Origin of the sequence: Sphingomonas sp. Leaf230, assembly GCF_001421745.1 — a bacterium.
GTDB lineage: Bacteria > Pseudomonadota > Alphaproteobacteria > Sphingomonadales > Sphingomonadaceae > Sphingomonas.
In genome coordinates, this window is sequence record NZ_LMKW01000012.1 from 56,176 (window position 1) to 112,415 (window position 56,240).

The window sequence follows — 56,240 nt, forward strand, 5'->3', positions numbered from 1 at the left end:
CACCCGCCTCGGCGAACAGCATAGCCTGCGCCGCCGGATCGTCGCCATAGACGGTCGCCCGGTCCATATCGCCCTCGGCGAGACGCACCACCTGACCCGCCTTGAGGTCGATCGCGGGAAAAATGATAAGGCTCACGGCCGCCACTCCAGGAAACGTTCGAGCAAGGCCAGACCGTAGCGCTGGCTCTTCTCAGGATGAAACTGCACGCCGATCATCGTGTCGCGACCGATCGCTGCAGTGACGGGACCGGCATGGTCGGTGGTCGCGAGCACGTCGGCGCCTTCGAACGCGAAGCTATGCAGGAAATACGCTTCGCCCGGCTCGATCAGCGGATGTGCGACGGAGGGAACGACGTCGTTCCACCCCATATGCGGCACCTTCGCCTCCATAGTCCCCGGCTCCAGCCGCCGCACGCGCCCGGCGACCCAGCCAAGCCCGGCATGAGTCCCCATTTCTTCCCCCGCATCGGCCATCAACTGCATGCCGACGCAGATCCCAAGAAACGGCGTACCCTCGTCGCGCACCCGTCGGTTCAGCGCCTCGACCATTCCCGGCACCGCGCGCAAAGCCGCCGCACAAGCGCCGTACGCGCCCACGCCCGGCAACACGATCCGGTCAGCCTTCGCAACGACGTCCGCGTCGGCGGTGACAACCAGATCGACACACCCAGCCGTCCGCAACGCGTTCTCGACCGAATGCAGGTTGCCCGCGCCGTAGTCGATCAGCGCGAGCGTCAAATTCCCCTCCCGCTTGCGGGAGGGGTCATGGGAGGGAGTGACATAGCCGCGAGTCCGACGATCGAGGCCAGGCCCTCCCCCGACCCCTCCCGCAAGCGGGAGGGGAGGACGGAATCGCATCGGCCTTGCGCGGATCGATCTCGATCGCGGTCCGCAGCGCACGTGCGACACCCTTGAACGCCGCCTCGGCGATGTGGTGGTTGTTCGACCCGTACAGTGTCTCGACGTGCAGCGTGATGCCGGCCGCCTGCGCGAAGCTGTGGAAGAAATGCTCGAACATCTCGGTGTCCATCCCGCCCAAGCGCTTCTGCGAGAACAGGTCCTTCCACACCAGCCAAGGCCGTCCGGAAATATCCAGCGCCACCCGAGTCAGCGTCTCGTCCATCGGCGACAGCGCATCGCCGTACCGCGCGATGCCGCGCTTGTCGCCGAGCGCCTGCGCGAACGCCTGGCCTATCGCGATGCCGGTATCCTCGACGGTGTGGTGCTCGTCGATGTGCAGGTCGCCCTTGGTCCGCACGCGGATGTCGATCAGCGAGTGGCGCGACAATTGTTCGAGCATGTGATCGAAGAAACCAACCCCGGTCTCGACGTCGTACACGCCGGTCCCATCGAGGTTCACGGTGACGTCGATCGCCGTCTCGGCGGTGGAGCGGGTGATCGTGGCAGTGCGCATGCCACCCCCCATAACGTGCGCCACGACGCATGCAATCTTGACCGGCATCCGAATGGCGCTACCCAAGGGATATGACCGATGGACTGCCTGATAGCCTGATTCCGTACGACGAGATCGTACAAGAAGCCCTGCGTGCCGTGGTCGGCCGTGTGCTCGGTTCGGTCGCGGAGGCCGGTGGGCTTCCCGGCGAGCATCATTTCTACATCACCTTCAAAACGCAGGCGCCCGGCGTCGACATCCCCAAGCGCCTGATCGAGCGTTTTCCGGACGAGATGACGATCGTCATGCAGAACCGCTACTGGGACCTCATCGTCGACGACGAGCGCTTCTCGATCGGGCTCAGCTTCAACCAGGTCCCGTCGAAGCTGGTGATCCCATATTCGGCGATCACCGCGTTCCAGGACCCCGCGGTAAGCTTCGAACTCCGCTTCCAGGCGCAGGAAGGTGCGGAAGACGCGCGCGGCGACCACGACGAAGCGGAAAACGACGGCCCAACGGCTGTGCCGATCGAGGACGGCTCGAACGTAGTCGCGGTGGATTTTAAGCGGAAGAAGTAACCCAAACTCCCTCGCCCTACGGGGAGAGGGAAGGGGCCCGCGGCACTTGTCGTGGGAAGGGAGAGGGGAGTGAGGCTCGGAACCGAACCCCCAAAAGCCCCTCACCCTTCCGTAGCCTGCGGCTCCTCCCTCCCTCTCCCCGAAGGGGCGAGGGACCCACGCAAGCCCCGGAAGGTTCTCCTCCCATGACCACTCGCACAGAAACCGACACGATCGGCCCGATCGAAGTCCCCGCCGCCGCATACTGGGGCGCGCAGACCGAACGCTCGATCGAGAACTTCCCCTTCGCCACCCGCGAACGCATGCCGATCGAGATCGTCCACGCGCTTGCCCTCGTCAAACAAGCCGCCGCCCGCGTAAACCGCGCCCACGGCCTCGACGAAACCATCGCCACCGCGATCGACTCCGCCGCACAGGAAGTCATCGACGGCAAGCTCGACGACCAGTTCCCGCTCGTCATCTGGCAGACCGGCAGTGGTACGCAGTCGAACATGAACGCCAACGAAGTCATCGCCGGTCGCGCCAACGAGGTCCTCACCGGCACCCGCGGCGGCAAGTCCCCGGTCCACCCCAACGACCATGTCAACATGAGCCAGTCGTCCAACGACAGCTTCCCGACCGCACTCCACATCGCTGCCGCGATTGCCACCACGCACCGCCTGATTCCCGCGCTCGACAAGCTTCACGCCGCGCTCGACGCGAAGGCCAACGCCTGGGACGACATCGTCAAGATCGGCCGCACCCACCTCCAGGACGCGACGCCGTTGACGCTCGGTCAGGAATTCTCCGGCTATGCGAACCAGCTCTATCGCTGTCGACACCGGATCGAGCCCGCGATCAGCCACGGCATGGTCATCCTCGCGCAGGGCGGCACCGCAGTCGGCACCGGCCTCAACGCCCCCGCCGGGTTCGGGGACGCGATCGCGCACGAACTGGCCGAGATCACCGGCCTGCCGTTCGTCAGCGCGCGGAACAAATTCGAGGCGCTCGCGTCGAACGACCCGCTCGTCCACCTGTCCGGCACGCTCAACACGCTGGCGGTCGCGCTCACCAAGATCGCCAACGATATCCGCCTGTTGGGCTCAGGCCCGCGTTGCGGCTTCGGCGAGATCGACCTTCCCGCCAACGAGCCGGGCAGCTCGATCATGCCGGGCAAGGTCAACCCCACGCAGTGCGAGATGCTGACGATGGTCGCGGGCCAGGTGATGGGCAATCACGTGGCGGTCACCGTCGGCGGGATGCAGGGCCATCTGGAACTTAACGTCTTCAAGCCGCTGATCGGCGCCAACGTGCTGCGCTCGATCGACCTGCTCGCCACCGCGATGGAAGGGTTCGCGGAACGCTGCGTCGATGGAATCGAACCCAATCGCGGGCGGATCGCAGACCAGCTCGACCGCTCGCTGATGCTGGTCACCGCGCTGGCGCCTGAGATCGGCTACGACGCCGCCGCAAAGATCGCCAAATACGCGCACGCCGAAGGCCTGACGCTGAAAGAAGCCGGTCTCGCACTAGGCTTGGTCGACGCCGAAACCTTCGACCGCGTCGTCAAACCCGAATCGATGCTCGGCCGCTGACCTTCCCCCACACCGTCATCCTGACGAAAGTCAGGACCCAGAGCCACGATCGGCCCGCTGAGTAATCCTGGGTCCTGACTTTCGTCAGGATGACGGTTGGTGGTGGCGTGCGGGAACCCAAACGCCCCTCGCGCGCTAACCCGCCATACGGACAGGAGAAATTACGTGGGCGCAACGACCATAGGCGCGCTGATCGGCGCAGGCATCGACTCGCTCAGCGGCGACGACGGCAACGCGGACGGCGCGATCATCGGTGCGATCACCGCCAACGTACTCAAGATCGTCGTGCCGCTAGCCGTGACTTACGCGATCGGCTGGGCAGTGCTGCGCGGTGCAGCGGAACTCAAGGACCAGGTTTTCGGGGAGTCAGAAGCATGATCGGACGTATTATCAGTGCATTGGTCGGCCGCGAAATGGGCCGTCGCGACGGTTCGGGCGGCGCATCGGGCGCAGTCAAAGGGGTGGTCGCGATGAGCGTGCTGCGTCGCATGGGCCCGCTCGGCATGGTCCTCGGCGGCGGTTATGCCGCCAAGAAGGCCTATGATCGTAACAAGGCACGCAAGGCCGGATACTGATCCGCCTCTAGAATGACACATGCAGGCCGCGCATGGGTTGACGCCCATGCGCAGTCCGCGGCAAGGGCGCGCATGCCCCACACACTTCCGTCCGACCCGCATGGTTTCCGTCGTCGCGGAGTCCTGTTCGTCCTGTCCTCGCCGTCCGGCGCCGGCAAGTCGACCATCGCGCGCAGATTGCTCGCGGACGAGCACGAACTCGAGATGTCGGTCTCGGTCACGACCCGGTCGGTGCGACCCGGCGAAGTCGACGGCAAGGATTACCATTTCACCGACCTCGAAGGCTTTCGCGACATGGTCGCGAAGGACGAGTTCCTCGAATGGGCGCACGTCTTCAACCACCGCTACGGCACCCCGCGCGCGCAGGTCGAGGAGCTGCTCGCAGCCGGCAAGGACGTGCTGTTCGACATCGACTGGCAGGGCGCACAACAGCTGTTCCAGATCGCCGGCGGCGATGTCGTCCGCGTCTTCATCTTCCCGCCGTCGATGGAAGAACTCCATCGACGCCTCACCAGCCGCGGCACCGATTCGACCGAAGTGATCGAAGCCCGCATGTCGCGCGCGGCGAACGAGGTCAGCCACTGGGACGGCTATGATTACGTGCTGGTCAACGACGACGTCGACAGCTGCATCCGCGGCGTGAAGACGATCCTCGCGGCGGAGCGGTTGAAGCGGTCACGCCAGACCGGGCTGATCGGTTTCATCCGCCGCCTGACGCGCTAGTCTTCACCCCTCCCTGGAAGGGAGGGGCCGGGGGTGGGTCGGCTGCTGGGGAAACGACGCGTCAGCCAACAGGCCGACCCACCCCCAACCCCTCCCTTCCAGGGAGGGGAGCAGGTTAGAGCAGCCCCAGAAACGTCACCCCGACTCCGAACTCCTTACGCTTCAACGCGCGCAACTCCGCCGCCTGCCAGTCCTCGCCCCACATCTCGACCGACCAGTCCTCGTCAATCCCCGCGGCAGCCCAAGCCGCATCCGCATCGATCTCACCCTCGATCAGCGCCAGCCCGATCACCAGCGACCCGGTCAGCGTCACCACCGGCGACAACCCCGCCAGCCGGAAATCGTCATACGCCGCGACCGCCTCATGCAGTCGCGCGACGGTCGCCGCCGGTTGGGCAACGTGCATCACGCCTGCCGTCACAGCGAACGTCACGTCATACCGCCCCCGAGCCCACGCCAGCAGCGGATCCCACGCCGCCGCCTGCCGCTCGACCAGCAAAGGCGGCCCGTCGGCGCGGTAGCAGAGCAGGTCGCTCTCGCCATACGCTGCCAGCCGCGCCGCGAACTGCGCAGGGTCGTTCGCGATCGGATCGGTCGCCGCATTGGCCAGGCCCGTCAGCGGCATCGTCCGCGGGTCGATCGTCTCGCCGACCGCGCGCCATTCCTCCGCCACCGCCTCGGCCAGCGCATCGCTGGGCAACGCCAGGGGCCGTCGCCCGGGCGTCCGCACCGGCTTGCCATCGAGCGTCACCACCCGATCCGCATCGATTGCCACGTCTGTCCAGAACCGCTTCACGCGTCAGGACTCCGCCAGCGATGCGCCAGACTACGCGGCACGATCGCGATCATCGCCATCGCCGACAACACGATCGCCGTCCCGAGGATCTTCGGCCCCAGATCATGCGCGCGCGCGATCAGGATCAGCCCGAGCAGCGCGCCCGCCACCCCCGCCAGCCGCACGCCGACCAGCACGAACCAGCGTCGCTGCGCCAGATTGTCCGCGTCGGTCATGGCCGAGCCACCATATGCAGCAGGTCCGGCACCGTTGTCGCGACGACATCCGCGCCCGCGTCGGAAAGCTCGTGCACGTCGTGATACCCCCATGCGACCCCGACGGCGCGCGCCTGCGCGGCGCGCGCCATCGCCATGTCAAAGCTCGTATCGCCGATCATCGCCGTCGTCTCCACGGTCGCACCGGCCTCCGCAATCGCCGCGAGCAGCATCGCCGGATCGGGCTTCGACGGGTGCCGATCCGCGGTCTGCAACGTCACGAACCGATCGGTGATCCCGTGCGCGGCGAGGATATGCGCGAGCCCGCGGTCCGACTTCCCCGTCGCCACGCCGAGCGCCCAGCCGTCGGCGGCGAGTGTCTCGATCACCTCGGCAATCCCCTCGAACAGCGGCTCGTCGGCCAGCTCGCCACTCGCCCGCATCGCATGGAACGCATTCTTGTAGTCGGTAGCGAGCGACCGGTGCAGTGCTTCGTCCGCTGTCGGCAGCAAGACCTGCATCGCCTCGACAAGACTCAAGCCGACGATCCGCCGAATGTCGGCGCGCGGCGGCGGGATCAGTCCGGCGCCCTCGAACGCACGCTTGCACGCGACGCAGATGTTCGCCTGGCTGTCGACGAGCGTCCCGTCGCAATCGAACACGGCAAGACGGGTCATGAGATTTTCCAACGCATCGCCGCTCGTAGATCACGCGTGCACGCGAGGGAACGCCAAACCGGAACGCGCGCGCTTGCGAACGGTTCGTGTCGGATAGCTCTGGAGACTCAACGATGGCGCACGCACAGACCGACACCCCGAACATCTGGGCCGCTGCCGCTGCGGGCTTGGTCGCCGGCCTCGCCGCCTCGTTCGTGATGGACCGCTTCCAGGCTGGCGTCGCCGCGCTATCCTCGTCGGAGCGCGATGCCGAGCCTACGACGGAGAAGGCGGCGGACAAGGTGTCGCAAATGGTGGTCGGCCACGACATCCCCGACGATCGCAAGCCGCTCGCCGGGCAGGTCGTGCACTACGCGCTCGGGGCAGGGCTGGGGATCGCATACGCGGTGGCGGCGGAATACCGGCCTTCGGTGACCGCGGGATTCGGGACGGCGTTCGCAGCGGTGACGACGACGGTGCTCGACGAGGCGGCGGTTCCGGCAGTGGGGCTAGGCGACGCCCCGTGGAACACTGCGCCGACGACGCATCTGTATAGCGCGGCGTCGCATATCGTGTTCGGGACGGTAACCGAGGGCGTGCGGCGGTTGCTGATGGGGTGGCTGAAGTAGGGCGCTACCTGCGCCCACCTCGTTCCCCCGCGAAGGCGGGGCCCAGGAATCAAGCAGCGACGCGATCGTGGCTCCTGGACCCCCGCCTTCGCGGGGGAACGGAATGTGCGGATAAGCTGCTGCTAGTCAATGCCACCACCCCGGCGAAGGCCGGGGCCCAATTGGGGGGCGTCGCTGACGAAAGTCATCGCTCCGTTACCTCAACCTTTCCAATTGGGCCCCGGCCTTCGCCGGGGTGGAGCAATGGTCAGGTTTGATTGCCCAGTCTGACCACTTCACCCTCTCCCCTCGGGGGAGAGGGAAGGGGCCCGCGGCCGCTTGGCCGTGGGAAGGGTGAGGGCACGCGTCAGCCGAAGAGCATCAATTACCGAGTCCCAGGCCCACTCCGAGGCCCAGGCTTCCCAGCGCCACCCGGACGCCCGCGCCCAGCCGGCTTGGCGCCCTCAACCCGAGGCCCACTCCGCGGCGCGCCGAACTTCGACCCCGCCCCGGTCCGAGGCCCACCCGTCTTCGGCGCAGGCTTGCCCGTCGCCTTCTCCTCGACAACCCCACGCCCACGCCGCTCGCCTTTACGGTCTTTCCGCACCGACTTCGCATGCGCCTTAGCCCGCGACTTCATCTGCTCGCGCGTCGGCGCGGTCTTCTCGTCGAGCACCAGGTCGTCGCCCAGCTTCTCCTCGAAACCCAATTGCTTGAGGCTCTCGGCGAAATGCGTCGGCAGCTCGGCGGTCACGTCGATCGACCCGCCATCCGGATGATCCACCTTGATCCGCCGCGCATGCAGATGCATTTTCCGCGAGATCCCGCCGGTCAGGAACGCAGCGGCCCCACCATACTTGCCATCACCGACGATCGGATGACCGATCGCCGCCATGTGCACGCGCAACTGATGCGTGCGCCCGGTGAACGGCTGCAGCTCGACCCACGCCGCGCGGTTGCCCGCGCGCTCGATCACCCGGTACCGCGTCCGTGCCGGTGCGCCCTCGGCCTCGTCGACGTGCATCTTCTCGCCGCCGGTGCCCGGCTGCTTTGCGATCGGCAGCTCGATCATGCCGTCCTCGATCGACGGCACGTCGACCACCAGCGCCCAATAGACTTTCCGCGCGGTCCGCCCCGAAAACGCCTTGGCAAAGAACGCCGCCGCCCGCGACGTTCGCGCCACCAGCAACGCGCCGGACGTATCCTTGTCGAGCCGGTGGACCAGCTTCGGCCGACCCTCGTTGTCGTACTGCAACCCGTCGAGCAGCCCGTCGACATGCTGCGTCGTCTTGGTCCCGCCCTGCGTCGCCAGGCCCGGCGGCTTGTTCAGCACGAACGCCTGGAAATCCTTGTGGATGACCATGGACTGCGCGAGTTCGGTTTCCTCGTCCGACAGGATCACACGTTCGCGGACGCGCCTGGGCTTGTCGACGTCGGCGGCGGCCTTGTCGGCTTCGGGCGGCGGCACGCGCAGCATCTGGCCCGCCGCGATCCGGTCGCCCGGAGTCGCGCGCGCGCCATCGACGCGGAGCTGCCCGGTGCGCGCCCACATCGCCACCGTCGTGAAGCTCGTGTCGGGCAGGTGCCGCTTGAACCACCGGTCGAGCCGGATGCCGTCATCGTCGAACCCGACGTTGAATTCCCGAAAGCCGGAATCGCTATCGCTTTTGCCCGCAGTCATGCGACGGCCCTTACTGCGGAGAGACCCGCGAACAACGCGGCGACCGAACCGATCACCGACACCAAAACATACCCGAACGCGACGCCGATCGCGCCGCGTTCGATCATCGTGACGACGTCCAGCGAAAACGCCGAGAACGTCGTGAATCCCCCCAATACGCCCACGCCGAGCAACAGCCGCCACGTTTCCGAAGCGGTATTGCGGGCGAGTACGCCAACCAGCACCCCCATCAGCAACCCGCCGATCAAATTCACGGCAAGCGTACCAAAGGGATAGTCAGCGCCGAGCAACGACAGCATCGCGCGGCCAGTCAGATAGCGCGCGCCGGATCCGACCGCACCACCGACCATGACATAGAGAAGGGGAAGCATTCTCGCGCCCTAGCGTGAATCGGGCAAAACGGAAAGGTGGGGTTGGTGGAAGGCGCGCGCGCGCCATCCGGGTCAGTTCGCGATCACCGAGCTAGTCCTGTCCCAAAGCTTGTTTCCCCGCGAAGGCGGGGACCCAGTCTGGGCTCCCGCCTTCGCGGGAGAACAAGGAGAGCAGCCCGTGGCTCCGTTAGAAACCACCCCGGCGAAGGCCGGGGCCCAATTGGAAAGGTCGCAGTAACGAAGGGCGGCGCTCAATTAGCAACGTTTCCCAATTGGGCCCCGGCCTCCGCCGGGGTGGTGCACCTATCGCAACACCTCACCGCCCAGCGTTGGAAACCATATCCACATCGCTCCCGCCACCAGCCCGCGCCGTCACATACACCACGTAAGCGTCATTCCCCCGAACCCCGCCCAGCACATGCTGCCTGCCATCCGTACTGTGCCCAGCCGAATACCCAGCCACGCTAGCCTTCGTGAAATACCAGTCGAGCATCTTCTGCATCGGCGCAGCGCTCGCAAAACTCACCACACGCAAACGACACCCGTCCCGATCCGCCCCCGCAGCCTCAATCAACCGCGCCGCCGGATACAGCGGCAGGTCCGCCGGCAACCGGTTCGCCCACCCCGCCGAATAGCCGATCTTCTGCGCACAAGCCGCAGCATCCGGCGTCGTCTGCCGCTCCGCCAGTGCCCCCAGCGTCAGCGCGCCGTTCGCGGTCTTGCACTCCGGACAGTCGTTGGACGCCGCCGGCGCGCGCCTCAGCGTCCGCGGATCAACCGGATCTGCCTTGAGCGGACCCTCCGGCGGCACCGCGCCACTATCCGGCCGAGGCGGCGGCCGCACCGCGTCGGTATTCGACGACTGTGCCAACCGGGGATCGACCATGATCTGTCCCCCCAGCGACGACGTCAGCGCCGGATCACGCACCGCGCCGTTGGTCAACTCGGCATCGAGGCTGTTGAGATCCTGCTGGTCTGTCGACGACCGTCCGCACGCGGCTAGCGCGAGCGGCAAAAGGATCAGGGCGGGGCGCAAGGGTAAAGTCATCACCGCCATCCTATGCGCGAAAGGCAGTGAAGAAAGCGTTTTCCGCACACCCTCGATCCTCCCCCGCCAGGGGGAGGTGGCTGGCGCTTGCCAGACGGAGGGGGCGGCACGCGCCGACGACTGTTTCGTATCCTCCCCCTCCGTCACCTTCGGTGCCACCTCCCCCTGGCAGGGGAGGATCGTAAGGGCCCGCCAAGTCTTGCCCGAACCGGTCCGACTCGCCATGTTCACCCCATGCTGAACATCGTCTCGATCCTCATCGGCCTCGTCACCCTGGTGCTTGGCCTCGTCGCGTTCATCCCGCTGCTCGGCTGGATGAACTGGCTCGTCATCCCGATCGGCATCGTCGGTGCAGCCGTCGGCGCGCTCTCGTCGAGCAGCGGCGGCCGCAACCTCAACATCGTCCTGATCATCATCTTCGCGCTCCGCCTCAGCCTCGGCAGCGGGATCATCTGACGGAAGAAGGGCCCGGCGTTTCCACCGGGCCCTCCTGATTGCGAAGCGTACCCGCCGTTATGCGGCGAGATTATGCTCCAGCGTGATCTCGGCGTTGAGCACCTTCGACACCGGGCAGTTCGCCTTGGCGTCCGCGGCGATCGCCTCGAACTCTTCCTTCGAGATGCCGTCGACCTTCGCGTTCAGCGTCAGCGCCGACTTGGTGATCTTGAACCCGTCGCCATCCTTGTCGAGCGTCACCTTCGCCGACGTCTCGAGCGTGCCGGCCTCATACCCCTTGCCCGCGAGCGCGAAGCTCAGCGCCATGGTAAAGCACGATGCATGCGCGGCCGCGATCAGCTCCTCGGGGTTGGTGCCGGGCTCGTTCTCGAACCGCGTGTTGAAGCCGTACGGGCTGTCGGACAGCACGCCCGACTGTGTCGAGACATGGCCCTTGCCGCTCTTGCCGAGGCCTTCATACTTTGCCGAACCGCTGCGTGTGGTCATCGTTTTGATCCTTCATCGGACAAGAAAAAAGGCGCCGCGGTTTCCCACGACGCCCTTCCACAACGCGCAACTACCGAAATAGCGGCATTGATTTAGCCGATAAGCGTCAGCGGCAACGACGGTTGTTGTTGCTCGTGCCCTTGTCGATCGCGCGACCGGCGAGGCCACCGAGAACGGCGCCGCCCAGCGTGCCGACCGTGCGGTCGCCGCGGGTGTCGACCGTGCGGCCGAGCAGCGCGCCGCCGACGCCGCCGATGATCGTGCCGGTCGTGCCGTTGCTCTTCTTGCAATAGACGCGGCCGTCACGACCACGCCATTCGCGACGATCGCGCGCATCGGCGGCCGACACGGGAACGAGGACGGTCGGCAGGACCATTGCGCTGAGGCCCATGGCCAGAACGAACTTACGCATGATGTAACTCCCTAGTGAATTGATCTGCTGGTATAACGAAGCCGCTATAGCGCCAGTTGCATGAACCAAAAACAACACCGCGTTCATGCTGGCGTTCATCTTCGGGACCGGCATCGGGGCGTTGCTCCTAACGGCCGACGGGCATCATTCCGCGGTCCCGCTTTACGCTGGAAGGCAGGCCGGTTACGCCGCCGCGATGTTGCCCGTGCCCTTGCCCGTCGAGATCCTGCCCGTCGCCGCGCCTTGGTTCGACCTCGCAGGCCTAGCGGTGTTCGCCGCATCGGGTGCGCTGGCAGCGGCCAAGCGCGGCCAAACGTTCGTGACGCTCGTGTTCTTCGGGCTCATCACCGGCGTCGGCGGCGGCACGGTGCGCGACCTGCTGATCGGCGCACCAGTGTTCTGGGTGCATGACGCGCGCGCCGCGAGCGTGTGCCTGGGCGTGGCACTGCTGATCTGGGTGACGCCCGAGCGGTGGTGGAAGGACGAAGCGCTCGGCTGGTTCGACGCGGTCGGGCTGGCGGCGTACGCGGTGTACGGCGCGGCGAAGGCGCTGGGGTACGGCGTGCCGCCGGTACCGGCGGCGCTGATGGGCGTGATGACCGCGTGCGTCGGCGGCATCATCCGCGACGTGCTGGCGGGCGAACCGTCGATCCTGATGCGGCCGGAGCTGTACGTGACCGCGGCGGCTTTGGCGGCGGCGAGTTATGTCGGGCTGGTGTTGCTGGGGGTGCCACTTGCGTTGGCGGCGGTAATTGCGGCGAGTGCCGGCTTCACGCTGCGGGCCGCGGCGATCCGCTTTCATCTGGCGCTGCCTGCGTACGGGGGACGCCGCTGACTCACGAAGCTTACCACGCGATAATCTTGTGTCCCCGCGAAGGCGGGGACCCAGTCTGGGCTCCCGCCTTCGCGGGAGAACAAGGAGGGGAGGGCGGTCCGTTGAGCTTGAAAGCACGGCCCGCTCTTACTCGTTTTGATGTTAAGGCTGGTCTCCGTCGGTTGGCGAAGCACTACCCTACACCTCAAACCACCCCGGCGAAGGCCGGGGCCCAGTTGGGGGACATCGCTGATGTGCGTTGCGCTCCGTTACGCCAGCTTTCCCAACTGGGCCCCGGCCTCCGCCGGGGTGGTGGCCTCCGCCGGCGGGGCCGCGCGGTCGGCGGTCAAACCWCCCCAAAAAGAAAACCTACCCCCGCACAACCCCGACATCCGCAAACCGCCGCGGCTCGACCGGCGGCACCGACGGCTCATTTAGCGCACACTGCCAATGCCCGACATCGATCCACTGCCCATTCTTATACCCGACCTCGCGGTACACCCCCGCCCGCCTAAACCCGACCGCCTCATGCAGCTTGATCGACGAGTCGTTGGGCAGCGCAATCGCCCCGATCGCCTGCGTAAACCCCTGAGCCCGCAGCGTATCGATCAGCGCCTCGTACAACAGTCGCCCCGCACCCTGTCGCTGCGCCGCGTCCGCGACATACACCGTGGTCTCGCACGCGAACCGGTACGCCTCGCGCTTGTGGAACGCCGAAGCATAGGCATACGCCAGCACGCCACCCTCGGAGCCGATCGTCGCGACCAGCCACGGATACAGCCCGTCCGACGCGGCCATCCGCGCGCGCATCTGCCGCGCATCCGGCGCCTCGGTCTCGAACGACACCGTCCCGACCAACACGTGCGGCGCATAGATCGCCGCGATCGACGCCGCATCCTCGGGCACCGCCGCCCGGATGACGATCCCGCCCCCGTTGCCAGTTGCGGTGACCACCATCAGAACCCGATCCGCGCCAGCAGCAGGTCGAGCAGCTTGGCATCGCCGATCCCCGCGCTCGTCGGCCCCATCCCGCCGCACTCGAGACAGCGCGCCTGGATCGAGCCAGACGTGGCCAGCCGCTTCATGTCACCGACCGCCCGCGCGAGCATCTGGCGCCGGTCCGCCGCGACGTGCGCGAACGCATCGCCGCCACCCGCATCATCGTCGCCATCATTGCCGAAATCCTGCGCGATCGTCGCGAGGAAGCCCGGCTTCTTTTCCAGATACTCGGCATGGACCTTCGCCGGATCGAGCTTGGCGCGCTTGGCGGCCTCGTCGATCGCGTCCTGCAACGTCCCGAACCGGTCGACGAGCCCGATCTGGCGCGCGGTGCCGCCATCCCAGACGCGGCCCTGGCCGATCTCGTCCACACGCGCCGGCGTCATTTTCCGCGATGCGGCGACGCGCGAGACGAACTGGCGATAGCCGTTCTCGATCCCTGCCTGCGCGATCGCGTCGAACATCGGCGTGGTGCCGCCGGTGATGTCGGGCTGGCCCGACAGCGGCGTGGTCTTCACCCCGTCGCTGGTCACGCCGATCTTGGCGAGCGCGTTCTCGAACGTCGGGATCACGCCGAAGATGCCGATCGAGCCGGTGATCGTGCCGGGCTCGGCAAAGATCACGTCGGCCGGCGTCGACACCCAGTATCCTCCGCTGGCCGCGAGGCCACCCATCGATACGACGACGGGCAGCTTCTGCCGCTTGGCTTCGAGGATCGCGAGCCGGATCTGTTCCGATGCCATCACCGATCCACCTGGCGAATCGACACGCACCACCAGTGCCTTCAGCGTCTTCTTGGCGAGCCCGTCGAGCACCGCCTTCTCGATCGTCTTGCCTGCCGCCTTGCCGGGGCCGCTCTCGCCGTCGACGATCTCGCCGGCGATCGTCAGCACGCCGATCGAATCGCCCGCGGTGGGGAGGGGGTTGGCCCTCACCCAGGCGTCGTACTTGATCGCGGTGTAGTTGCCTGCCGGCTTGTTCGCGTCGCTGCCGGCATATTCCGCCACGCGCCGCCCGAAGCTGGTCCGGTCGCCGAGCTTGTCGACGATGCCCGCACGCAGGTTCGCCTCGGCGATGTTGCCGTTCGAGGCGAGGATGACCTTGTCGGGCGCGCTCATGAACTGCGCGATCTGCGCCTTGGGGCGTGCTTTCGCGACGGCCTCGCGCCACTGCGCGAATAGCGTGCCGTACAGCGCGGTGCTGGCGGCGCGCGCGTCGTCGCTCTGGTCGGCCCGCGTGTAAGGCTCGACGAACGACTTGTAGCGGCCGACGCGGTAGACGTGCGCATTGACGCCGAGCTTGTCGATCAGGCCCTTGTAATAAAGCTGGTTGCCGCCCGGCCCCATGAAGATCGTGCCGCCCAGCGGGTTCACCCAGATCTCGCTAGCATTCGCCGCGAGGCGGTAGCCGCCATCGGTGTACGCGGTCGCGTAAGCCAGCACCGGCTTGCCGCTCGCCCGCACCCGCGCCAGCGCATCGCCGACCTCGCCGAGTGCTGCCGGGTATGCACCGCCGAAGCTGTCGAGATCGAGCACGACCACCTTTACGCGCGCATCGGTGCGCGCAGTGTCGATCGAGCGGACCACGTCGCGCAGGCGAAACTGCCGCGTCCGGCTCTGCCCCGACAGTGCTGCGAACGCGGCCTGTTCCTCGGGCTGCTCGACGATCGAGCCATTGAGATCGAGCACCAGTGCACCGTCCTTGATCACCGTCGTGCTCTGCCGCGCATTGAGCGCCGCGAAGATCAGCCCGAAGAATAACAGCATCGCAATCAGGACGAGCGCGTCCTTGATCGCCACGAGGAACTTCCACACACCTCGCACGAGCCGCCATTTCTTCCGCGGTGGGCGGGCAGGGTCGACATAAGAGGGGGCGTAGGACGGCGCAGCGGTATCGGTCATGGGACGAGAGCTAGAGCATGCGCGGACCGAGGTAAATGCCCTGTGTTACGGGGCCAACACAGGAAGCGTTCAAGCCCGCACATCTACCCCGACCGCCACCCAGTCCCCCTCCCGCTTGCGGGAGGGGTTAGGGGAGGGGAGTCCAACAAGCCCGCCCTAGAAACCCCTCCCCCGACCCCTCCCGCAAGCGGAAGGGGAGCAGAAGTACAGTTCCGCCTGGCCTCATGTTCTTCTGCGAACGCAGGAGCCCAGGATACCAAGCACCGCCCTTCGTCACCCTGGACTCCTGCATGCGCAGGAGAACGGCGGTGCTCAGCAGCACGACTATCGACCCTTCAGCCACGATGCCCGAATACCACGTCCGCCCGAAAAAATTTCGCCCCCGGAACCTTTGACATGCCGCACCCCGAGGCACATATGCCGTCCGTTGGCACTCGATAACCTCGAGTGCCAGAAATCTGTCACAATCCAAAAGGACATGGACCCCATGAACTTTCGTCCGTTGCATGATCGCGTGCTGGTGAAGCGCCTCGAAGCCGAAGAGAAGACGGCTGGCGGCATCATCATCCCCGACACCGCCAAGGAAAAGCCGCAGGAAGGCGAAGTCGTCGCCATCGGCACCGGCACCCGCGCCGAGAACGGCACGATCACCCCGCTCGACGTCAAGACCGGCGACAAGATCCTGTTCGGCAAATGGTCGGGCACCGAGGTCAAGGTCGACGGCGAAGACCTTCTGATCATGAAGGAATCTGACATCCTTGGGATCGTCGGCTGACTTCTGCCGGGTTACCTTGGTGTAACCTTATCGTGACTTTTCAACTTATACGAAAGGGCAGCTGACATGGCTTCCAAGGACGTAAAATTCGGTCGTGACGCGCGTGAGCGCATCCTCCGCGGCGTCGACATCCTCGCCGACGCAGTCAAGGTGACCTTGGGCCCCAAGGGCCGCAACGTCGTCATCGACAAGAGCTTCGGCGCACCGCGCATCACCAAGGACGGCGTCACCGTCGCCAAGGAGATCGAGCTCAAGGACAAGTTCGAGAACATGGGTGCGCAGATGCTGCGCGAAGTGGCCTCGAAGACCAACGACATCGCCGGTGACGGCACGACCACCGCGACGGTCCTGGCGCAGGCCATCGTCCGCGAGGGCATGAAGTCGGTCGCAGCGGGCATGAACCCGATGGACCTGAAGCGCGGCATCGATCTCGCCGTCATCAAGGTCGTCGAGGACGTCAAGGCGCGTTCGAAGCCGGTTTCGGGTTCGAAGGAAGTGGCGCAGGTCGGCATCATCTCGGCCAACGGCGACCGTGAAGTCGGCGAGAAAATCGCCGAAGCCATGGAGAAGGTCGGCAAGGAAGGCGTGATCACCGTCGAGGAAGCGAAGGGTCTCGAATTCGAGCTCGACGTCGTCGAGGGCATGCAGTTCGACCGCGGCTATCTGTCGCCGTACTTCATCACCAACCCCGAGAAGATGACCGTTGAGCTTCAGGATCCCTACATCCTGATTCACGAGAAGAAGCTGTCGAACCTGCAGGCGATGCTCCCGATCCTGGAAGCCGTCGTTCAGTCGGGTCGTCCGCTCTTGATCATCGCCGAGGACATCGAGGGTGAGGCTCTGGCCACGCTCGTCGTCAACAAGCTGCGCGGCGGCCTGAAGGTCGCAGCGGTCAAGGCACCGGGCTTCGGCGATCGTCGCAAGGCGATGCTCGAGGACATCGCGATCCTGACCAAGGGCGAGATGATCTCGGAAGACCTCGGCATCAAGCTCGAGACCGTCACGCTCGGCATGCTCGGCACCGCCAAGCGCGTCACGATCGACAAGGACAACACCGTCATCGTCGACGGTGCCGGCGATCACGACACGATCAAGGGCCGCACCGAAGCGATCCGCCAGCAGATCGAGAACACGACCAGCGACTACGACAAGGAGAAGCTCCAGGAGCGTCTCGCCAAGCTTGCCGGTGGCGTTGCCGTGATCAAGGTCGGTGGTTCGTCCGAGGTTGAGGTCAAGGAGCGCAAGGACCGCGTCGACGACGCGCTGCACGCAACCCGCGCAGCTGTCGAAGAAGGCATCGTCCCCGGCGGCGGTACGGCTCTGCTGTACGCAACCAAGGCGCTTGATGGCCTCGAGGGCGCGAACGACGACCAGACGCGCGGTATCGATATCGTCCGCAAGTCGCTGACGGCTCTGGTTCGCCAGATCGCGCAGAACGCGGGTCATGACGGTGCGGTTGTTTCGGGCAAGCTGCTCGACGGCAACGACACGTCGATCGGCTTCAACGCCGCGACCGACACCTACGAGAACCTGGTGGAAGCCGGGGTGATCGATCCGACCAAGGTCGTCCGCACCGCGCTGCAGAACGCAGCATCGGTCGCAGGCCTCCTGATCACGACCGAAGCGGCCGTGAGCGAAATGGCCGAAGACAAGCCCGCCATGCCCATGGGCGGCGGCGGCATGGGCGGCATGGGCGGCATGGACTTCTGATCCGAATGGCGGCCGTAGCCACGCTGGCTACGGACTCGCCCAAGGACGGCCGGCGGGTCGGCGGCGCAAGCCACCGATCCCGTCCGACGAAAGCAGCGGCTTCGCCGATGCTCGGTTCCAAGCCAAACACCGACCAAAGCAAAGGGCCGGGGAGCAATCCCCGGCCCTTTGTTTCTCCGCCGACAAGTGGTAAAACCCATCCATGCGGCACGATCCCCTCTACAAGAAGATCACGGTCGACGAGTTCCTCGCAATCGACTTCGGCACGGACCGCAAGTTCGAGCTGGTCGACGGCGTAATCCGCATGATGACGGGCGGCACCCCCGCGCATTCCCGCGTGGCGAGCAACATCCTCGTATTCCTGGCTGGGAAGCTCCGCGGTACGGGATGCCGAGCGTACAACTCCGACATGGGTGTGCGGGTCAATGACACCGATCTGCGCTACCCCGACGTCAGCGTCTTCTGCGGCAATCCGGCAACTCGCGAACGCGAAGAACAGCGCGTATTCAACGATCCCCAAGTGATTTTTGAAGTCCTCTCCGGCTCGACCGCGAAGGTAGACCAAGGCGCAAAGCTCGCCGAATATCGCGAGCTCCTATCGGTCGATACGATCGTCTTCGCCGACCCCGAGAACGAATTGACCCGCGTCGTCCAGCGTCTCGGACCAACGACATGGCGCGACGACATGTTCGCCCAGCCGCACGACGTGGCCCTGCCGTCGCTAAACCTGACGATCCCCCACACCGAAATCTTCGCTCGAGACTGATCCCGCTACTTGGCCGCCGCCCCGTCCGCGGCAATCTGGTCCAGCGCACGCCACACCACGGCGCAATGTGGCTCAAGTCGAAGCTGTGATACGCCTCACCGTCGATCGGCACGACCAACGCCTTGCCACCAGCCGCGGCGCGCAACCGCTCCGCCGCGGTGAACGGCACGACCTCATCCTTGCGACCATGCATCAGCAGCACCGGCACCGTCACTCGCCGGATTGCCGCAACGTTGTCGAACGCATCCGCATACAACCCCCGCGCAACGCTCGGCACGAACCGCGCAAAAGAGTCGAACGCGCCCAGCGTCACGACCCCGTCAATGCTCGCTCCGGCCGAGCCTTCCGCTGCCGCATGCAATGCCACCGCGGCGCCTAGTCCGTCGCCGAACACGAACCGCTTGCCGTCAGGCACCAGCCGTTTCGCCAGGTCGACGAACGCACGACCATCCTGGTACAGCCCCTGTTCGTCGGGAACGCCGGTATTGTCGCCATAACCGCGATACGATGCGACAAGTACGCCGCGGCCGTCACGGGCGAAGGCTTGCGCGGCCTTCGCGGCGACATCACGATTACCGGCGCGACCCGGCAAGTAGACCAGTACCGGACCCGTCGGGGTCTCGGGTGGCCAGAACCAACCTTTCAGTCGTGCGCCGTCCGCCGCTACCGCCTCGACCGATAGAGGAGTACGTCCGGTCCAAGCCGGTGTCGTTGCAAGTGGCGCAGGCTGATACAGCGAGCGGCCGACCGGATTGACGCAACCGGCGAGCGCCGTAGACATGACGATCGCCGCGACGAGTGGGAATAGGCCACGCCGGCGACGCCATATCTTCCGTTCGCGCAGACCTCGCCTGCTGCGGACCGCAGCGTCGATCATCGCACCCTCCCTGTTTAAGCGAATTGTAGATGCGGCGCCCCGACCGGGCATCAGGACTTCCTTCCAATTCAACGGTTTGTAATTCAGTTTGCTTGCACCCCACGCAAAGGGTGCAACGGGCCCTGCTTCACGCTACCATCACGCCATGACCGCAGGACGCATCGATCAGTTGACCGAAGCCCAACGCGCCTGTCTCCGGCTCGTACTGACCCATCACAACTCGAAGGAGATCGCGCTGATTTTCGGCGTGTCGCCGTCCGCGATCGACAAGCGGATCGAGCGTGCGATCCAGATCCTCGGCGTCGGTACGCGGTTCGAGGCGGCGCGTCGGTTGCAGGAGCATGAGCGCGGCGAGACCGACGACGGCGTTCTCGTTCGCGACCGGCTTCCGTCCGACCCCGCCGCTATCGCCGCTATCGCCGCCACCGTCACCGAGCCAGCGTTGCATGCCGAACAATATGCCACATACGAACGGCTACCATCCGAACCATTCGACGTTCCCTCTGCCGCCTCCAAGCCCGCAAACAGCGATCAGATCGAGCCGTGGGGGCTTGTTCGCCGCTTCCTCGGGCTATCCGGTGGCAGCGGATCTACGGGGGTGGCGCGCAATCGGTTTTCGATCGGCAACAGGATATATCGACTACTCGCACTCATGGGACTGATCGCCGTCACGTCGATGGCGGTCGTCAACATGGCGATGACGTTGACGACGCTGTTACGCTCGAACCGAGATCAGAGCGCTCCCGTACACGGCACCGCAACGTCGGTGCCCAGGGGAGGAATTTCGATGTTGAGAGAACGCCGCCGCGCTGCCGACAGGGTAGCCAATGACTTTCTCGAAGCAGAGGCTGCGGTCGACAAGGCCGCGATGCTCACCGCTTCGTGCGTGGCGACGCTGATGCAGCAACGCGTCGCCGCGAACCTGCCGCTCGGCACCGGCGCCGCGGCGTTGCAGATGGTCTCGCAGGCGTCGTTCGAGATGGTCGCCGTCCGTCAGCGTTTCATCGAAGCGCACCGCGCACTGGTCGATGTCCGTACCGAGATCGGTCTCGGCCAGTTCTACGGCTACGGCGATACCGCGGAATGCCCGCCGAACGAGGGCACGCTACGGCTTGCAGCCGAATTCGACACGCCGTTCCATCTGGCCGCGGTCGCCTGAACGACCGACTGACGGTCCTGCGGAGATAAGAGTTGGATCGGGTCTGGGTTTTCTACGCGATACAGTTGACCGCGTCCGGCTACGCGTTCCTGCGGGGCGGGGCACCGGAGCGGTTGACGGGCCTGGCCCTGTTGCTGGCAGCGCTTTCCACCAGCGTCATCCAGCGCGACATCCCGGTATTGTTCGCCGGGATGGAGGTCGGTGTCATGGTCGTCGACCTGATCTTGCTCGTCGTGATGATCATGATCACGTTGCATGCCGATCGCTTCTGGCCAGCCTGGGTCACCGCGCTCCACGCATTGGGAACGGGGGCTCATCTGGCCAAGGCGATCAGCCCCGACGTCATCCGCCTCGTCTACGCCGTCCTCTCTGCCGTTTGGAGTTATCCCATCGTTCTGCTTCTCGTGATCGGGACGGTCAGGCATTCGCGGCGGATCCAGGCCCAAGGCTGGGATCTCGACTGGAGTCGTCAGGACCGCACGATCCGATAAGCGAATTCGGAAGACGTTTATGACTTACGCACTTGCCATGGCGCCAATCAATATCGCCAAACGCGCGACGCCGTTCGCCGTATCGGATGTCGTTCTGGTCGATATGGCCAGGCGGCTGTACGAACTCCGCAAGGTCCGGGATGCAATGCTCGGCGACGCGCTGTTTTCGGAACCTGCTTGGGACATCCTGCTGGATCTCTTCATCTCTGAACACGAGCAACGCCGACTGAGCGTCTCGGCGGTCTGCATCGGCGCACGCGCGCCGTCGGCCACCGCGCTACGCTATCTGACGATGTTGCAGGATGCCGACCTCGTCGAACGCATTCGCGATGCGCGTGACGGTCGTCGCTCACACGTCCAGCTTACCGCGCTCGGTAGATTGCGCATGACGAACCTCCTGGGTCGCCTGATCGACGCGTAGCTGGGCAGGAAAACGTGAAGGGCAGGTCGCCTCCAAAGAGACCGAACCTGCCCTTCGTCGAGCCCTAGTGTGACGCCGCCGGCTGGCGCGGCGTCACGATCTGTGCGGTGCGCCCAGCCGGTCGCGTCTGACCTGGTGTCGGAATCTTCGCCTAATGGCGCATCGGCCAGTGCGCGATCGAGCGAAATGGTGATCCGGACGATGTTCGGCGCATATGCCTCGATCGCGACAGGGCTTCCGTTTCGGTCGCGCGTCGCGAGCGTATCGGCCTTCGCCTGCTTCATGAGTGCCGACGTCAGGCGAGTGCCCGTCAACAGGAAGCGTGCGGCAGAAGGAGGATCGGTATAGGATCGCATTTTGCGTCAGCACCGGCCGCGCACGCGCCGTGCTCATGCGCAACCATGCTCAGCTTGCAGTGGGAATGCCAGATATCGCGTGGTGGTGTATTGGCTCGGAACGCGCGAACCGGACAGAGAGCAATGTGACCGGTTGGAAGGCGGTGATGTAGCTCGGGGGTAGGCTAGTCGCCGCCGATGGGGCATGGCGTCCACGTCTAACGAGGTGAGCTAGCAGATGGACGACCGAGCGACGATGCCGCGCATTGCGGGGCCCGAGGATCATGTCGTGGTCGTCGGGGGCGGGTTCTCCGGCGCGCTGTTCGCGGTCAATCTGATGCGGCACGAGGGGCCGCGCGTGACGTTGATCGAGCGGCGTGATCGGCAGCTCGCGCGGGGCGTCGCGTATAGTGCCGCGCATCCCGATCACCTGTTGAACGTCCGTGCCGGCAACATGAGTGCGCTGCCCGACGATCCCGATCACTTCGTCCGCTGGCTGGAGGCGCACGGCAAGGGCGACCGCAAGACCTTCGTCCCGCGCACGACGTATGGCGCGTATCTGCGCGAACTGCTCGATGCGGCGATCGCGGAATCGGACGGCCGGCTGGTGCATGTAGAAGGCGAGGTCTGCGCGATCGATCCGGTCGAAGGCGACGGCGTGGCGCTGACGATGGCGGATGGGCGCAAGATCGCAGCCGACACCGCGGTGCTCGCGCTCGGCAATTTGCCGCCGCACACGCCGCCGGGGTTGAAGCCGGACGCGCTGCCGGCCGGTGTCTATTACGCGGACCCGTGGGCGGCCAACCTCGCCGAGGGGCTGGGTGCGGACGACACCGTCGTGCTGGTCGGCACCGGGCTGACCGCGATCGACGCGGCGTTGCTGCTCGATGCGCAGGGGTTCGCCGGGAATATCCTGGCGATGTCGCGGCGCGGGTTGTCGCCGCGACGGCATGTCGATGGCGCGCCGGCGCACCGCGGGGTTTCGGACAAGCCGCAGGGTGGGCTGACCGATCTCGTCCGCCATGTCCGCGCTCGTGCCGCGGAGGAGGGCTGGCGCTGCGCAGTCGATGAGCTTCGTCCGGTGACGCAGATGCTGTGGTCGGCGGCTTCGAAGGAAGTGCGCGGACGCTTCCTTCGCCATTTGCGGCCCTATTGGGACGTCCATCGCCACCGCCTGGCGCCTGCGGTTGCGGACCGTGTCGAGGCGCTCGTCGCGACCGGGCGGCTGAGCTTCGCAGCGGGAAAGATCGTATCTGCCGACGCCGACGGGACGCAGGCGAAGCTGACATGGCGGCCACGCGCCGAGACCGACCCGGTCGTCACGCGCGCCGCGCGGATCGTCAATTGCACCGGACCGCAGGGCGACCTGTTGCGGTCGGAAGAGCCGCTCGTGAAGCACCTGCTCGCGGCCGGTGCGATCCGCCCCGATCCGCTTCGGCTCGGCGTCGACGTCGATGCGCAGTCACGCACGATCCGTGCCGATGGGACGCCCGACGACCGGATCCACTGCATCGGGCCGATGACCCGCGGCGGATTGTGGGAAGTCGTCGCGGTACCCGATATCCGCGTCCAGAGCTGGGATCTCGCGCGCCGCCTGTCCAACGCGCAATGGGTCGGGGGCGAGGGCCTTTGACCGCGATCCGGCGCTTTTTCTCGGGTGATGCGGCGGGCGCCATCGTGCTGCTCGCGGCGGCGATAGCGGCACTGATCGTTGCAAATTCACCGCTCGCGTCAACGTACTTCGCGACGTTGCACCACGCAGTCGGCGGGATGAGCGTCCATCACTGGATCGACGACGGCGCGATGGCGCTGTTCTTCCTGCTGATCGGGCTGGAGGTGAAGAGCGAGTTCGTCTCGGGGCATCTCTCGACCTGGGGCGAGCGGATCATGCCCGGTGCGGCGGCGCTCGCGGGCATGGCGGTGCCGGCGGCCCTCTATGTGCTCGTCAACACGGGTACGCCCGCCAATCTGCGCGGTTGGGCGATCCCGGCGGCGACCGACATCGCGTTCGCACTCGGCATCCTCGCGCTGCTCGGCTCGCGTGTGCCGACCTCGCTGAAGGTTCTGCTGACGGCGATCGCGGTGATCGACGATCTGCTCGCGATCCTCGTCATCGCGGTGTTCTACACTGGCCATATCGCGCTGCTGCCGTTGCTTGCGGCGGGGTTAGGGCTCGGCGTACTCGTCGTCCTGAACCTGTCGGGCGTGCGGTCGCTGGTGCCGTACCTGCTGATCGGCGTCGGCATCTGGTACGGTGTTCTGCTGTCGGGTGTCCATGCGACACTCGCCGGCGTGGCGGTTGCGATGACGATCCCGCTACGGACCGGAGACGGCCAGCCGCCGCTGAAACGTCTCGAACACGCGCTCCAACCCTGGTCGAGTTTCCTGATCGTACCGGCGTTCGGGTTCGCCAATGCGGGCATCGCGTTCGGCGGGATGGTGGCGGCGGACGTGATTTCGCCGCTGCCGGTCGGGATCATGCTGGGGCTGTTCCTCGGCAAGCAGATCGGCATCTTCGCGACCATCCGTGGGCTCGTGACGTTCCGGCTGGCTGAGGCGCCCAAGAACGCGAGTTGGACGCAGGTGTACGGCATGGCGGTGCTGTGCGGGATCGGCTTCACGATGAGCCTGTTTATCGGCGGGCTCGCCTTCGCCGGTGCACCGCATGCGATGGACGCGGTGAAGATCGGCGTGTTCGCCGGCTCGATCCTGTCAGGCGTCGCCGGCTGGCTGATCCTCCGCCGCACCGTATAGTAAGTCGGTAATGCCGATCGGCACTGGGCAGGCACCACCCCGGCGGAGGCCGGGGCCCAGTTGGGCAACGATGCTATCGGCGGGTGCGCTTCGTCACAGCAACCTTTCCACCTGGGCCCCGGCCCCCGCCGGGGTGGTGCATCTTGGCCAGTACGGTAGCCGTCGATAATTTCGACAATACTACGCGGAACATATGCTCCGGCCCGGCAATCGATCTCGAATTGCTACGCGGCCGGAGCCTAATTGCCAGTCCTCGCGAACCGCCATCCTTTCGGCGGCACGCCCATGGGGACCGCAATGCACATTCTTCGTTTCGCCGCCGCCGCCGGACTTCTCGCTGGCCTCGCCACGCCTGCGTTCGCACAGGACACCGCGCCGCCGTCACCCGTCACCGTCTCCGGTTCCGTGACGCTCGCGACCGACTATCGCCTGCGCGGCGTGTCGCAGTCGGACAAGGACGGCGCGATCCAGGGCGGGCTGACGATCGCGCATGAGAGCGGGATCTACGTCGGCGCATGGGGCTCGAACCTGTCCGGCTGGGGCACGTTCGGCGGCTCGAACATGGAGCTCGACCTGATCGGCGGCTACAAGCACAAGCTCGCGGACAACGCGACGATCGACGTCGGCCTGACCTGGTACATGTATCCGGGCGGCGCCTCGAAGACCGATTACGCCGAGCCCTATTTGAAGCTCAGCGGCACGACCGGCCCGGCGACGCTGACCGCGAGCGCCTTCTATGCGCCGAAGCAGCAGGCACTCGGCAAATGGTATCGCACCGGCGCCGATGCGGCGGCGGGTGTCTACACCAACCCCGGCGCCAAGACCGACAATCTCTACCTGACCGGCGACGGCGCGTTCGCGCTTCCCGGAACGCCGGTCACCGCGAAGGCGCATATCGGCCATAGCTGGGGCAATGACGGGCTCGGCCCCAACGCGACCAGCGCGGCGCCGACCGGCGACTATTGGGATTGGTCGCTCGGTGCGGACACTACGTATAAAAACCTGACGCTGAACGTGAGCTATGTCGACACCGACATCACGCGTCGCAGTGCCGCATATCTCCAGCCGAGCTTCAGCCACGGCCAGGACGGAACCGGATCGATCGCCGACGGCACGATCGTCGCCTCGCTCACCGCCGCCTTCTGAAGGATCGACCGATGCAGGATCTACTCTGGATAGCGTTCATGCTCGGACTGGTGGCGGCGACGCTCGCCTATGTCCGCCTGTGCGACAACGCCTGAGCCCATGAGGACACCATCATGACCCTCGACCTCTGGCTCGCCGCGATCGTCGCGCTCGGGCTGCTTTTCTATCTCGTGGCGGTGCTCATCCGTCCCGAACGCTTTTAGGAGCGCGTCCTCATGACATTCGAAGGATGGATCCTCATCCTGGGCTTCGTCGGCATCCTGCTGGCGTTGACCAAACCCGTCGGCCTGTGGATGTTCGCCTTGTACGAAGGCCGCCGCACCCCGATCCACGCGATCCTCGGCCCCGTCGAGACCGGCTTCTACAAGCTCAGCGGCATCGACCCGAAACAGGAGCAGGGCTGGCGCCGTTACGCGCTGCACATGATCATGTTCAACGCGATGCTGATGGCGCTGACCTATGCGGTGCTGCGTCTGCAGGGCGTGCTGCCCGGCAATCCGCAGGGTCTCGCAGGGCTCAGCCCGCATCTCGCGTTCAACACCGCGATCAGCTTCACCACCAACACAAACTGGCAGAGCTATGGTGGCGAATCGACTATGTCGAACTTCAGCCAGATGTTCGGCCTGACGATCCACAACTTCCTGTCGGCGGCCACCGGCATCGCGCTGGCGTTCGCGCTGTTCCGTGGGTTCGCGCGGCGCTCAAGTGCGACGATCGGCAATTTCTGGGCCGACGTGACGCGCGTTACGCTCTACGTGCTGCTGCCGATCTGCGTCGTCGTGACGCTCTTCTACATCGCCAGCGGCGTGCCGCAGACGATGGCCGGCACGGTCGACATTACGACCCTGGAAGGCCTCAAGCAGACGCTGACCCTCGGGCCGGTGGCGAGCCAGGAAGCGATCAAGATGCTCGGCACCAATGGTGGCGGCTTCTTCAATGCGAACTCGGCGCATCCGTTCGAAAACCCGACCGCGCTCGTCAACCTCGTGCAGATGCTGTCGATCTTCGTGATCGGCTTCGGCCTGACCTGGACGTTCGGCAAGGCCGTCGGCAACACCAAGCAGGGCTGGGCGATCCTCTCGGCCATGCTCGTGCTGTTCCTCGCCGGCGTCACCGTAACCTATTGGCAGGAAGCCGCGGGCAACCCGATCCTCCACCATATCGGCGTCGCGGGCGGCAACATGGAAGGCAAGGAGGTCCGCTTCGGGATCGCCGCGTCCGCCCTGTTCTCGGTCGTCACCACCGCTGCATCGTGCGGTGCGGTCAACGGCATGCACGACAGCTTCACGGCGCTCGGCGGCATGATCCCGCTGCTCAACATCCAGCTCGGTGAAGTCGTCATCGGCGGCGTCGGCGCGGGCATCTACGGCTTCCTGCTGTTCGCCATCCTCGCGGTGTTCGTCGCGGGCCTGATGGTCGGCCGCACGCCGGAATATGTCGGCAAGAAGATCGAATCGCGAGAAGTGAAGCTGGCGGTGCTGGCGATCGCCATCCTGCCGCTCGTCATCCTCGGCTTCACCGCGCTCAGTGCCGTGCTGCCGGACGGGCTCGCCGGGCCGCTCAACAAGGGGCCGCACGGGTTCAGCGAGATCCTCTACGCCTTCACCAGCGCGGTCGGTAACAACGGGTCGGCCTTTGCCGGTCTGACGGCCAACACGCCGTATTACAACGGCTTGCTGGGCGTCGCGATGTGGCTCGGGCGCTTCTTCATCATCGTGCCGATGCTCGCCATCGCCGGTGGTCTCGCGGCCAAGAAGTACACGCCGGAGAGCTCAGGCTCGTTCCCGACGACGGGCGCACTGTGGGTCGGCCTGCTGGTCGGGATCATCCTGATCGTCGGTGGCCTGACCTTCCTGCCGAGCCTCGCGCTCGGTCCCATCGCCGATCATCTCGCGATGATCAGCGGCAAAACCTTCTGACGGGACAAGCCAAAATGGCACGCACCCCTACCAAGTCGCTGTTCACGGCCGACTTGATCGTTCCCGCGATCGGCGACGCTTTCCGCAAGCTCGATCCGCGGCAGTTGATCCGCAACCCGGTGATGTTCGTCACCGCGGTCGTTGCCACGCTGTTGACGATCCTCGTCAACGTCGGCGGCGACGGGCTGTCGGTCGGCTTCAAGATCCAGCTGGTGATCTGGCTGTGGCTGACGGTGCTGTTCGGCACCTTCGCCGAAGCGCTCGCCGAAGGCCGCGGCAAGGCGCAGGCCGCGTCGTTGCGCGCAACCAAGGCCGAGTTGACCGCACGCCGCATGAAGGGTGACCAGGTCGAGTCCGTCTCCGCCAGCATGCTCCGCGCGGGCGACATCGTCTTGGTGACGATGGGCGATCTGATCCCGGCCGACGGCGAAGTCGTCTGGGGCGTCGCCTCGGTCAACGAAGCCGCCATCACCGGCGAGAGCGCGCCGGTGATCCGCGAGGCCGGCGGCGATCGCTCGGCGGTGACCGCGGGCACCCGCGTCATCTCCGACGAAATCCGCGTGAAGGTCACCGCCAATCCCGGCGAAGGCTTTCTCGACCGCATGATCGCACTCGTCGAAGGCGCCGAGCGGCAGAAGACGCCGAACGAGATCGCGCTGACTCTGCTGCTAGTCGGCCTGACGATCATCTTCCTGATCGCGGTCGGCACTATCCCTGGCTTCGCCAGCTATGCGGGCGGCCGCGTGCCGGTCGCTATCCTCGCGGCGCTGCTGATCACGCTGATCCCGACCACGATCGCGGCGTTGCTGTCGGCGATCGGTATCGCGGGCATGGACCGTCTGGTGCGCTTCAACGTGCTGGCCAAGTCCGGCCGTGCGGTCGAGGCGGCGGGCGATATCGACGTGCTGCTGCTCGACAAGACCGGTACGATCACGATCGGCGACCGCCAGGCGAGCGAATTCCGCTCGGTCGGTGGCACGCGTGACGAGGATCTGGCCGAGGCAGCGTTGCTCGCGAGTCTCGCCGACGAAACGCCCGAGGGCCGCTCGATCGTCGTGCTCGCACGCGAAAAGTTCGGCGTGACGACCAGCGAACTGCCGGGCGATGCGGAGGTCATCCCGTTCACCGCGCAGACGCGGATCTCGGGTGCGGTCGTCGGCGGCTCGCTCATCCAGAAGGGCGCGGTCGACTCGATCCTGAAGGCCAATCCGGGGGCAGGGGCAACCGCCGCCGCGACTGAATTGCGCCGTATCACCGACGAGATCGCCCGCGCCGGCGGCACGCCGCTGGCAGTCGCCCGCGATGGCCGGTTGCTCGGCGCGATCTTCCTCAAGGACGTCGTGAAGGCCGGCATCCGCGAGCGGTTTGGCGAACTGCGCGCGATGGGCATCCGCACGGTGATGATCACCGGCGACAACCCGCTCACCGCCGCCGCGATCGCCGCCGAGGCCGGCGTCGACGACTTCCTCGCGCAGGCGACGCCAGAGGACAAGCTCGACCTGATCCGCAAGGAACAGCAGGGGGGCAGGCTGGTCGCGATGTGCGGCGACGGCACCAACGATGCGCCGGCGCTCGCTCAGGCCGACGTCGGCGTGGCGATGAACACCGGCACGCAGGCCGCGCGCGAGGCGGGCAACATGGTCGACCTCGACAGCGATCCGACCAAGCTGATCGAGATCGTCGGCCTCGGCAAACAGCTGCTGATGACCCGCGGTGCGCTGACGACCTTCTCGGTGGCGAACGACGTGGCGAAGTATTTCGCGATCATCCCGGCGATGTTCGTCGCGCTCTATCCGGGGCTCGGCGTGCTCAACGTGATGCGGCTCGGCTCGCCCGAAAGCGCGATCCTGTCGGCGATCATCTTCAACGCGATCATCATCCCGATGTTGGTGCCGCTCGCGCTGAAGGGGGTGGCGTATAAGCCGATGGCTGCTGGGCCGCTGCTTGCGCGGAACCTCGCCGTGTATGGTCTGGGGGGGCTGATCGCGCCGTTCGTGGGGATCAAGCTGATCGACCTTCTGGTCGGCGCCTTGGGGCTGGCATGATGGCCAAGCCTGACACGTCGTGCGTGCATGCACTCTTACACCAGCACCCAGCACCACCCCGGCGAAGGCCGGGGCCCAAGTGGGAAGGTCGCGGTAACGAAGCGCAACTCGAGTTGGCGACGTTTCCCAATTGGGCCCCGGCCTTCGCCGGGGTGGAGCTAGGGGGGAAGGTGCAAGGTGCGCCCTCAACCGCCCTCACCGCAAAGAATTGTTCACCCGCGAAGGCGGGTGCCCAGACTGTGTCCCCGCCTTCGCGGGGACACATGGAGACGACAGAATGACCTCCGATTTCACCTCCGCCCTCCGCCCGGCGTTCGTCATGACGATCCTGTTCGCGCTGCTCCTCGGGATCGTCTATCCCCTCGCCATGACCGGGATCGGACAGGCCATCTTCCCCGCGCAAGCGAACGGCAGCCTCATCATGGCCAACGGCAAGGCGATCGGCTCGACCGTCGTCGGCCAGGCCTTCACCACCGACCGCTATTTCCAGACGCGTCCGTCTGCAGCGGGCAAGGGCTATGACGGATTGGCCTCCTCGGGCTCGAACTACGGCCCGACCAGCCAGGCGCTCGTCGATCGCACCAAAGCCGATGTCGCCAAGCGCCGCGCAGAAGGCGTGACCGGGCCACTGCCGGCCGATCTCGCCACCGCATCGGGTTCGGGTCTCGATCCCGACCTGTCGCCAGCCTCGGCCTATGCCCAGGTCGCCCGCGTCGCCCGCACCCGCGGTCTGCCCGCCGACAAGGTCCGCGCGCTGGTCACCGCCAACGTCGACGGCTCGCTGCTCGGCATCCTTGGCGAGCCACGCGTGAACGTCTTCGCCCTCAACCGCGCCCTCGACGCAACGCGTTGAACGACGACACGCGACCATCACCCGAGGCCCTTCTGCGACAGGCGTCGCAGGAGGGTCGCGGCCGTCTGAAGATCTTCCTCGGCGCCGCCCCCGGTGTCGGCAAGACGTACGAGATGCTCTCCGAAGGCGCCGAACGCCGTCGTGCGGGCGTTGATGTCGTCATCGGCGTGGTCGAGACGCACGGTCGCGCCGAAACCGAAGCGCTCACGCGGGGCCACGAGATCGTCGCGCGCAAGCCGATCCCGTACGAAGGCCGCACGCTCGACGAGATGGACCTCGACGCGATCCTCGAACGCGCGCCGAAGCTCGTGCTGGTCGACGAACTCGCGCATACCAACGCGCCCGGCAGCCGCCACCCCAAGCGCTACCAGGACGTCGAGGAGCTGCTCGCCGCGGGTATCGACGTCTATTCGACGATCAACATCCAGCACATCGAGAGCCTCAACGACGTCGTCGCCTCGTTCACCCGCGTCCGCGTCCGCGAGACCGTCCCCGACAGCATCGTCGAAGCCGCCGAGATCGAAGTCGTCGACATTCCGCCCGACGAACTGATCGAGCGACTGAAGGCAGGGAAAGTTTATCTCCCCCACGAAGCCACGCGAGCCCTCGCGCACTTCTTCTCGAAGTCCAACCTGTCGGCCTTACGCGAACTCGCGCTCCGCCGCGCCGCGCAAGCCGTCGATGCGCAGATGCTCGAACACGTCCGCGCACTCGGCGTCGGCGGCACCTGGGCCGGCGGGGAGCGGATCGTCGTCGCGATCAGCGAACTGCCCGGCGCGCTTGGCCTCGTCCGCGCCACCAAGCGGATCGCCGACGCGATGCACGCGCCCTGGACCGCGGTGTATATCGAGACACCCCGCGCACAGACCTTCGGCGAGGCCGAGCACCGCCAGCTCGCCGCGGTCTTCAACCTGGCGACGCAACTCGGTGGCGACGTCGCGACCGTCCCCGCGACGTCGGTGGTCGACGGCCTGAAGACATTCACGGCCGAGGCGCGCGCGACGCAGCTGGTCGTTGGCAAGTCCACCCGCTCGCGCTGGTTCGAACTGCGTCACGGCTCGGTCGTCGACCAGATGGTCCGCGAGTCGCCCGGGATCGCCGTCCACGTCCTGCCGATGGACCCAGCCACCGCACCCCGAGGCACGCGCGCGCGGACCGGCGGTTGGGGCAGCAAATCCGGCTACGCCTGGACGACGGCGATGGTCGCGGGCGTCACCGGCGTCGCGAGCGCGCTGTTCCACATCCTCAACCTGGGCAATGTCGCGCTGCTGTACCTGCTTCCGGTGATGGCCGCGGCGAGCCTGTTTGGCCTCCGCACCGGGCTGTTCGCAGGCGTGGTGTCGTCGATCGCGTACAACTTCTTCTTCCTGCCGCCGACAGGCACGCTGACGATCAACAATCCCGAGAACGTGATCTCGATCCTCGTGCTGCTCGGCATCGCGTTCGTGACGAGCCAGCTCACATCGCGGGTCCGCGCACAGGCCGACATCGCCGCCGCCAGCGCGCGCACCAACGCCGCGCTCGCCGGCTTCCTGCGCCAACTGACCTCGCTCAACGAGCCGGTCGCGCTCGCCCGAGCGATTTGCGAGGAAATCGGGCGGTTGTTCGGTGTGCGGGCCGTGATCCTCGTCGCAGAGGACCCTGGTCTTGCGGTGCAGGCGGCGAACGGCGCGGACTACCGGCTCGAGACAATGGAGATGGCGGCCGCGCAATGGGCCTACGACACGGGCGCACCGGCCGGCCGCGGGTCGAGCACGCTGGCAGCGTCGGAGTGGTTTTTCCAGCCGCTGCGCTCGGGCGAGCGGACGCTGGCGGTGCTTGGGTTGGCTCGGGAAGCGGGTGGGGATCCGGTGCGATCGGACCAGTTGCCGTTGCTGATGAGCCTCGTCGATCAGGCGTCGCTGGTGCTCGAACGCGCGCGGCTGGAGGTCGAGATGCGCGACGTCGATGCGGTGCGCGAGCGTGATCGGTTGCGGCAGGCGTTGCTGTCGTCGGTCAGCCACGACCTGCGTACGCCGCTGACCTCGGTGATGGCGGCGGCGGCGGAATTGCACCGCGGCGTCACGCCCGAGCTGATCGACACGATCGAGACAGAGGCGGCGCGACTCAATCGGTTCGTTGGCAATCTGCTCGACATGGCCCGCGTCGAAGCGGGCGCGCTCCGGCTGCGGTTGGAGCCGACCGACCTCACCGATGCGGTGGCGGGCGCGGTGCATGACACGAAACGTGTGCTCGAAGGTCATGCGATCGAGCTCGACGTCGCGCCGAACCTGCCGTTGGTCCGTGTCGATCCGCAACTGTTGCATCATTGTCTGCTCAACCTGCTCGACAATGCTGGCCGCTACGCCGACCCCGGCACGCCGATCCTCGTCCGGGCTGAACACCGCTTCGGGATGCTCCGCCTGTCGGTGATAGACCAGGGACCGGGCCTACCACCCGGCCGCGAAAAGGAGGTGTTCGAGACGTTCCGCCGCCTCGAAGGCTCCGACCGCGCGATCGGCGGCACCGGGCTCGGGCTTGCGATCGTGAAAGCGTTCGCCGAAGCGATGGGCATGACCGTCGAAGCCAGCAACCGCGAGGACCTGACGGGCGCGCAGTTCAGCCTGTGCTTCCCCGTAGCCCTGCTCGTCCGCGACACCGATGGAGCGAATCTATGAGCGCGCAAACGGTCCTGATAGTGGACGACGAACTGCACATCCGGCGGCTGTTGAAGAACACGCTCGAACGCGCGGGGTACGGCGTCGAGGAGGCAGTCGATGCGCGCGAGGCGCTGCGGATCGCGGGGAGCCGGCCGTTGACGGCGGTGCTGCTGGACCTGGGGTTGCCCGATCGCGACGGGCTCGAACTGGTGCCGCTGCTGAAGAAGCTCGGCGATCCGATCATCCTCGTCGTCTCCGCGCGCGAGGCGACCGACCAGAAGGTGGCGGCGCTCGATCTCGGGGCCGAGGATTACGTCACGAAGCCGTTCGATACGGAGGAGTTGCTCGCCCGCCTCCGCGTCGCGCTGCGCGGGCGAGGGGAGGCGACATCGCGGCCGACGGTCCTGCGTGCGCATGGGGTGGAGATCGATTTCCAGCACCGGCTGGTCCGCCGCGGGAATGAGGAAGCGCATCTGACGCGCAAGGAGTTCGACGTGCTGTCGGCGCTTGCGGCACATCCGGGGCGAGTAGTGACGCATCAACGGATCCTCGAGGCGGCGTGGCCGACTGATCACGACCGGCGGATCGAATATCTGCGAATCGTGGTGCGGAATTTGCGGCAGAAGCTGGAGGGGGCGGGGGGAGTCGGCACGGTGATCGCGAACGAGCTCGGGATCGGATACCGGTTGCTGGTCGACTCCTAGCGCTTCCCAGGCAGGTAGCATGTTTCCCCGCGAAGGCGGGGACCCAGTCTGGGCTCCCGCCTTCGCGGGAGAGCAAGGAAGCGCTCCGCTCATAATTTCGCGCCCAAACCGTCACCCCAGCGAAAGCTGGGGTCTCCAACCACGCGTCGCCCCTGCTGCGCGAGGTCCCGGCTTTCGCCGGGATGACGGGGTTGCGCACTATGCGAACACTATGGCTTCCCCGCAAAATCGATCTCGAAGGCTTATGAGGCAAGCGATAGCTCAAGCGTCGCATGACCGACGCTCGCCGCCTCCGCACCGATCTCAGCCTCCGCGTGAGCGGAATCCTGTTGCTCGCGATTGCCGTCATCGCGATCCAAACGCTCACCCGGCTCCACCCGGCAACCGGCGCGCTGGCGTTCCTGCTCGCCATGATCGGCTTCGTCTGCGCGAGTGTCGGTGCGATGCTGGTCGTCGTCGGCGGCCATATCCACGACCCAGTCAGGATCAGTGCCCGCTGGCAACGCGCGGCGCGACGGGCCGCGCCCTAGTCGGGGCGTGTCGACGCGCGTGGAACGTGTGCCTATGCTACCGCATTGCAGCATAATGACGACGAGGGAGCGCTCTGCATGATCGGTCGACGCGAAGTAGTTACCGCGCTGGGTCTGTTGGGTGTCGTCCCGCAGGCCCTCGCTGCGATGCGCACGGTGCCCGGCAAGGCCGAGCCGTTCTCGTGGGAGGCGCTGCAGGCGCGCGCCGCGACCCTCGCGACCAAGCCGTACAGCGCGCCCGCCAAGGTCGCCGCCGCCGAGGCGATCGATTACGACAAGGTCGGCAGCATCCGCTTCCGCGCGGACAAGACGCTCGCCGGTGGGATCCGCCTGTTCCCGCTCGGTCGCTATGCGCCGATGCCGGTCGCGATCAACCTCGTCGAGAACGGTCAGGCGCGTCGCATCGAGTTCTCGCGCGACCTGTTCGAGGCCGAAGAAGGCCACGCCGCTGCGCTCGGTATCGCCGGCTTCCGCGCAATGGCACCGGGGGGGACCAGCGACTGGATGGCGTTCCAGGGCGCGTCCTATTTTCGGACCGCCGGCGCGCAGGACCAGTACGGCCTGTCGGCACGCGGCCTCGCGATCAACACCGGGCTGCCGGGCCGCGAGGAATTTCCCGACTTCACCGAATTCTGGATCGAGCGGACCGGCGCGGACGCGTACACGATTTATGCGCTGATGGACGGCGCGAGCGTTACCGGCGCGTACCGCATCCAGTCGCGGCACGTTGCAGGTGCGGGCGTCGAGCAGCAGGTTTCGTCCGTGCTCAACGTCCGCCGCGACATCGAGCGGCTCGGCATCGCGCCTGCGACCAGCATGTTTTGGTACGGTGAGGGCAATCGCGCCGCCGCGGTCGACTGGCGTCCCGAGATCCATGATTCGGACGGTCTGGCGCTGCTCACCGGCGCTGGCGAACGCATCTGGCGGCCGCTCAACAATCCGCCGCACGATACGCTCGACAGCTTCGCGGACCAGGCGCCCAAGGGCTTCGGGCTGATCCAGCGCGACCGGAATTTCGATCATTATCAGGACGACGGCGCGTTCTACGATCGCCGGCCGAACCTGTGGGTCCAGCCGCAGGGCGACTGGGGCAAGGGCGCGGTGATGCTGTATGCGTTCCCGACCAACAGCGAGACGGTCGACAATGTCGTGTCGTTCTGGACGCCTGCCGCGCCCGCCAAGGCCGGTCAGCGGTTGCAGTTCGATTATAGCCTTTCGTGGCAATCCGCCGATCCGACTGCTGTCGCCAGCGCTGCGCATGTCGTCGACTGCTGGCAGGGTGTCGCGGGCAGGCCGGGCGCGGAACCGGTCAAGGGTGCGCGGAAACTGGTGGTAGATTTCGTCGGGACCGGTCTTGCCGGTCTCGATCGACAGAGCGGCGTAACCGCCAAGATCGACGTCGTCCGCGGCAAGGTGCTCGCCAACGCCGCCTATCCGGTCGTCGGCCAGAAGAACCGCTGGCGCGTCACCGCCGACGTCGCCCCCGACGCACAGGGCCCCGCCGACGTCAGGCTGTTCCTCACGCGCGGCGGGCGCGCGCTCAGCGAAACCGTCCTGACCCCGATCTTCTGATGTCCGCGCTTCCCATGATGCCGGGCGAAACGCCGATCGAGATGCCGCCGCAGCGTTTCGACGGTCCGCCGCCACCCTGGTCCGCGCCCGAGCCCGGCCCCGGCATGGTGGTGTCGTCCGACGACATGCTCGCGCGCCGCATTCTCCTCGTGCTGATGACCGGGCTGCTGGCAACCGCGGCGTCGTCGGCGGTGCAGGAATCGCTGCTCGCCGACGGATTGAGCTTCTGGGACGCAGCGTTGCTCGCGCTGTTCTTCCCGCTGTTCGCGTGGATCGCGTTCGGATTCATGAACGCTGCGATCGGCTTCGTGCTGCTAATGACCGGCGGCCATCCGGGGTTCGTCCCGACGCCGCGCCAATCAGAGCCGCTTGAGGGCCGCACCGCGATCCTGATGCCGGTCCACAATGAGGACATCGATGCGGTGTTCGAGCGGATCGCGTGGATGGCGCGCGCGATCGCCGCCGGCGGTGTCGCCGACCGGTTCGATATCTTCATCCTGAGCGATTCCGGCGAAGCGGCGGAAGCGGCCGAGGTCGCGGCGTGGGAGCGCCTCGCGCCGACGCTCGACTGCGCGCTCTATTACCGGCGCCGCACCGTGAACGTGGGGCGCAAACCCGGTAACGTCGCCGAGTGGATCCGGCGGTTCGGCGGCGGTTATCGCTACATGCTGATGCTCGACGCGGACAGCCTGATGGGCGGCAACACGATCATCGGCATGGCGCAGGTGCTCGAACGGCGGCCTGCGGTGGCGCTGCTCCAGACCGTGCCGGCGGTGATCAATGGCGTGACGTTCTTCCAGCGCTGGATGCAGTTCGCTAGCCGCTTGTACGGTCCGATCTCCACCGCCGGGCTGGTCTGGTGGTCGGGCTCGGAGGCGACGTTCTGGGGGCATAATGCGCTGATCCGGATCGAGGCGTTCGCGTCGAGTTGCGGGCTTCCCGATCTTCCTGGCCGCGCGCCGTTCGGCGGCGTCATCATGAGCCACGACATGGTCGAGGCGGCGCTGCTCCGTAGGCGCGGCTGGCGCGTGCACATGCTGATGACCGAGGAGACGTTCGAGGAATATCCACCGACGCTGATCGATGCGGCGGTACGCGACCGGCGCTGGGCGCAGGGGAACATCCAGCATCTCAGCCTGCTGACCTCATCGGGGTTCCACTGGATCAGCCGGCTGCAATTGCTGATGGGGGCGTCGGCGTTCATCACCTCGCCGGTGTGGCTGCTGATGATCGCGACGAGCGTGGTTCAGGCGCTGATCGGCGAGCGCAACATCGTCGAGGCGCAGACTTCGCTGCAGGTGCTGTTCGTCACGCTGTTGCTGCTGTTCGGGCCGAAGCTGTTGAGCGTGATCTGGGCGTTCTCTAATGCGGAGCGGCGCGCCGGGTTCGGCGGACGGCGCGGGATCGTGCGGTCGGTGCTGATCGACGTGCCGTTCTCGATGCTGTCCGCGCCGGTGATCGCGCTGACCCAGACGATGGATCTTGTGGGGATACTGATGGGGCGGAAGTCCGGTTGGGCACCGCAGAACCGTGACGCGCACGAACTGTCGCTGGCGGACGTGATGCCGCGGTATCGCTGGCATGTCGGGGTGGGGGTCGCGTTGTTGCTCGTGACGCCGTTCGCGCCGGTCACTGCGGCGTGGCTCGCGCCGGTGACGCTCGGGTTGTTGCTGAGTCCGTTCCTGACGATGTTGACGGCGAGCGAGAAGGCGGGGCGGTGGGCGCTGTCGCACGGCATGTTCGTCGAGCCGGGCGAGCATGTATCGGTGCTGTCGCGACCGTCGCTGCCGGCGACGCAGGTCTGACGCCGATTACTTCCCCCCTCCCTGGAAGGGAGGGGCCGGGGGTGGGTCGGTTTCCGTATCGGCGAACGGTCGCGGCACAAGCTGGCCTACCCACCCCCAACCCCTCCCTTTCAGGGAGGGGGGCAGGTTGGTCCTGCTATGCCCGGTGTCCGCTCAACTCCGCCCCCGCATCCACCGCGAAACGTCGGTTCCAGATCGTCGCTGAGGCAGACACTGCGGTTACCACCAGAAACGCCAACGTGAAGTCCGTCAGCGCCGGCCGCGTCGCACCCGTGCCGAGCATCCCGACGTGCAGCGCCGCCGCCCCGACGCAGATGCCGAGCGACAGCATCAGTTGCTGGAACGTCGCGTAGAAGCTGGTCGCGCTGCTCATTCGCGACGACGGGATCTCGTCATACGCGATCGTGTTGTACGCCGAGAACTGGAACGACATGAAGAATCCGGAGATCATCAGCACGCCGAAGATCACCGGGATCGGCCAGTCGGGGCGGAAGAGGCCGGCGACTGCGTAGCCCGAACTCGCGCACAGTCCGCCGACGATCAGGCTGTTGCGGAACCCGAAGCGTCTGAGCACGCGTGGGGCCAGGCTCTTCATCATCAACGAACCGATCGCGCCGGCAATCGTGATCGCACCGCTCGCCGCCGCGGTCATCCCGAACCCAAGCTGGAGCATCATCGGCAACAGGAACGGCTGTGCGCCCTGCGTGATGCGGGTCAGCGATCCGCCGATCACCGACAGCCGGAAGGTCGGGATCCGCATCAGCGACAGGTCGAGGATCGGATCGCTGCGATGCTTCGCGTGGCGGATATAGGCCACGCCTGCGACCAGCCCGACCGCGATCAGGACGATCGCGCGCGACAGTTCGCCAGTCCGGCTGGTCATCTCGAACCCGAACAACAGGCAGCCGAGCGACACGCCAGACAGGATGAAGCCGGGCACGTCGAAGCGCGCGGGTTTGTCCTCGCGGACCTCGCCGATGAAGCGCGTTACCAGGATCACGCCGAGCAGGCCGATCGGGACGTTTAGGTAGAAGATCCAGCGCCAGTCGAGATAGGTGACGATCGCGCCGCCGACCGGGGGGCCCAGGATCGGGCCGATCAGCGCGGGCATGATGAGCCACGACATCGCCTGGACCATGTCCTCCTTGGCGACGCTGCGGAGCAGGACGAGGCGGCCGATCGGGATCATCATCGCGCCGCCGAGCCCTTGCAGGAAGCGCGCGACCATCATGAAAGGCAGGCTGGTCGCCTGGCCGCAGAGCATCGATCCGCCGACGAAAATGAGGATTGCCGCGCGGAAGATCGTCCGCGAGCCGAACCGGTCCGCGAGGCGCCCGCTCGCGGGAATGAAGATCGCGAGCGCCAGCAGGTACGAGGTCAGCGCCGAACTCATGCTGGTCGCGGGCACGCCGAAATCGCGTGCCATCGTCGGCAGCGCGGTGGCGAGCACGGTCGAGTCCATCTGCTCCATGAACAGCGCGCAGGCGATGATCAGCGCGGTGACGCGGTAGTTGCTCGGCGTGTGCGGTACCGCGTCCGGGTCCTTGGCGACGCGCGCGATCGTGTCGGCGGCGGGCATGATGCCGTCGCGGATTTCGCTGTTGATCGACGCCAGCCCGCGGCGACGCAGCCTCAAGTCTGCCACCCCCCGCCGAGCGCCTTGAACACATCGACCTGGCGATCGACCAGCAGCGCGTCGGACGCGGCGAGGTTCGCCTGCGCGGTGGTCAGCGCCGCTTGCGCGGTCAGCAGCGAGAGGAAGTCTGTGCGGCCGAAACGGTAGAGCGTACCGGCCTGGTCCGCGGCGCGCGCGGCGCTGGACTGCGCGCGGCGGAGCGCGGCGTTGCGGTCGCCTTCGCGGGCATAGGCGGAGAGTGCGGTCTCAGTCTGGCGGAGCGCTTCGAGCGTGGTCGAGTCGAACTGCGCGAGCGCCTGGTCCGCGGTGGCGCCGGCCTGGGCGATCTGCGCGCGGATGACCGGGCGGTTGGGGAAGCTCCAGCTGATCAACGGTCCAAGCCCGAGATGGAACGCGTTAGTCGAGCCAAGCGAGGAGATCGGCCCGGTGAACCCGGCCGAGCCGCCGAGGCTTACTTGCGGATAGAGATTGGCGGTCGCCACGCCGATCCGCGCAGTGGCGGCGGCGAGCGAGCGTTCGGCCTGGCGGATATCGGGGCGGCGCAGGATCAACGCGGTCCCGTCGCCGATCGGCAGCGGCCGGGTTAGCGCCGGGGGCTTCGCACAGGTCGCGACGTCCCTGGGATAGTCGGCGGGCGTGCGGCCCATCAGCGTGGCAAGACGGTAGAGCGCGGCGGTGCGCGTCGCTACCTGTGACGGGATTAGCGCCTCGCTCTGGTCGACCGCGGTGCGCGCGCGCGTCACGTCGAACGCGGTGCCGCGCCCGCCGCGTTGCAAGCGCTGCGTGACGTTCAGCGTCTGGCGTTGCAGCGCGAGGATGCGGTTGTTCGCGGCCAGCACCGAGTTGGCGGTGCAGGCGGTAGCGTAGCTGCGCGCGGTCTCCGCGGCGACGGTCACGCGGACGTTGTCTCGCGCGGCGGCGACGGCCTTGGCATCGCCTTGTGCCGCCTCGATCGCGCGGCGGATGCGGCCCGACAGGTCGAGCGGATAGGCTAGCGTGATGCCGAGGTTGTAGTCGAGCGTGCCGGGCAGGTTGCCGCCGGTCGTGTAGGGGCGGTCGAGTGATGTGCCGCCGCCGAGGACGGTCGACAGCGTTCGGCCAGCCGCGACTTCGGCGACGACCGCGTCTGCGCGGCGCAGGTTGGCGTCGGCGGCGCGGAGATCGGTGTTGGCGGCGAGCGCTTCCGTGACGAACGCGTCGAGGCGGGCGTCGCCGTAGAGTTGCCACCAGTGGTCGGGGAGGGGGGTGTCGGCGAACGCTTTTTCTTTGCCGCTGTCGAATGCGCCTTGGGCGGAGGGGCGGTTGACGACTGCGGACTCGGGGAGGGCGTAGTTCGGGCCGGCGGTCGTGCAGGCAGCGAGGGCAAGCGCGAATGCTGCCGCAACTGCTCCCCTCCCTGCAAGGGAGGGGCTGGGGGTGGGTTGGCCTGCTTGAGGCACAACGGTGCGGTTTTGCGGACGCCGACCCACCCCCAGCCCCTCCCTTCCAGGGAGGGGGGAAGAAGGGGCGGTGCCTAGCGACGTGAGATGGCGACCGAACATCATGCCGTCGTCCCCGGTGCGACGCGCGGCTGGACCGTCACCGTCGCCGTGCGGCCGACGATCAGCTGCGTCCCCTTCGGCACGCTGGTCAGCTTGACCCGCACCGGGATACGCTGCGCCAGTCGCACCCAGTTGAACGTCGGGTTCACGTTCGGCAGCAGGTTCGTCGTGTTGGTCCGCTCGCTGTCGTTGATCCCAGCCGCAATGCTGTCGACGCGGCCGTGCAGCGCCTGTGGCTCGCCCATCAGGTGGACGACCACCGGATCGCCGACCCGGATGCTGCCAAGCTTGGTCTCTTCGAAATAGCCCTCGACGCGGAGCGAGTCGGTGTCGACCAGCGCCATCGCCTGCGCGCCCGTCGCGATATAGTCGCCGGGGTGGAGATCGAGGTTGGTGACGATCCCGTGCACCGTCGCACGCACCGTCGTCCGCGCGAGGTTCAGCGCCGCGGTCGAGCGTGCGCTCTGCGCTTGCGCCAGCGCCGCCGACGCGGTGGCGACGCGCGCGACGTTCTGCTCGTGCGTTTCCTTTGCCACCAGATCGCCGAGCGCCAGGTCACGCTGCGCCTCGCGCCGTGCCTGCAATAGCGTCGCGCGTGCGCTCGCGATCGACGCGTCGGACTGCGCTAGCGTCAGCTGGAAGCGTGGGCGATCGACCACGAACAGAACGTCGCCGGGCTTCACCGCCTGGTTGTCGTGCACCGCGACCTGTGTGACGAGGCCGGCGACGTCGGGCGTCACGCGGACGATATCGGCGCGGATATGCCCGTCGCGCGTCCACGGATCGGTCTCGTACCGCTTCCACAGCCACAGTGCGACCAGCACCGCTAGCGCGACGATGATCAGCGTGACGGCCGAGCGACCCAGCGGGGCGAACAGCGACTTGAGGCGGGAAGAGGTCATGCGGAAGGTCCGGTCAGCAGGGCGAGCAGCCCGAGGATGAGGATGAACAGCGCAAGGTCGACGAGCGGTCGATACGTCACCACGCGGTAGGCGCCGGCGAACGCGAGTAGCCGCGTGGCGATGCCGGTCAGGATGACGGCGGCGACGGCGAGCAGCAGGATGCTCGGCAAGTAGACGCCGCCGATCGAGATTTCGCCGGTCATGCGGCTGCTCCATACGCTGGTGCCGACGGGAAAAGATTACGGCGTAGCGAGGTCAGCGCGAGCACGCCGGTGCGGTGGCGATCGGGCGTGCTGGTCGCGAAGCCTCTCATCGCGGCGTCGATTCCGGCGAGCAGGTCGGGTTCGGGTGGCGCGGGCTCATCCGGACGTAACGCACGGTAATGCGCGCCGATACCACGAAGGACCGGCGTGATCACCGCGGCCTCGTCGGGGGAGCCATTCATCCGCAACTGCTTGAGTTCGCCGACCGCGACGCCGACACGCAGGTCGGTCAACGCGTCGAGCAACGGCTTGCCCGGATCCTCGCCCTGCAACGCAAGGCGCGGGGCGAGCAGGCCGATGCGGTCGAGCATCCGGGCGATCCAGCCGGCGGCATCGGGGCGGCTCATCGAGTCGCTGCGCGCCGCCAGTTCGCGCCAGCCTGCGCGGATCAATCGCCGCGCGCTGGTGTCCGCGCCGATCGTCTGGAACAGGCCGACCGTGACGACCGCGAACAGCGTGCCGATCAACTGCGCGATGCCGCCATTGAGGAACGCGTCGAAGCTGCCGCCGAACCGGTCGTTGAGGCCGACCGTGTTCAGCGCGCCGAGCAACCCGCCGAGCGTCATCAGCAAGGTCGCTGGACGGGCGAGAAACATCCCTCCGATCAGCATCGGCGGTGCGAGCACGGCGGCAAGCGTCACGAAATCGGTCACGCGCGGCAGGATGGCGAAGGCGTAGACGGCGGATATGACCAGCCCGATGATCGTGCCGTAGAAGAACGCCAGGATCGATGGTGCGGGGTCGTCGCTGTTGCCGAACAGCGCGCAGCACACGCCCGCGATCAGCACCGCGCCCGCCCCGTCCGACCAGCCCGTACCGATCCAAAAGACGCAGCCGAGCAGGATGGTCGCGACGGTGCCGGCGGCGGCGCGGAGTGCGATACCCCGGTCGCGGTGAAGCGGTCGCTTGGCGATTCGGGCGAGCAGCCGTGCGACCGCAGGCGTGACCGGTGCGCGCGATGGCGAGCGCATCTGGTCGCGCAGGTCGCGCGCGTTACGGTGCGCGTCGACCAGTTCGCCAAGCCGCGCGAGGAGGCTGAGCCGCAACGCATCGCGCCAGATGAGCGTGTCGCCCACCACCGGCTCGAGAACGCGGGCGCGTTCGATCAAGGCGTCTGCGGTCGGGCCGCGGTCGGCCACGGGCGGCGGATCGCGCAGCCATTCGCGGACGTCCTCGATCAACGCGAGCGCTTCGGGGCGAGGCGCATCTGCACCGCGCTTCAGCTCGACGATCCGGTCGTCGACCGCGCTTGCCAGGGGCAGCAGCATCGACAACTCCGCCTGCAACGCACGCAGCGTCCGCGTACGGGGCAGCAGGCGCGCGGTGTCGAATGGCAGGTGGATGGACAACTGATGAAGCTCGTTGATGTCGAGCGCGAGGCGCCGCCGATCGCGGTCGAGTGCGGCATCGGATGCTCCCGCCAGCGAATCGCGCGACCAGCGCTCGGCATCGGCCAGGATCGCGTCGATCCGCGCGAGCAGCGTCGCGGTCACGGTCTGCGGGAAGACGAAGCCGTGGACCAGGCTCCCGCACAGGATGCCGATCGTGATCTCCTGCACGCGCAAGGCGGCGATCGTGAACACCGCACCCGGAGTCGTGACCGACGGAAATCCGATGATGCTGGCCGTATAGCCTGCGAGCAGGAACAGGTACGCGCGCGGCGTCCGGTCGAGCAGCGAGATATACAGGCACAGCCCGAGCCACAGCGCCAGGCCGAGCGAGAGAAGCTCGGGCGCGTTGACCAGATTCGGTACCAGCACCACCGCGGCAGCCGCGCCCAGCACCGTACCGGCGACGCGGAACACCGCCTTCGACAGCACCGCGCCCGCCAGCGGCTGCGCGACGATGTACGACGTCGTCACCGCCCAATAAGGACGCGTCAGACCGATCCTGAGCGCGATGTAATAGGCCAGGAACGCGGCGATCAGGCATTTGACCGAGAAGAGCGCTTCCTTCCCGCCGAACCGGGTGAGGTTCATCGTGCCGGGCTCATCGCGCGTGATCCGCCGTGAACCGCGCGCCGAGCCGCTCCGCGACGTGCAACGCGGTGGCGAGATCGTCGTCGGACACGTCGTCGAGCATCCCCGCGCGCAGGCTGGCGAACTTGGCCTCGATCGTGGTGACGAGCGTACGGCCGCGATCGGTCAGGCGAATACGGCTGACGCGTGCGTCGGCGGGGTCGCGGCGACGCTCGACGAGGTTGGCGGCCGACATCTGGTCGATCGAGCGGACCAGCGACGCCTGCGTCACGTCGAGCTGCTGCGCGAGGTCGGTCTGGCGCACATCGTCGCCGAGCCTCCCGACCTGGACGAGCGCCCAGCCGGTCGACGCCGACACGTTCATGTCGCGCAACGCCCGATCTGCTGCCCGCCGCCACATCTTTGCGAGCGGCAGAAGGGTGCGAGCGTAGGACGACTCGAGGATGGCGCGGGGGGAAGTCATTAGCATGCTAAGTAATGGCGATCGTGTCTGCTGCAATGCGGAATCGAACCATGACGGAAATGTTAGAAACCGGTCTCGCTAAATTGGTACCACCCCGGCGGAGGCCGGGGCCCAACTGGAGAGGTTGCGGTAACGGAGGGCCGGACTCCGTTATCAACGTTCCCCAATTGGGCCCCGGCCTCCGCCGGGGTGGTACCGGGTGGGGTAAACGTCGTTACTCGACCGCCAGAATCACGTGGCTGGCCTTGATCAACGCCAGTGCTCGCGTGCCGATCTGCATGTCGAGCGCCTCGGCACTTTCCTTGGTCAATGTGGCGGTCAGCGTCTTGCCGAGCGTCAGTTCCAGCGTCACTTCGCTCGAAATCGCGCCGTCCTCACGCGCGATTACGGTCCCCGTCAGCGTGTTGCGGGCCGACGTCCGCAGGCTCTCGTCACCGCGCGCGAGGATCACGAAGCTCGACTTGATGAGCGCGAGCGCGGTCGCGCCCGGCACCAGTCCCAGATCCTCGGCACTGCCGCGCGTGATCGTCGCGACGATCTCCACGCCATCCGCCACCGCCAGCGTAACCTCGGCATCGATCGTCCCCGGCGTCACGCGCGACACGGTGCCGCGCAACACGTTGCGTGCGCTCGTCTTCATTCCGATTCCCCATAGCAAGGGCTTCAGCGACAGCCCGTTCGACACGCTGGCCTCGATCCGCGCCATCGCGCTCGCGAGTTCGGCTTCGGCGACCGCATAACCGTCGAGCACCGCGACGCCCGCCTCGGTGATCGGGCTCGCACCGCCGTCCTTGCCGCCCGCCGCGGGGAGCACGAGCGGGCGGTCGAACAGATTGTTCATCACCTGCACCGCGTCCCATGCCGCCTTGTAGCTCAGCCCGACGACCTTGGCCGCGCTGGTGATCGAGCCGCCGTCGCGGATCGCGCGCAGCAGCGCGATCCGGTCGGCGCCGACGCGGCCGGTCTGGTCCTTGGCGAGCAGGATCGTGGCGTGGAGGGCGGGGTCCGGCGGTAGCGTCATGGCCCCCCTCATACCTACTGCTTGATGCGGAAGGTAAGCCCGATCGTGCGCGGGTCGCTCGGCGTGGCGAGGATCAGGCCGGAATTGCCCGCCTGGATCGTCACGTTCTGGATGTAATCCTTGTTCAGCAGGTTGCGCGAGAACACCGCGAGTTCCCAGCCCTGCTTCGAGCGGAAGCCGATGCTGCCGTTGACGATCGTGTAGCCTTGGATGACCGTGAACGCCGAACCCGACGGGTCGCCGAACTGGCGCGTGCGGGTGTTCGAGTCGACGTGGACGAAACCGCTGCCGATGTCGGCGATCGGCTGGTTGTAGTCCGCGCCGAGCGTGTACGACCACCGCGGCAGGCTCGACAGTCGCTGCCCGCTGAGATCGCAGAACGCGGCCGTATTGAAGATCCGCTCGATCGGGCAGGGCGCTGCCGGGTAGGAATTGAACTTGCCGTCCGCATAGGCGACGCTGCCGCGCAGCGACAGGTTGCGGGTGACGAGCGCGGTCGCGTCAGCCTCGAACCCGCGCACCGTCACCTTCGGGATATTGGCGAGGTACGTGCGCAACGCGGCGGCGGCGCGGGTGTCGGTGACGTTCGCCTGGAAATCGGTGACGCGCGTGTAATAGCCGTCGACGTTGAAGATCAGGCGATTGTCGAACAGCTGCGTCTTCAGGCCGATCTCGTACGCGGTGTTCTTCTCGGGGCGGACGACGGCCGTGCCGATGGCGGGCTGGTTCTGGTCATTGAGCGGAAGGCCAGACATGTTGATACCGCCCGATTTCTCGCCGCGTGCGTAGCTGGCGTAGGCGAGGACGTTATCGGTCGCCTGGTACGCGATGTTGCCGCGCCCCGTCAGCGCGCCGTCCTTGTCGCTCGCGGCGTAGTTCTGGCCACGCAAGATCGACAGCTTGGCGGCGTTCAGTGCGGCGTTGGTCGTCTGCAAGCCGCCGAAGGTGAAGGTGTCGTATGTCCCCTCCTTTTCCTCATAGGTATACCGGAGCCCGCCGGTCAGGGTGAGGCGATCGACCGGCTTCCAGTTCACCTCGCCGAACGCGGCATAGCTGTCCGAGCGGAAATCGGTGCGGCCGTCGGTGCCGTAGCCGTCGAGCAGGTTGCTGGGTACGGCGGTTGCAGCGGCGCCCGTGCCTGTCGACGTGCCGATCAGGTAGCGTGCAGCGGCGGGGCCGTAGATCGAGATCGGGCGGCCGATCACGCGCTGGCGGAAGAAATAGAGCCCGCCGACGTAGCTCAACCTGTGGTCGCCGTTCGAGGCGAGGCGCAGTTCATGGCTATACTGGTCCTGGCGCGAAGGGATGTGCTGTTCGGTCTGGATCGGGATGCCGGTATAGTCGCGATCGTTGTCGGCGTCCCAGTTCCAGAACCGCCACGCGCTGACCGAGGTGAGCGTCGCCGCCCCGAGGTTCCAGTCCGCGATGACGCCGACGCCGCCTTCGTTGGTATCGACGCCGAGCGCCGCGTCGATGTCGGTCTTGCGGTCGTACGGATTGGTGCTGGGCGGTGCGTAGTTGAACTGCGCGGCAAGGCCGGTCGGGCCGCCGAACTGTCGCGTGGCGGTGCGGAACAGGCGGCCGTCGGTGCCGCTGCCGGGCCGGGTGGCGACGTTGTAATAGACCTGTGTGCAGCAATTGCTCTGGAAGTTGGTGAAGTCGGCGCTGACCTTCACCTGGAACACTTCGGAAGGGCGGAACAGTAGCTGCCCGCGGATCGCCTGGTTGCCGATGGTGTTCTGGTCGCGGCCGGTGACGACGTTATCGATCACGCCGTCGCGGCGCGTGCTGACCACCGACACGCGGCCCGCCAGCGTATCGCCGATGATCGGGCCCGAGACGGCGCCCTTCACCTGGAGGAAGTTGTAGCTCGCATAGCTGATCTCCGCCTCGCCCTGCGTCGTGAAGGTGGGCGCCCGTGTGGTGATGTTGATCGCGCCGGCGGTGGAGTTCTTGCCGAACAGCGTACCTTGGGGGCCGCGCAACACCTCGACCTGCTCGATGTCGCTGAAGTCGAACGCGGCGGTGGCGGGGCGCGCGTGATAGACCTGGTCGACATAATAGCCGACGCCGGGTTCGAGCCCGTCATTGGCCTGGCTGACCGCGACGACGCTGCTGCCGAGCCCGCGGATCGTGAACGCTGTGTTGCGGGGATTGGCCGAGCTGTAGTTCAGCGCGGGGACGAGCTGCGACAGTTGCTGCGTGTTCACGGTGTACGACCGGTCGAGCAGCGCGCCACCGACGACGGACAGCGAGCCGGGGATCTTCTGCGCGTTTTCCGCGCGACGGCGGGCGGTGACGATCACCTCCATCGAGGTGTCCGGGTCGGCACTCGGCTGCGCGACATTGCCCTCGGTGCGGGTCTGTTCCGGATTGGCGGCGCTGGTCTGCGCCTGGGCCATTGTCGGCAGGCATGTCGATGCCAGCAGCACGGCGCTCAGCCGCGCGAAATCATGTCGCCGCATTGTAATTACCCCTTCGTTATATAGTCGAGCTACATAACGAGAAGTTTCGAAACAGATAGAGGGATTTGCGGACGCGTACGTCCCGATACATGCACCACCCCGGCGAAGGCCGGGGCCCAATTGGGGGACGACGCTTGGCAAGCGTCGCGGGCCATTACTGTGACCTTTCCAATTGGGCCCCGGCCTTCGCCGGGGTGGTACGGCGTCAGGCGAGGAGGGCGACGATTTCCGCGGCGATCTCGGCCGGCAAGCGCGATGTTCCGTCGACCACCGTCGACACCGTTGCCCAGCGGCCCAGCAACCCGGCCTCGGCCATCGCTGTGTAATTCGTCCGCACCCGGTCCTGCAGCCCGGTATCCGCTTCGTACGCGTCGAACGCATCGTCGGTGTAGGACCGCTTGCGCTTCTTCAGGATCAGCCCGCGGGCGATCGCGGCGGGGGTGTCGAGATACACCGACAGGTCCGGTTTCGGCAGCGCGAACGAGCCCGTCTCCAGATCGGCGATCCATGCCATCATCGCGTCAGCCTCGTGCCGAGGCACCTGCGCCGCCTGATACGCCATGTTCGACGCGATATAGCGGTCGAATACCACGACCTCGTTCGCTGCCATCGTCGCCATCAGATGGCCATGCGACTCCATCCGGTCGAGCGCGTACAGCACTGCCGCGGCCTTCGGCGACGTGCCGCGCGGCAGCGTGCCCGCCAGCATCGCGCCGAGCGCCCAGCCGCCGACCGTTTCGGTATAGCGGGGGAACGACACGACGTCGGCGGTGCGGCCGGCGGCGCGCAGTTGCTCGACCACCAACGCCGAGGCGGTCGCCTTGCCCGCGCCGTCGGCGCCTTCGATTGCCAGGAGGAAGCTCATGGGAGGGCCCTAGCAAGCCTTACCGGCTCACCAAAGCCTGCAAATCGATCAGCCCGCGCAACAGCGACGTGCCGCCCGGCGACGCGATGTAGCGCGGCGTCCAGTTCGGGCGGAACTTCTCCTTGTACGCGCGCAGGCCGGCAAACCCGTAGAAGCGCTCGCCGTGGCGGAACAGGAACGCCGCCACCTTCGACCAGGTCGGCGACAGCCGCCGCGCCTCGATCCCCGACAGCGGCGCCATCCCGAGCGAGAAATTGCGATAGCCGTGTTCGTGCCCCCACAGCATCAGCCGCGTGAACAGGAAGTCCATGCCCCCCTGCGGCATCGATTCGGCGTGGCGCATCAGGTCGACCGACAGTTCCTGGCCGTTCGGGGTCGCCCAGATATTGGCGAAGGCGACGATGCGTCCCTCGATCCGCACCACCGCGCAGTCGAACTTCGCCATGTATTTGGGCTCGAACCGGCCGACGCTGAAGCTCTTCTCGGCGTGATCCTTGTCGGCGAGCCACCAGTCGGAGATCGCCTGGAGTTCGGGGATGATCGCCGACATCGCGCCGGCCGGCACGACCGCGAACTCCGCGCCCGCCCGCTCGGCGACACGGCTGGCCTTCCGCACGCTCCGCATCTCGGGCGTCTCGAGCGTGAAGCCGTCCAGTTCGACAGTCGCCTCCTCGCCGTATTTGACGAGCTTCAGACCCATCTCGATCGCGATCGGGACGATGCGCAGGCCGATCTGGTACAGCAGCAACCGTCCCTGCGCGGCGTCGGCGCGGGCGCGGATCGCCCATAACAGCTCCGACCATGCCTCGCTCGGCCCGACCGGATCGCCGAGCACGATCCAGCTCGCGCCCTTGACCTGGTACATCAGGAACGCGTCGCCGCTGTCCGAGACCAGGAACCGCTTGTCGCCGGTGAAGGCGAGCATCGCGTCGGTGCGGTCGGCATGCGCGAGCGCGGCGGTTGCGACGTCGTCGGGCAGCATGTCGTGGACCATCGGCACCGGTGCCGCGGCGAACAGTCGCCAGATCGCCGCACCGATCAGCAATAGCCCGACCGCTAGGCTGGTGCGCAGGAAGCGCGAGGCGTTGGCGTTGGTCTCGAACTGCCACCACAGGTCGCTCGAATAGCCGACGCGACGATAGGCGAAGAAGCCGATCAACACCGACAACCCAATTGCGGCGCCGACGCCGACCAGCCATTCGGGCGACAATGGCTCCGCGGTCAGCCGCGTCCGCCGGTAAAACGCCGCGCGCGTCCATTGCAGCGCGGCGGCGGTCAGCAGGAGGATCGTGGCCTCCTCGTAGTCGAGGCCCTTGGCGATCGACAGCAGCGCGCCTGCGACGAGCAACGTCCGCGCGGCCCAGAACGCACCGTCGAGCCGCCGGTACAGGCCGAGCGCGACCAGCAGCAGCATCACACCGACGAGGCTCGCTGCGACATGCGCCATCTCGCTGATCGGCAGTGGGAGGATCGTTGCGAGTGTGTCCATGCGACCCGGCGCAGCGGGGAGCGCGCCCGATACGAGCAGCATAGCGCCGCTCAGGAACACTAGTACGCCCAGCAGCAAGGGGGCCAGCGGCAGCGCGATCGCCAGCGGATCGGTACCTCGCCCACGCCACTGGCGTCCCTCGTGGAACGCCATCAGTACCGCTGCCAGGATCAGCGGCGCGACGTAATAGATGATCCGGTAGGCGAGCAGCGCGGCGAGGACCGTCGCATTGTCCTGCGGCATCGTCGCGATGATCACCGCCTCGAACACGCCGAGCCCGCCTGGCACATGGCTGATCAACGCAACGACGATCGCCACGGCGTAACCCAAGAACAACACCGGATAGAGCTCGGGCGAGGCGTTCGGCAGCAGCACGAACAACGCCGCACTCGCCGCGGCCAGGTCGACCGTCGAGACCAGCAGTAGTGCAATCGCTTGCCGCCAGTTCGGCAGGGGCAGTCGCCAACCGAACAGCCCGATTGATCCGCCATGGCGGTGGCGCAGGACGATCCCCAGCATGACGAGCGGAATGACGATGCCGACGCTGCGCTCGAGCAAAGGCGGCATCGTCCACTTGACGATCGGCAGCGTCCCCGGATGGATCGCCATCGACAGGCACGCGACCGTGATCACCCCCGCCCAGAACGTCACGCCCGCGATCAGGACGACGCGCGCCACGGCGGCTTCGTCTAGCCCGGCGCGGCTATACACGCGGTATCGCGCCGACCCGCCGGTCAGCATGGCCAGCCCGAGATTGTGGCTGATCGTGTAGCTGGTGAACGACGCGACTGCAGCGGTCCGCCACGGCAGCGGATGGCCGATCACTTTCAGTGCAATCGAATCGTAGAAGGTCAACGCGATATAGCTGACGACGGTCAGCCCGATCGCCACCGAGAGCTGCGACCAGCCAAGCGCGGAAAACGCGGCGCGCACTTCGGATAGACGGATTTCGGCAGTCAGCTTGTGGATCGCAGCAAAGCCAAGCACCGCGACGATGAGCACCGCCAGCGCGATTAGCGTGCCCCGGCGATGCGCGATCCAGTCGCGGGTCCGGATGATCAACGGACGAGTCGTCATCGAGTCAACCGCGGTGCCAAGTCTGCGTCTTGCACAGGAACCCGCCGATCAGGCAGCCTTTCACGTCGATCGTATTCGCGTCGACCAGCGTCAGCGTCGACCCGAAGGTGCGGCCCATGTCGGGCACGAAGATCTGGCCCGACCATTTCCTGCGGCCGCTAGGGCGATATTCGCGAAGCAAGGCGGTGCCGATCAGTTTCGGCGTGCCGCCATCGCGTGCGTCGGCCTGCGCCTCGTCGCTGGCGCGCACCACCCAGCCGCACAGCCTATCCCCGCAGGCGCCGGTCTTCACGGCCACGCTGTTCTTCGGATTGTGCCAGATGCCTTCCACGGGGGAAGCAGGGGCCGGGCTGCCCACGGCCATCGCGAGCGCCATCATCACAGGAATCATCGGTCGATCCTCAATCCGCGAAAACGAACCGCGCCAGCACCTCGTAGAGCGCATCGGCGTCGCGGTGAAGCGGGTGTCCGCCCGGCAACGCGATCCGCGTCGCATTGGCCTGGGTCAGCAACGGGCACAGGCTGCCCACTTCCTCCACGCCCTGCACGCATAGCAAAGGTGCCCAGGTCAGCTGGCGCGCGGTCGGCATCGCGTCGACGGTCGGGGTCCAGAGATCGAAGACCTCGCTCGGTGACGCACGGAACTGGACGTTGTCCTCGGGCACGATCAGCGCGACCTTGGCGATCTTCGCGCGGACTTCGGGGGCAAGGTCGACCAGCCCGACATGTAGCATGTCCGCGCCGAAAGATTGGCCGATCAGGACCACCCGGTCGGTATGGCCGAGACGCAATGCGCGCTGTTCGGCGCGCGCGATCAGCGTCGTTATGTCCGCCGGTGTTCGCGTCGTACGTAGATAGGTCAGCGTGTTGACCGCGACCACCGGCACGCCGTCCGCCGCCAACCGCCGTGCGATCTGCGGCGCCATGCCGATCTTGTAGCCGAGATCGCCGGTGAGAAGGACGACGGCGAACGGCTGCTGCGGCTTGGTCGGGTAGACATCGGTGAACAACGGGCCACCGAAATAGCCGAGCCAGCCCATGAAGCCTGCCGCGGCGATGGCGGCAATGAGCAGCGCCAGCAGGGATCGGTAGAGCCACGTCATCCGCAACCGATTGCACCGGGGCGGGTGATCGGCACGTGGAGCGATAGTGAAGTTTTCTTCACGCACTGCTCCCCTCCCTGAAAGGAAGGGGCTGGGGGTGGGTTGGCGCGCTCGTGCCGTAACGGTCTGATATGCGGAAACCGACCCACCCCCGACCCCTCCCTTCCAGGGAGGGGGGGAGAACCGTCTCGCCCCTCAAACCGGATCGTGCGCCAACCGCTCATGGTGACGGATCACCTCGTCGATGATGAAGCGCAGGAATTTTTCCGAAAACTCAGGGTCGAGCTGCGCTTCCGCCGCCAGATGCCGCAATCGGGCGATCTGCCGCTCCTCGCGGCCTGGATCCGCGGGGGGCAGGCCGTGCGTCGCCTTGTGCCGGCCGACCGCCTGCGTGACCTTGAAGCGCTCGGCGAGCATGTGGATCAGCGCCGCATCGATATTGTCGATGCTCTGGCGGTATCCGTTGAGCAGGTCGTCAGCCATCCACGCACCCCTTTCGTTGGTTCGGCGCGCCTTTTGCGGGCGCGGATCGCGAACGGCAAGAGGCGGCAAGGGTTGCTTTGCAGGGGCATAGGCGTCAGAGGCTCGGGAAGATGAGCGCCACCGTCCACCGCCTCGACACCCTTGGTCCCACGCCCGAGTCACAGCCGTCGCTGGACCCGATGGTCAAACTCGTCTCCGGCGACATGGACCAGGTCAATGCGGTGATCCGCGGCCGGATGGAGTCGGAAATCCCGCTGATCCCCGAACTCGCCGGTCACCTGATCGCGGGTGGCGGCAAGCGGATGCGGCCGATGCTGACGCTCGCGAGCGCGCAACTGATCGGTTATTCTGGCACGCAGCACCACCTGCTTGCAGCCGCAGTCGAGTTCATTCACACCGCGACGCTGCTCCACGACGACGTCGTCGACGGCTCGGACCTGCGCCGGGGAAAACGCACCGCAAACATCATCTGGGGCAATCCCGCCAGCGTGCTGGTCGGCGATTTCCTGTTCAGCCGCAGCTTCGAGCTGATGGTCGAGGCCGGCAGCCTGAAGGCGTTGAAGATCCTGTCGTCGACCAGTGCGGTTATCGCCGAGGGCGAGGTCAACCAGCTCACCGCTGCGCGTCGCGTCGATCTTGGCGAGGAGCGCTATCTCGATATCATCGGCGCGAAGACCGCGGCGTTGTTCGCGGCTGCGTGCCGGATTTCGGCGGTCGTCGCCGATCGTCCCGAGGCCGAGGAGGCTGCGCTCGACGCCTATGGCCGCAATCTCGGCATCGCGTTCCAGTTGGTCGACGATGCGATCGATTACGTCTCGGACGCCGACACGATGGGCAAGGATGCGGGCGACGACTTCCGTGAGGGCAAGATGACGCTTCCCGTGATCCTCGCCTATGCGCGTGGCTCGGACGAGGACCGTGCGTTCTGGAAGGATGCGGTCGAAGGTCGCCGTGACAGCGAGGCCGATCTGCAACACGCGATCCGCCTGATCCGCTCGACCCGCGCGATCGACGACACGTTCGCGCGCGCCCGGCATTACGGCCAGCGCGCGATCGACTCGATCGCCGGCTTTCCTAACGGCGCCCCCAAGGACGCGATGATCGAAGCCGTCGAGTTCGCGGTCGCCCGCGCATACTGATCGCGTTAGCGGATCGGTGATCCGGCATTCGGCAGCGTCGCCTCGCCGACCGGCGTCGATTTGCCGAACAAGGCGCGGTCGGCGGGGCCGAACGCGTATTTCCACAGGATGTAGAGATAGGTGGCCGCGATCGCGGGTTCGCCGATCGCCAGCTCGACCCATTCGTAACGCTTGGGTAGCGCGGTGAAGCCTGCGCCCACCACGATCGCGGCTAGCGCGGCCCAAACTAGTGGCCAGCGCCACGGCGATACGCTGGTCCCGAGCAGATGGCCGAGCAGCTTCGATTTGATGATCGAGGTCAGACCTACCGACAGCATCAGCGCGATCGCCGGGCCTGCGGCCTGGTAGTTGACGGGGTAGCCCAGCGCCCGGATCGTGAAGATCAGCGCGAAGCTGAGGCCGACCTGGAATGCGAGCATTGCCGCGGAGATCATCAAATTGCGGTGGCGGGCGATGTAGACGAGCGCGGATTCGCTGACCGCGCCGGTCGAGGCGAGCACCTCGGCGGTCAGCAGGAACGCGAGCGCGGCGGTGCCGGCGACGAACTGCGGACCGACCACGCCCATCACCGCTTCGCCGGGGATCGAACCCATCAGCGCGAGCCCGCCTTGCGCGGCCATGATCCAGAATGCGACCTGTCGCACCTGGTTGGCGATCGCGGCGCGGTCGTTGATCGCCAGGCTGTGGGTGATGACGGGGCCGAGGATCGGATCGAAGCTGGTCTTGAGCTTCTGCGGCAAGCTCGCGACCTGTTGCGCCATGTAATAGATGCCGACGATTTTCGGCTCGAACATCACGCCGAGGATGAAGCGGTCGACGTTGCGGCTGCCCCATTCGAGGATGTCGGCGCCCGCGAGCGGCACGTTGGCGCGGGCGAGCGCGTAGAGCGGGCGGAGCTGCGGTTTCCAGCCGCGCGGCACGCCGTAGCTGCGCAGGAACGGCACGAGGCTGGCGATCAGTGCCGCGGTCATCGACGCAACGTAGCTGAGAACTAGGCCGTCGCGGATCGTGAAATACGAGAACGCCCAGGCGGCGATCGAGATCGTCCACGGCTCAACCACCGCGCGCGCGGTCACCGCGGCCTTGACGTTGAGACGGTACGCGAGCGCGGCGAGGCTGACGTCGGACCAGGCGATCGCGACGATGATCAGCGGCAGGAACCGGTCGAGCCCGGTGATCGCGCTGTTCGGATACATGATCTGCGGGAAGGTGCAGAGCACGGCACTGGCGATGAGCGATGCGACGAACGCCACAGCCATGGCGTCCCACACGACGTTGGCGTGCGGGCGGTCGGCGCTGCTGAGCGCTTGGGCGAGGCCGCGCTTGAGGCCGAGCGTGGCGAGGAGCGCGGCGAGTTCGACGACCACGACGGCGATCGCGAACCGGCCGACGAGGTCAGGGCCGTAGATGCGGCCGGCGATGAACAGGAACGGGATACGCGCGGCGAGGCGGAGGACGAAGCCGGCGATGTTGGTCCGACCACCCTTGGCGAGCGTGTCGATGTCCTGCGTGGCCGCGGTCACTTTTCTCCCCTCCCTGGAAGGGAGGCATAGGGGGTGGGTTGGCCCGTGAGGTTCGGTTGCGCCTGCCTCAAGCCGACCCACCCCCGGCCCCTCCCTTCCAGGGAGGGGGGAAGGTTTTCGGACACCATCTGGTTCAATGTGCTGCGCCCCAGCTGAGGCCGGTACCGATTTCGATGCCCAGCGGCACGTCTAGCGTAACTGCGGGGAGTGCCGCATTGGCCATGACCTGCTCGATCACCGGCTTGGCCGCTTCGACGTCACCCTCCGGCAGTTCGAACACGAGTTCGTCGTGGACCTGGAGCAGCATGCGGACGTTCGACAGACCCGCTTCGAGTAACGCCGGCCCCATGCGAACCATCGCGCGCTTGATGATGTCGGCGCTCGTCCCCTGGATCGGCGCGTTGATCGCCGCGCGCTCGGCGCCCTGCCGCTCGTGCTGGATCTTCGAACGGATGCGGGGGAAGTGCGTTTTGCGCCCGAACAGCGTGGTGGTGAAGCCGCTCGCGCGAACGCTTTCCGTGGTCT

Annotated in this window: 54 protein-coding genes and 2 pseudogenes (2 of these 56 only partly in view); 27 read left to right on the plus strand and 29 right to left on the minus strand. The window is 66.7% G+C overall.

From position 1 onward, the window contains the following. The 3 genes and pseudogenes from hisA to hisB all read right to left on the minus strand — a co-directional run. Positions 1-136, minus strand: partial view of a 1-(5-phosphoribosyl)-5-[(5-phosphoribosylamino)methylideneamino]imidazole-4-carboxamide isomerase gene (hisA, locus tag ASE82_RS16205; protein ID WP_056066049.1) — the 5' portion only. Its footprint begins 602 nt before the window's first position; only the first 136 of its 738 coding nucleotides appear in the window; its start codon is at positions 134-136; its stop codon lies beyond the left edge, outside the window. Then, positions 133-738 (minus strand): imidazole glycerol phosphate synthase subunit HisH, encoded by a 606-nt coding sequence (gene hisH, locus ASE82_RS16210; RefSeq protein WP_056065636.1) that lies wholly within the window; start codon positions 736-738, stop codon positions 133-135. The genes hisA and hisH overlap by 4 nt, the downstream gene beginning before the upstream one ends. 103 nt (positions 739-841) lie before the next feature. After that, a pseudogene (hisB, locus tag ASE82_RS16215) lies at positions 842-1,414 on the minus strand (imidazoleglycerol-phosphate dehydratase HisB); the annotation flags it as partial. Between the two features lie 71 nt (positions 1,415-1,485). Between hisB and ASE82_RS16220 the strand changes: the two are divergent. The 5 genes from ASE82_RS16220 (at position 1,486) to gmk (ending at position 4,843) form a co-directional block, all read left to right on the plus strand. Then, the gene (locus ASE82_RS16220; protein ID WP_056065639.1) at positions 1,486-1,971 is read left to right on the plus strand and encodes an SspB family protein; all 486 of its coding nucleotides are present in this window, start codon (positions 1,486-1,488) and stop codon (positions 1,969-1,971) included. Positions 1,972-2,156: 185 nt separating this feature from the next. After that, a complete protein-coding gene (gene fumC, locus ASE82_RS16225) occupies positions 2,157-3,545 on the plus strand; it encodes a class II fumarate hydratase (RefSeq protein WP_056065644.1) in 1,389 nt (462 codons plus the stop codon). A gap of 165 nt (positions 3,546-3,710) precedes the next feature. After that, entirely contained in the window at positions 3,711-3,923 is a 213-nt protein-coding gene (locus tag ASE82_RS16230; RefSeq protein ID WP_056052081.1) for a hypothetical protein, read from the plus strand. After that, on the plus strand, positions 3,920-4,120 hold the full coding sequence (locus ASE82_RS16235) for a hypothetical protein (RefSeq protein WP_056065647.1): 201 nt from the start codon (positions 3,920-3,922) through the stop codon (positions 4,118-4,120). The genes ASE82_RS16230 and ASE82_RS16235 overlap by 4 nt, the downstream gene beginning before the upstream one ends. A 72-nt stretch (positions 4,121-4,192) precedes the next feature. Then, positions 4,193-4,843, plus strand: a complete 651-nt coding sequence (gene gmk / locus ASE82_RS16240) for a guanylate kinase (protein WP_056065649.1) — start codon at positions 4,193-4,195, stop codon at positions 4,841-4,843. A 115-nt stretch (positions 4,844-4,958) separates the two neighbouring features. Here the strand turns inward: gmk and ASE82_RS16245 are convergent, their stop codons facing one another. From ASE82_RS16245 to ASE82_RS16255, 3 genes are read right to left on the minus strand one after another with little or no spacing between them, the layout of a single operon-like run. Then, entirely contained in the window at positions 4,959-5,639 is a 681-nt protein-coding gene (locus tag ASE82_RS16245; protein ID WP_056065652.1) for an ATP12 family chaperone protein, read from the minus strand. Then, on the minus strand, positions 5,636-5,854 hold the full coding sequence (locus ASE82_RS16250; protein WP_056065653.1) for a hypothetical protein: 219 nt from the start codon (positions 5,852-5,854) through the stop codon (positions 5,636-5,638). Before ASE82_RS16250 ends, ASE82_RS16245 begins: the two co-directional genes overlap by 4 nt. Continuing rightward, positions 5,851-6,510 carry an HAD-IA family hydrolase gene (locus tag ASE82_RS16255; RefSeq protein WP_056065657.1) on the minus strand — a complete coding sequence of 220 codons (660 nt, stop codon included), beginning with the start codon at positions 6,508-6,510 and terminating at the stop codon, positions 5,851-5,853. The genes ASE82_RS16250 and ASE82_RS16255 overlap by 4 nt, the downstream gene beginning before the upstream one ends. 113 nt (positions 6,511-6,623) lie before the next feature. Here ASE82_RS16255 and ASE82_RS16260 point away from each other — a divergent pair, with 113 nt between their 5' ends. Next, on the plus strand, positions 6,624-7,118 hold the full coding sequence (locus ASE82_RS16260; RefSeq protein WP_056065660.1) for a DUF1440 domain-containing protein: 495 nt from the start codon (positions 6,624-6,626) through the stop codon (positions 7,116-7,118). A 364-nt stretch (positions 7,119-7,482) separates the two neighbouring features. Here the strand turns inward: ASE82_RS16260 and ASE82_RS16265 are convergent, their stop codons facing one another. The 3 genes from ASE82_RS16265 to ASE82_RS16275 all read right to left on the minus strand — a co-directional run bounded on the left by ASE82_RS16265 (position 7,483) and on the right by ASE82_RS16275 (position 10,197). Continuing rightward, on the minus strand, positions 7,483-8,778 hold the full coding sequence (locus ASE82_RS16265) for an RluA family pseudouridine synthase (protein WP_082441622.1): 1,296 nt from the start codon (positions 8,776-8,778) through the stop codon (positions 7,483-7,485). After that, on the minus strand, positions 8,775-9,149 hold the full coding sequence (gene crcB / locus ASE82_RS16270; protein ID WP_056065663.1) for a fluoride efflux transporter CrcB: 375 nt from the start codon (positions 9,147-9,149) through the stop codon (positions 8,775-8,777). Before crcB ends, ASE82_RS16265 begins: the two co-directional genes overlap by 4 nt. A gap of 316 nt (positions 9,150-9,465) precedes the next feature. Further along, positions 9,466-10,197 (minus strand): hypothetical protein, encoded by a 732-nt coding sequence (locus ASE82_RS16275; protein WP_235524766.1) that lies wholly within the window; start codon positions 10,195-10,197, stop codon positions 9,466-9,468. A 234-nt stretch (positions 10,198-10,431) separates the two neighbouring features. Between ASE82_RS16275 and ASE82_RS16280 the strand changes: the two genes are divergently transcribed. Then, entirely contained in the window at positions 10,432-10,653 is a 222-nt protein-coding gene (locus tag ASE82_RS16280; RefSeq protein WP_056065665.1) for a hypothetical protein, read from the plus strand. Positions 10,654-10,710: 57 nt separating this feature from the next. Here ASE82_RS16280 and ASE82_RS16285 read toward each other — a convergent pair whose 3' ends face one another. Together ASE82_RS16285 and ASE82_RS16290 are read right to left on the minus strand one after the other, a co-directional pair. Then, on the minus strand, positions 10,711-11,139 hold the full coding sequence (locus tag ASE82_RS16285; protein ID WP_056065668.1) for an OsmC family protein: 429 nt from the start codon (positions 11,137-11,139) through the stop codon (positions 10,711-10,713). Between the two features lie 106 nt (positions 11,140-11,245). After that, a complete protein-coding gene (locus tag ASE82_RS16290) occupies positions 11,246-11,551 on the minus strand; it encodes a glycine zipper 2TM domain-containing protein (RefSeq protein WP_056065671.1) in 306 nt (101 codons plus the stop codon). 196 nt (positions 11,552-11,747) lie between these two features. Between ASE82_RS16290 and ASE82_RS16295 the strand changes: the two genes are divergently transcribed. Next, entirely contained in the window at positions 11,748-12,386 is a 639-nt protein-coding gene (locus tag ASE82_RS16295) for a trimeric intracellular cation channel family protein (protein ID WP_056066054.1), read from the plus strand. A gap of 348 nt (positions 12,387-12,734) precedes the next feature. Here the strand turns inward: ASE82_RS16295 and ASE82_RS16300 are convergent, their stop codons facing one another. Continuing rightward, a complete protein-coding gene (locus tag ASE82_RS16300; RefSeq protein ID WP_056065674.1) occupies positions 12,735-13,322 on the minus strand; it encodes a GNAT family N-acetyltransferase in 588 nt (195 codons plus the stop codon). Then, positions 13,322-15,265: a signal peptide peptidase SppA gene (gene sppA, locus ASE82_RS16305; protein ID WP_082441626.1), complete on the minus strand. Its 1,944-nt coding sequence runs from the start codon at positions 15,263-15,265 to the stop codon at positions 13,322-13,324. The genes ASE82_RS16300 and sppA overlap by 1 nt, the downstream gene beginning before the upstream one ends. Before the next feature lie 487 nt (positions 15,266-15,752). Here sppA and groES point away from each other — a divergent pair, with 487 nt between their 5' ends. From groES to ASE82_RS16325, 3 genes are all read left to right on the plus strand, one after another. Then, positions 15,753-16,040, plus strand: coding sequence for a co-chaperone GroES (gene groES, locus ASE82_RS16315; protein ID WP_056052039.1), 288 nt, complete (start codon positions 15,753-15,755; stop codon positions 16,038-16,040). A 66-nt stretch (positions 16,041-16,106) separates the two neighbouring features. Further along, a complete protein-coding gene (gene groL, locus ASE82_RS16320) occupies positions 16,107-17,750 on the plus strand; it encodes a chaperonin GroEL (RefSeq protein ID WP_056065680.1) in 1,644 nt (547 codons plus the stop codon). Between the two features lie 202 nt (positions 17,751-17,952). After that, complete coding sequence (locus tag ASE82_RS16325; protein ID WP_056065683.1) at positions 17,953-18,516, plus strand: Uma2 family endonuclease; 564 nt, start codon at positions 17,953-17,955, stop codon at positions 18,514-18,516. A 247-nt stretch (positions 18,517-18,763) separates the two neighbouring features. On the opposite strand, the pseudogene ASE82_RS20420 reads toward ASE82_RS16325, so the two are convergent. Then, positions 18,764-19,444, minus strand: a pseudogene (locus ASE82_RS20420) (alpha/beta fold hydrolase); the annotation flags it as partial. Between the two features lie 94 nt (positions 19,445-19,538). Here ASE82_RS20420 and ASE82_RS16330 point away from each other — a divergent pair. The 15 genes from ASE82_RS16330 to mdoH all read left to right on the plus strand — a co-directional run bounded on the left by ASE82_RS16330 (position 19,539) and on the right by mdoH (position 37,766). Then, positions 19,539-20,552: a helix-turn-helix transcriptional regulator gene (locus ASE82_RS16330; RefSeq protein WP_056065686.1), complete on the plus strand. Its 1,014-nt coding sequence runs from the start codon at positions 19,539-19,541 to the stop codon at positions 20,550-20,552. 65 nt (positions 20,553-20,617) lie between these two features. Further along, positions 20,618-21,043 carry a hypothetical protein gene (locus ASE82_RS16335; protein WP_156348937.1) on the plus strand — a complete coding sequence of 142 codons (426 nt, stop codon included), beginning with the start codon at positions 20,618-20,620 and terminating at the stop codon, positions 21,041-21,043. Positions 21,044-21,062: 19 nt separating this feature from the next. Beyond that, positions 21,063-21,464: a winged helix DNA-binding protein gene (locus ASE82_RS16340; protein WP_082441627.1), complete on the plus strand. Its 402-nt coding sequence runs from the start codon at positions 21,063-21,065 to the stop codon at positions 21,462-21,464. 573 nt (positions 21,465-22,037) lie between these two features. Next, positions 22,038-23,432: an FAD/NAD(P)-binding protein gene (locus tag ASE82_RS16345; protein ID WP_082441628.1), complete on the plus strand. Its 1,395-nt coding sequence runs from the start codon at positions 22,038-22,040 to the stop codon at positions 23,430-23,432. After that, a complete protein-coding gene (gene nhaA, locus ASE82_RS16350) occupies positions 23,429-24,553 on the plus strand; it encodes a Na+/H+ antiporter NhaA (RefSeq protein ID WP_335337813.1) in 1,125 nt (374 codons plus the stop codon). Before ASE82_RS16345 ends, nhaA begins: the two co-directional genes overlap by 4 nt. Positions 24,554-24,850: 297 nt before the next feature. Next, positions 24,851-25,699, plus strand: a complete 849-nt coding sequence (locus ASE82_RS16355; protein WP_056066063.1) for a TorF family putative porin — start codon at positions 24,851-24,853, stop codon at positions 25,697-25,699. 113 nt (positions 25,700-25,812) lie between these two features. Continuing rightward, complete coding sequence (gene kdpF / locus ASE82_RS16360; protein WP_055875324.1) at positions 25,813-25,902, plus strand: K(+)-transporting ATPase subunit F; 90 nt, start codon at positions 25,813-25,815, stop codon at positions 25,900-25,902. Between the two features lie 12 nt (positions 25,903-25,914). Next, positions 25,915-27,618 carry a potassium-transporting ATPase subunit KdpA gene (kdpA, locus tag ASE82_RS16365; RefSeq protein WP_056065698.1) on the plus strand — a complete coding sequence of 568 codons (1,704 nt, stop codon included), beginning with the start codon at positions 25,915-25,917 and terminating at the stop codon, positions 27,616-27,618. Between the two features lie 14 nt (positions 27,619-27,632). Continuing rightward, a complete protein-coding gene (gene kdpB, locus ASE82_RS16370; RefSeq protein ID WP_056065700.1) occupies positions 27,633-29,663 on the plus strand; it encodes a potassium-transporting ATPase subunit KdpB in 2,031 nt (676 codons plus the stop codon). Positions 29,664-29,940: 277 nt separating this feature from the next. Beyond that, positions 29,941-30,516, plus strand: a complete 576-nt coding sequence (kdpC, locus tag ASE82_RS16375; RefSeq protein WP_056065703.1) for a potassium-transporting ATPase subunit KdpC — start codon at positions 29,941-29,943, stop codon at positions 30,514-30,516. Next, complete coding sequence (locus ASE82_RS16380; RefSeq protein ID WP_056065707.1) at positions 30,513-33,173, plus strand: sensor histidine kinase; 2,661 nt, start codon at positions 30,513-30,515, stop codon at positions 33,171-33,173. The genes kdpC and ASE82_RS16380 overlap by 4 nt, the downstream gene beginning before the upstream one ends. After that, positions 33,170-33,859 carry a response regulator transcription factor gene (locus ASE82_RS16385; protein WP_056065711.1) on the plus strand — a complete coding sequence of 230 codons (690 nt, stop codon included), beginning with the start codon at positions 33,170-33,172 and terminating at the stop codon, positions 33,857-33,859. Before ASE82_RS16380 ends, ASE82_RS16385 begins: the two co-directional genes overlap by 4 nt. A gap of 272 nt (positions 33,860-34,131) precedes the next feature. Continuing rightward, entirely contained in the window at positions 34,132-34,389 is a 258-nt protein-coding gene (locus ASE82_RS16390; RefSeq protein WP_056065714.1) for a hypothetical protein, read from the plus strand. 78 nt (positions 34,390-34,467) lie between these two features. Then, the gene (locus ASE82_RS16395) at positions 34,468-35,961 is read left to right on the plus strand and encodes a glucan biosynthesis protein (RefSeq protein ID WP_056065717.1); all 1,494 of its coding nucleotides are present in this window, start codon (positions 34,468-34,470) and stop codon (positions 35,959-35,961) included. Next, the gene (gene mdoH, locus ASE82_RS16400; RefSeq protein WP_056065720.1) at positions 35,961-37,766 is read left to right on the plus strand and encodes a glucans biosynthesis glucosyltransferase MdoH; all 1,806 of its coding nucleotides are present in this window, start codon (positions 35,961-35,963) and stop codon (positions 37,764-37,766) included. Before ASE82_RS16395 ends, mdoH begins: the two co-directional genes overlap by 1 nt. Before the next feature lie 136 nt (positions 37,767-37,902). On the opposite strand, the gene ASE82_RS16405 is transcribed toward mdoH, so the two are convergent. The 13 genes from ASE82_RS16405 to ASE82_RS16465 form a co-directional block, all read right to left on the minus strand. Beyond that, positions 37,903-39,402 (minus strand): DHA2 family efflux MFS transporter permease subunit, encoded by a 1,500-nt coding sequence (locus tag ASE82_RS16405; protein ID WP_156348941.1) that lies wholly within the window; start codon positions 39,400-39,402, stop codon positions 37,903-37,905. Then, positions 39,399-40,841, minus strand: coding sequence for an efflux transporter outer membrane subunit (locus ASE82_RS16410; RefSeq protein ID WP_056065724.1), 1,443 nt, complete (start codon positions 40,839-40,841; stop codon positions 39,399-39,401). Before ASE82_RS16410 ends, ASE82_RS16405 begins: the two co-directional genes overlap by 4 nt. Positions 40,842-40,942: 101 nt before the next feature. After that, positions 40,943-41,845 (minus strand): efflux RND transporter periplasmic adaptor subunit, encoded by a 903-nt coding sequence (locus ASE82_RS16415; RefSeq protein ID WP_056065727.1) that lies wholly within the window; start codon positions 41,843-41,845, stop codon positions 40,943-40,945. Beyond that, entirely contained in the window at positions 41,842-42,048 is a 207-nt protein-coding gene (locus ASE82_RS16420) for a DUF1656 domain-containing protein (protein ID WP_056065737.1), read from the minus strand. The genes ASE82_RS16415 and ASE82_RS16420 overlap by 4 nt, the downstream gene beginning before the upstream one ends. After that, positions 42,045-44,087, minus strand: coding sequence for an FUSC family protein (locus ASE82_RS16425; protein ID WP_056065740.1), 2,043 nt, complete (start codon positions 44,085-44,087; stop codon positions 42,045-42,047). Before ASE82_RS16425 ends, ASE82_RS16420 begins: the two co-directional genes overlap by 4 nt. 10 nt (positions 44,088-44,097) lie before the next feature. After that, the gene (locus ASE82_RS16430; RefSeq protein WP_056065743.1) at positions 44,098-44,550 is read right to left on the minus strand and encodes a MarR family winged helix-turn-helix transcriptional regulator; all 453 of its coding nucleotides are present in this window, start codon (positions 44,548-44,550) and stop codon (positions 44,098-44,100) included. A 214-nt stretch (positions 44,551-44,764) separates the two neighbouring features. Next, complete coding sequence (locus ASE82_RS16435; protein WP_082441629.1) at positions 44,765-45,571, minus strand: TOBE domain-containing protein; 807 nt, start codon at positions 45,569-45,571, stop codon at positions 44,765-44,767. A 14-nt stretch (positions 45,572-45,585) separates the two neighbouring features. Further along, complete coding sequence (locus ASE82_RS16440) at positions 45,586-48,036, minus strand: TonB-dependent receptor (RefSeq protein WP_056065747.1); 2,451 nt, start codon at positions 48,034-48,036, stop codon at positions 45,586-45,588. A gap of 205 nt (positions 48,037-48,241) precedes the next feature. Beyond that, positions 48,242-48,901, minus strand: a complete 660-nt coding sequence (locus ASE82_RS16445) for a thymidylate kinase (RefSeq protein ID WP_056065751.1) — start codon at positions 48,899-48,901, stop codon at positions 48,242-48,244. A gap of 19 nt (positions 48,902-48,920) precedes the next feature. Beyond that, entirely contained in the window at positions 48,921-51,467 is a 2,547-nt protein-coding gene (gene mprF / locus ASE82_RS16450; RefSeq protein ID WP_082441630.1) for a bifunctional lysylphosphatidylglycerol flippase/synthetase MprF, read from the minus strand. Positions 51,468-51,471: 4 nt separating this feature from the next. Continuing rightward, a complete protein-coding gene (locus ASE82_RS16455) occupies positions 51,472-51,858 on the minus strand; it encodes a DUF2147 domain-containing protein (protein ID WP_056065752.1) in 387 nt (128 codons plus the stop codon). Between the two features lie 10 nt (positions 51,859-51,868). Continuing rightward, positions 51,869-52,570 (minus strand): AcvB/VirJ family lysyl-phosphatidylglycerol hydrolase, encoded by a 702-nt coding sequence (locus ASE82_RS16460; protein ID WP_056065754.1) that lies wholly within the window; start codon positions 52,568-52,570, stop codon positions 51,869-51,871. A gap of 195 nt (positions 52,571-52,765) precedes the next feature. Next, positions 52,766-53,053, minus strand: a complete 288-nt coding sequence (locus tag ASE82_RS16465; RefSeq protein WP_056065758.1) for a chorismate mutase — start codon at positions 53,051-53,053, stop codon at positions 52,766-52,768. Positions 53,054-53,163: 110 nt separating this feature from the next. Here ASE82_RS16465 and ASE82_RS16470 point away from each other — a divergent pair, with 110 nt between their 5' ends. After that, positions 53,164-54,192: a polyprenyl synthetase family protein gene (locus ASE82_RS16470; RefSeq protein WP_056065761.1), complete on the plus strand. Its 1,029-nt coding sequence runs from the start codon at positions 53,164-53,166 to the stop codon at positions 54,190-54,192. Between the two features lie 5 nt (positions 54,193-54,197). Here the strand turns inward: ASE82_RS16470 and ASE82_RS16475 are convergent, their stop codons facing one another. Together ASE82_RS16475 and polA are read right to left on the minus strand one after the other, a co-directional pair. After that, positions 54,198-55,715, minus strand: a complete 1,518-nt coding sequence (locus ASE82_RS16475; RefSeq protein ID WP_056065764.1) for a lipopolysaccharide biosynthesis protein — start codon at positions 55,713-55,715, stop codon at positions 54,198-54,200. Positions 55,716-55,848: 133 nt separating this feature from the next. Next, positions 55,849-56,240, minus strand: partial view of a DNA polymerase I gene (polA, locus tag ASE82_RS16480; protein WP_056065767.1) — the final stretch only. Its footprint extends 2,383 nt past the window's final position; 392 of the gene's 2,775 nt are visible here — the last part of the coding sequence; its start codon lies off the right edge, out of view; the stop codon is at positions 55,849-55,851.

What these genes read in the sequence shown, in the direction of transcription:
- ASE82_RS16455 (WP_056065752.1), bottom strand. Translation starts at nt 51,858, where the DNA reads ATGATTCCTGTGATGATGGCGCTCGCGATGGCCGTGGGCAGCCCGGCC.
- mprF (WP_082441630.1), bottom strand. Translation starts at nt 51,467, where the DNA reads ATGACGACTCGTCCGTTGATCATCCGGACCCGCGACTGGATCGCGCAT.
- fumC (WP_056065644.1), top strand. Translation starts at nt 2,157, where the DNA reads ATGACCACTCGCACAGAAACCGACACGATCGGCCCGATCGAAGTCCCC.
- kdpC (WP_056065703.1), top strand. Translation starts at nt 29,941, where the DNA reads ATGACCTCCGATTTCACCTCCGCCCTCCGCCCGGCGTTCGTCATGACG.
- ASE82_RS16420 (WP_056065737.1), bottom strand. Translation starts at nt 42,048, where the DNA reads ATGACCGGCGAAATCTCGATCGGCGGCGTCTACTTGCCGAGCATCCTG.
- ASE82_RS16290 (WP_056065671.1), bottom strand. Translation starts at nt 11,551, where the DNA reads ATGCGTAAGTTCGTTCTGGCCATGGGCCTCAGCGCAATGGTCCTGCCG.
- ASE82_RS16300 (WP_056065674.1), bottom strand. Translation starts at nt 13,322, where the DNA reads ATGGTGGTCACCGCAACTGGCAACGGGGGCGGGATCGTCATCCGGGCG.
- ASE82_RS16235 (WP_056065647.1), top strand. Translation starts at nt 3,920, where the DNA reads ATGATCGGACGTATTATCAGTGCATTGGTCGGCCGCGAAATGGGCCGT.
- ASE82_RS16465 (WP_056065758.1), bottom strand. Translation starts at nt 53,053, where the DNA reads ATGGCTGACGACCTGCTCAACGGATACCGCCAGAGCATCGACAATATC.
- kdpA (WP_056065698.1), top strand. Translation starts at nt 25,915, where the DNA reads ATGACATTCGAAGGATGGATCCTCATCCTGGGCTTCGTCGGCATCCTG.
- ASE82_RS16425 (WP_056065740.1), bottom strand. Translation starts at nt 44,087, where the DNA reads ATGAACCTCACCCGGTTCGGCGGGAAGGAAGCGCTCTTCTCGGTCAAA.
- ASE82_RS16275 (WP_235524766.1), bottom strand. Translation starts at nt 10,197, where the DNA reads ATGACTTTACCCTTGCGCCCCGCCCTGATCCTTTTGCCGCTCGCGCTA.
- ASE82_RS16295 (WP_056066054.1), top strand. Translation starts at nt 11,748, where the DNA reads ATGTTGCCCGTGCCCTTGCCCGTCGAGATCCTGCCCGTCGCCGCGCCT.
- ASE82_RS16285 (WP_056065668.1), bottom strand. Translation starts at nt 11,139, where the DNA reads ATGACCACACGCAGCGGTTCGGCAAAGTATGAAGGCCTCGGCAAGAGC.
- ASE82_RS16460 (WP_056065754.1), bottom strand. Translation starts at nt 52,570, where the DNA reads ATGACGTGGCTCTACCGATCCCTGCTGGCGCTGCTCATTGCCGCCATC.
- kdpB (WP_056065700.1), top strand. Translation starts at nt 27,633, where the DNA reads ATGGCACGCACCCCTACCAAGTCGCTGTTCACGGCCGACTTGATCGTT.
- ASE82_RS16445 (WP_056065751.1), bottom strand. Translation starts at nt 48,901, where the DNA reads ATGAGCTTCCTCCTGGCAATCGAAGGCGCCGACGGCGCGGGCAAGGCG.
- ASE82_RS16220 (WP_056065639.1), top strand. Translation starts at nt 1,486, where the DNA reads ATGACCGATGGACTGCCTGATAGCCTGATTCCGTACGACGAGATCGTA.
- sppA (WP_082441626.1), bottom strand. Translation starts at nt 15,265, where the DNA reads ATGACCGATACCGCTGCGCCGTCCTACGCCCCCTCTTATGTCGACCCT.
- ASE82_RS16250 (WP_056065653.1), bottom strand. Translation starts at nt 5,854, where the DNA reads ATGACCGACGCGGACAATCTGGCGCAGCGACGCTGGTTCGTGCTGGTC.
- ASE82_RS16330 (WP_056065686.1), top strand. Translation starts at nt 19,539, where the DNA reads ATGACCGCAGGACGCATCGATCAGTTGACCGAAGCCCAACGCGCCTGT.
- ASE82_RS16345 (WP_082441628.1), top strand. Translation starts at nt 22,038, where the DNA reads ATGGACGACCGAGCGACGATGCCGCGCATTGCGGGGCCCGAGGATCAT.
- mdoH (WP_056065720.1), top strand. Translation starts at nt 35,961, where the DNA reads ATGTCCGCGCTTCCCATGATGCCGGGCGAAACGCCGATCGAGATGCCG.
- ASE82_RS16440 (WP_056065747.1), bottom strand. Translation starts at nt 48,036, where the DNA reads ATGCGGCGACATGATTTCGCGCGGCTGAGCGCCGTGCTGCTGGCATCG.
- ASE82_RS16355 (WP_056066063.1), top strand. Translation starts at nt 24,851, where the DNA reads ATGCACATTCTTCGTTTCGCCGCCGCCGCCGGACTTCTCGCTGGCCTC.
- ASE82_RS16415 (WP_056065727.1), bottom strand. Translation starts at nt 41,845, where the DNA reads ATGACCTCTTCCCGCCTCAAGTCGCTGTTCGCCCCGCTGGGTCGCTCG.
- kdpF (WP_055875324.1), top strand. Translation starts at nt 25,813, where the DNA reads ATGACCCTCGACCTCTGGCTCGCCGCGATCGTCGCGCTCGGGCTGCTT.
- ASE82_RS16255 (WP_056065657.1), bottom strand. Translation starts at nt 6,510, where the DNA reads ATGACCCGTCTTGCCGTGTTCGATTGCGACGGGACGCTCGTCGACAGC.
- ASE82_RS16340 (WP_082441627.1), top strand. Translation starts at nt 21,063, where the DNA reads ATGACTTACGCACTTGCCATGGCGCCAATCAATATCGCCAAACGCGCG.
- ASE82_RS16280 (WP_056065665.1), top strand. Translation starts at nt 10,432, where the DNA reads ATGCTGAACATCGTCTCGATCCTCATCGGCCTCGTCACCCTGGTGCTT.
- gmk (WP_056065649.1), top strand. Translation starts at nt 4,193, where the DNA reads ATGCCCCACACACTTCCGTCCGACCCGCATGGTTTCCGTCGTCGCGGA.
- ASE82_RS16265 (WP_082441622.1), bottom strand. Translation starts at nt 8,778, where the DNA reads ATGACTGCGGGCAAAAGCGATAGCGATTCCGGCTTTCGGGAATTCAAC.
- crcB (WP_056065663.1), bottom strand. Translation starts at nt 9,149, where the DNA reads ATGCTTCCCCTTCTCTATGTCATGGTCGGTGGTGCGGTCGGATCCGGC.
- groL (WP_056065680.1), top strand. Translation starts at nt 16,107, where the DNA reads ATGGCTTCCAAGGACGTAAAATTCGGTCGTGACGCGCGTGAGCGCATC.
- ASE82_RS16385 (WP_056065711.1), top strand. Translation starts at nt 33,170, where the DNA reads ATGAGCGCGCAAACGGTCCTGATAGTGGACGACGAACTGCACATCCGG.
- ASE82_RS16395 (WP_056065717.1), top strand. Translation starts at nt 34,468, where the DNA reads ATGATCGGTCGACGCGAAGTAGTTACCGCGCTGGGTCTGTTGGGTGTC.
- ASE82_RS16470 (WP_056065761.1), top strand. Translation starts at nt 53,164, where the DNA reads ATGAGCGCCACCGTCCACCGCCTCGACACCCTTGGTCCCACGCCCGAG.
- ASE82_RS16260 (WP_056065660.1), top strand. Translation starts at nt 6,624, where the DNA reads ATGGCGCACGCACAGACCGACACCCCGAACATCTGGGCCGCTGCCGCT.
- ASE82_RS16390 (WP_056065714.1), top strand. Translation starts at nt 34,132, where the DNA reads ATGACCGACGCTCGCCGCCTCCGCACCGATCTCAGCCTCCGCGTGAGC.
- ASE82_RS16430 (WP_056065743.1), bottom strand. Translation starts at nt 44,550, where the DNA reads ATGACTTCCCCCCGCGCCATCCTCGAGTCGTCCTACGCTCGCACCCTT.
- ASE82_RS16435 (WP_082441629.1), bottom strand. Translation starts at nt 45,571, where the DNA reads ATGACGCTACCGCCGGACCCCGCCCTCCACGCCACGATCCTGCTCGCC.
- ASE82_RS16325 (WP_056065683.1), top strand. Translation starts at nt 17,953, where the DNA reads ATGCGGCACGATCCCCTCTACAAGAAGATCACGGTCGACGAGTTCCTC.
- groES (WP_056052039.1), top strand. Translation starts at nt 15,753, where the DNA reads ATGAACTTTCGTCCGTTGCATGATCGCGTGCTGGTGAAGCGCCTCGAA.